This is a genomic window from Pseudomonas sp. GW821-FHT01D09 (assembly GCF_059422465.1).
Map to the genome: position 1 here is coordinate 1 of NZ_JBWKWY010000030.1, position 56,243 is coordinate 56,243.

General features: G+C 60.3%; 52 protein-coding genes and 1 pseudogene (1 of these 53 running past the window's edge). 42 read left to right on the plus strand and 11 right to left on the minus strand.

Annotation, left to right across the window (positions count from 1 at the left end):
- Positions 1-76: 76 nt before the first annotated feature.
- Together AC07W7_RS21495 and map are read right to left on the minus strand one after the other, a co-directional pair.
- Positions 77-2,779 (minus strand): [protein-PII] uridylyltransferase, encoded by a 2,703-nt coding sequence (locus tag AC07W7_RS21495; protein WP_495040077.1) that lies wholly within the window; start codon positions 2,777-2,779, stop codon positions 77-79.
- A gap of 66 nt (positions 2,780-2,845) precedes the next feature.
- Positions 2,846-3,628 carry a type I methionyl aminopeptidase gene (map, locus tag AC07W7_RS21500; RefSeq protein WP_038446451.1) on the minus strand — a complete coding sequence of 261 codons (783 nt, stop codon included), beginning with the start codon at positions 3,626-3,628 and terminating at the stop codon, positions 2,846-2,848.
- Positions 3,629-4,014: 386 nt separating this feature from the next.
- Between map and rpsB the strand changes: the two genes are divergently transcribed.
- The 23 genes from rpsB to ispD all read left to right on the plus strand — a co-directional run bounded on the left by rpsB (position 4,015) and on the right by ispD (position 30,161).
- Entirely contained in the window at positions 4,015-4,755 is a 741-nt protein-coding gene (gene rpsB / locus AC07W7_RS21505) for a 30S ribosomal protein S2 (RefSeq protein WP_029297291.1), read from the plus strand.
- Positions 4,756-4,948: 193 nt separating this feature from the next.
- Positions 4,949-5,812 carry a translation elongation factor Ts gene (tsf, locus tag AC07W7_RS21510; RefSeq protein WP_029297289.1) on the plus strand — a complete coding sequence of 288 codons (864 nt, stop codon included), beginning with the start codon at positions 4,949-4,951 and terminating at the stop codon, positions 5,810-5,812.
- 211 nt (positions 5,813-6,023) lie between these two features.
- Positions 6,024-6,767: a UMP kinase gene (gene pyrH / locus AC07W7_RS21515; protein ID WP_003172271.1), complete on the plus strand. Its 744-nt coding sequence runs from the start codon at positions 6,024-6,026 to the stop codon at positions 6,765-6,767.
- Complete coding sequence (frr, locus tag AC07W7_RS21520) at positions 6,764-7,321, plus strand: ribosome recycling factor (RefSeq protein ID WP_076962168.1); 558 nt, start codon at positions 6,764-6,766, stop codon at positions 7,319-7,321. The genes pyrH and frr overlap by 4 nt, the downstream gene beginning before the upstream one ends.
- Before the next feature lie 17 nt (positions 7,322-7,338).
- Complete coding sequence (gene uppS, locus AC07W7_RS21525; RefSeq protein ID WP_076962169.1) at positions 7,339-8,094, plus strand: polyprenyl diphosphate synthase; 756 nt, start codon at positions 7,339-7,341, stop codon at positions 8,092-8,094.
- Positions 8,094-8,900, plus strand: a complete 807-nt coding sequence (locus tag AC07W7_RS21530) for a phosphatidate cytidylyltransferase (RefSeq protein ID WP_076962170.1) — start codon at positions 8,094-8,096, stop codon at positions 8,898-8,900. Before uppS ends, AC07W7_RS21530 begins: the two co-directional genes overlap by 1 nt.
- A complete protein-coding gene (gene ispC, locus AC07W7_RS21535; RefSeq protein ID WP_076962171.1) occupies positions 8,897-10,087 on the plus strand; it encodes a 1-deoxy-D-xylulose-5-phosphate reductoisomerase in 1,191 nt (396 codons plus the stop codon). Before AC07W7_RS21530 ends, ispC begins: the two co-directional genes overlap by 4 nt.
- A 35-nt stretch (positions 10,088-10,122) precedes the next feature.
- On the plus strand, positions 10,123-11,475 hold the full coding sequence (rseP, locus tag AC07W7_RS21540; RefSeq protein WP_495040078.1) for a sigma E protease regulator RseP: 1,353 nt from the start codon (positions 10,123-10,125) through the stop codon (positions 11,473-11,475).
- A gap of 74 nt (positions 11,476-11,549) precedes the next feature.
- Positions 11,550-13,937: an outer membrane protein assembly factor BamA gene (bamA, locus tag AC07W7_RS21545; RefSeq protein ID WP_169865378.1), complete on the plus strand. Its 2,388-nt coding sequence runs from the start codon at positions 11,550-11,552 to the stop codon at positions 13,935-13,937.
- Positions 13,938-13,982: 45 nt separating this feature from the next.
- Positions 13,983-14,486, plus strand: coding sequence for an OmpH/Skp family outer membrane protein (locus tag AC07W7_RS21550; RefSeq protein WP_003219314.1), 504 nt, complete (start codon positions 13,983-13,985; stop codon positions 14,484-14,486).
- Between the two features lie 3 nt (positions 14,487-14,489).
- The gene (lpxD, locus tag AC07W7_RS21555) at positions 14,490-15,545 is read left to right on the plus strand and encodes a UDP-3-O-(3-hydroxymyristoyl)glucosamine N-acyltransferase (protein WP_076962174.1); all 1,056 of its coding nucleotides are present in this window, start codon (positions 14,490-14,492) and stop codon (positions 15,543-15,545) included.
- 110 nt (positions 15,546-15,655) lie between these two features.
- Positions 15,656-16,096, plus strand: coding sequence for a 3-hydroxyacyl-ACP dehydratase FabZ (fabZ, locus tag AC07W7_RS21560; protein ID WP_029297270.1), 441 nt, complete (start codon positions 15,656-15,658; stop codon positions 16,094-16,096).
- Complete coding sequence (lpxA, locus tag AC07W7_RS21565; RefSeq protein WP_076962175.1) at positions 16,093-16,869, plus strand: acyl-ACP--UDP-N-acetylglucosamine O-acyltransferase; 777 nt, start codon at positions 16,093-16,095, stop codon at positions 16,867-16,869. The genes fabZ and lpxA overlap by 4 nt, the downstream gene beginning before the upstream one ends.
- A 2-nt stretch (positions 16,870-16,871) precedes the next feature.
- Positions 16,872-18,011, plus strand: a complete 1,140-nt coding sequence (gene lpxB / locus AC07W7_RS21570; RefSeq protein WP_076962176.1) for a lipid-A-disaccharide synthase — start codon at positions 16,872-16,874, stop codon at positions 18,009-18,011.
- A complete protein-coding gene (rnhB, locus tag AC07W7_RS21575; protein ID WP_076962177.1) occupies positions 18,008-18,640 on the plus strand; it encodes a ribonuclease HII in 633 nt (210 codons plus the stop codon). The genes lpxB and rnhB overlap by 4 nt, the downstream gene beginning before the upstream one ends.
- A gap of 77 nt (positions 18,641-18,717) precedes the next feature.
- Positions 18,718-22,239: a DNA polymerase III subunit alpha gene (gene dnaE / locus AC07W7_RS21580; RefSeq protein WP_197880998.1), complete on the plus strand. Its 3,522-nt coding sequence runs from the start codon at positions 18,718-18,720 to the stop codon at positions 22,237-22,239.
- 139 nt (positions 22,240-22,378) lie between these two features.
- Entirely contained in the window at positions 22,379-23,326 is a 948-nt protein-coding gene (locus tag AC07W7_RS21585; protein ID WP_029297260.1) for an acetyl-CoA carboxylase carboxyltransferase subunit alpha, read from the plus strand.
- Between the two features lie 159 nt (positions 23,327-23,485).
- Positions 23,486-24,805, plus strand: a complete 1,320-nt coding sequence (gene tilS / locus AC07W7_RS21590) for a tRNA lysidine(34) synthetase TilS (protein WP_495040079.1) — start codon at positions 23,486-23,488, stop codon at positions 24,803-24,805.
- 273 nt (positions 24,806-25,078) lie between these two features.
- Positions 25,079-26,710: a CTP synthase gene (gene pyrG / locus AC07W7_RS21595; protein ID WP_076962180.1), complete on the plus strand. Its 1,632-nt coding sequence runs from the start codon at positions 25,079-25,081 to the stop codon at positions 26,708-26,710.
- A gap of 5 nt (positions 26,711-26,715) precedes the next feature.
- Entirely contained in the window at positions 26,716-27,561 is an 846-nt protein-coding gene (kdsA, locus tag AC07W7_RS21600) for a 3-deoxy-8-phosphooctulonate synthase (protein ID WP_169865386.1), read from the plus strand.
- A gap of 156 nt (positions 27,562-27,717) precedes the next feature.
- Positions 27,718-29,007 carry a phosphopyruvate hydratase gene (eno, locus tag AC07W7_RS21605; protein ID WP_076962182.1) on the plus strand — a complete coding sequence of 430 codons (1,290 nt, stop codon included), beginning with the start codon at positions 27,718-27,720 and terminating at the stop codon, positions 29,005-29,007.
- A 171-nt stretch (positions 29,008-29,178) separates the two neighbouring features.
- On the plus strand, positions 29,179-29,457 hold the full coding sequence (gene ftsB, locus AC07W7_RS21610; protein WP_029297251.1) for a cell division protein FtsB: 279 nt from the start codon (positions 29,179-29,181) through the stop codon (positions 29,455-29,457).
- Positions 29,454-30,161 (plus strand): 2-C-methyl-D-erythritol 4-phosphate cytidylyltransferase, encoded by a 708-nt coding sequence (gene ispD, locus AC07W7_RS21615; RefSeq protein WP_076962183.1) that lies wholly within the window; start codon positions 29,454-29,456, stop codon positions 30,159-30,161. The genes ftsB and ispD overlap by 4 nt, the downstream gene beginning before the upstream one ends.
- Before the next feature lie 127 nt (positions 30,162-30,288).
- Here ispD and AC07W7_RS21620 read toward each other — a convergent pair whose 3' ends face one another.
- On the minus strand, positions 30,289-31,185 hold the full coding sequence (locus tag AC07W7_RS21620) for a LysR substrate-binding domain-containing protein (protein WP_169897958.1): 897 nt from the start codon (positions 31,183-31,185) through the stop codon (positions 30,289-30,291).
- Between the two features lie 109 nt (positions 31,186-31,294).
- Here AC07W7_RS21620 and AC07W7_RS21625 point away from each other — a divergent pair, with 109 nt between their 5' ends.
- From AC07W7_RS21625 to rpoS, 8 genes are all read left to right on the plus strand, one after another.
- On the plus strand, positions 31,295-32,407 hold the full coding sequence (locus AC07W7_RS21625) for an S-(hydroxymethyl)glutathione dehydrogenase/class III alcohol dehydrogenase (RefSeq protein ID WP_076962184.1): 1,113 nt from the start codon (positions 31,295-31,297) through the stop codon (positions 32,405-32,407).
- An 8-nt stretch (positions 32,408-32,415) separates the two neighbouring features.
- Positions 32,416-33,261 (plus strand): S-formylglutathione hydrolase, encoded by an 846-nt coding sequence (gene fghA / locus AC07W7_RS21630; RefSeq protein WP_169897960.1) that lies wholly within the window; start codon positions 32,416-32,418, stop codon positions 33,259-33,261.
- A gap of 54 nt (positions 33,262-33,315) precedes the next feature.
- Positions 33,316-33,789, plus strand: a complete 474-nt coding sequence (gene ispF / locus AC07W7_RS21635; RefSeq protein ID WP_029297241.1) for a 2-C-methyl-D-erythritol 2,4-cyclodiphosphate synthase — start codon at positions 33,316-33,318, stop codon at positions 33,787-33,789.
- On the plus strand, positions 33,786-34,844 hold the full coding sequence (truD, locus tag AC07W7_RS21640) for a tRNA pseudouridine(13) synthase TruD (protein WP_495040080.1): 1,059 nt from the start codon (positions 33,786-33,788) through the stop codon (positions 34,842-34,844). Before ispF ends, truD begins: the two co-directional genes overlap by 4 nt.
- Positions 34,832-35,581 (plus strand): 5'/3'-nucleotidase SurE, encoded by a 750-nt coding sequence (gene surE / locus AC07W7_RS21645; RefSeq protein WP_076962187.1) that lies wholly within the window; start codon positions 34,832-34,834, stop codon positions 35,579-35,581. Before truD ends, surE begins: the two co-directional genes overlap by 13 nt.
- Before the next feature lie 41 nt (positions 35,582-35,622).
- Positions 35,623-36,258, plus strand: a complete 636-nt coding sequence (locus AC07W7_RS21650; protein ID WP_169865481.1) for a protein-L-isoaspartate(D-aspartate) O-methyltransferase — start codon at positions 35,623-35,625, stop codon at positions 36,256-36,258.
- A gap of 211 nt (positions 36,259-36,469) precedes the next feature.
- Positions 36,470-37,303 (plus strand): peptidoglycan DD-metalloendopeptidase family protein, encoded by an 834-nt coding sequence (locus AC07W7_RS21655; protein WP_076962200.1) that lies wholly within the window; start codon positions 36,470-36,472, stop codon positions 37,301-37,303.
- Between the two features lie 105 nt (positions 37,304-37,408).
- Positions 37,409-38,413, plus strand: a complete 1,005-nt coding sequence (gene rpoS, locus AC07W7_RS21660; protein WP_038446486.1) for an RNA polymerase sigma factor RpoS — start codon at positions 37,409-37,411, stop codon at positions 38,411-38,413.
- A 226-nt stretch (positions 38,414-38,639) separates the two neighbouring features.
- Here rpoS and AC07W7_RS21665 read toward each other — a convergent pair whose 3' ends face one another.
- Positions 38,640-38,849, minus strand: coding sequence for a cold-shock protein (locus AC07W7_RS21665; protein ID WP_002554837.1), 210 nt, complete (start codon positions 38,847-38,849; stop codon positions 38,640-38,642).
- 390 nt (positions 38,850-39,239) lie between these two features.
- Here AC07W7_RS21665 and dcd point away from each other — a divergent pair, with 390 nt between their 5' ends.
- A complete protein-coding gene (gene dcd / locus AC07W7_RS21670) occupies positions 39,240-39,806 on the plus strand; it encodes a dCTP deaminase (protein ID WP_003219273.1) in 567 nt (188 codons plus the stop codon).
- 107 nt (positions 39,807-39,913) lie between these two features.
- The gene (locus tag AC07W7_RS21675; RefSeq protein ID WP_076962188.1) at positions 39,914-40,111 is read left to right on the plus strand and encodes a hypothetical protein; all 198 of its coding nucleotides are present in this window, start codon (positions 39,914-39,916) and stop codon (positions 40,109-40,111) included.
- Positions 40,112-40,175: 64 nt separating this feature from the next.
- Here AC07W7_RS21675 and AC07W7_RS21680 read toward each other — a convergent pair whose 3' ends face one another.
- From AC07W7_RS21680 to AC07W7_RS21700, 5 genes are all read right to left on the minus strand, one after another.
- On the minus strand, positions 40,176-42,617 hold the full coding sequence (locus AC07W7_RS21680) for a penicillin acylase family protein (protein WP_495040081.1): 2,442 nt from the start codon (positions 42,615-42,617) through the stop codon (positions 40,176-40,178).
- A 226-nt stretch (positions 42,618-42,843) separates the two neighbouring features.
- Positions 42,844-43,488, minus strand: a complete 645-nt coding sequence (locus tag AC07W7_RS21685) for a glutathione S-transferase N-terminal domain-containing protein (RefSeq protein ID WP_099167857.1) — start codon at positions 43,486-43,488, stop codon at positions 42,844-42,846.
- Between the two features lie 155 nt (positions 43,489-43,643).
- Entirely contained in the window at positions 43,644-43,844 is a 201-nt protein-coding gene (locus AC07W7_RS21690) for an SEC-C metal-binding domain-containing protein (RefSeq protein ID WP_076962191.1), read from the minus strand.
- Positions 43,841-44,332: an LEA/WHy family protein gene (locus AC07W7_RS21695; protein ID WP_076962192.1), complete on the minus strand. Its 492-nt coding sequence runs from the start codon at positions 44,330-44,332 to the stop codon at positions 43,841-43,843. The genes AC07W7_RS21690 and AC07W7_RS21695 overlap by 4 nt, the downstream gene beginning before the upstream one ends.
- Before the next feature lie 139 nt (positions 44,333-44,471).
- Positions 44,472-44,942 (minus strand): YchJ family protein, encoded by a 471-nt coding sequence (locus AC07W7_RS21700; protein WP_076962193.1) that lies wholly within the window; start codon positions 44,940-44,942, stop codon positions 44,472-44,474.
- A 244-nt stretch (positions 44,943-45,186) separates the two neighbouring features.
- On the opposite strand from AC07W7_RS21700, the gene AC07W7_RS21705 reads away from it, so the two are divergent.
- The gene (locus AC07W7_RS21705; protein WP_495040082.1) at positions 45,187-45,483 is read left to right on the plus strand and encodes a type II toxin-antitoxin system MqsR family toxin; all 297 of its coding nucleotides are present in this window, start codon (positions 45,187-45,189) and stop codon (positions 45,481-45,483) included.
- A 2-nt stretch (positions 45,484-45,485) separates the two neighbouring features.
- Positions 45,486-45,887 carry a type II toxin-antitoxin system MqsA family antitoxin gene (locus AC07W7_RS21710; protein ID WP_495040083.1) on the plus strand — a complete coding sequence of 134 codons (402 nt, stop codon included), beginning with the start codon at positions 45,486-45,488 and terminating at the stop codon, positions 45,885-45,887.
- A 76-nt stretch (positions 45,888-45,963) separates the two neighbouring features.
- On the opposite strand, the gene AC07W7_RS21715 is transcribed toward AC07W7_RS21710, so the two are convergent.
- The gene (locus AC07W7_RS21715) at positions 45,964-46,461 is read right to left on the minus strand and encodes a DUF6231 family protein (RefSeq protein ID WP_495040084.1); all 498 of its coding nucleotides are present in this window, start codon (positions 46,459-46,461) and stop codon (positions 45,964-45,966) included.
- 190 nt (positions 46,462-46,651) lie between these two features.
- On the opposite strand from AC07W7_RS21715, the gene AC07W7_RS21720 reads away from it, so the two are divergent.
- Positions 46,652-47,347, plus strand: a complete 696-nt coding sequence (locus tag AC07W7_RS21720; RefSeq protein ID WP_495040085.1) for a PA1041 family peptidoglycan-binding anchor lipoprotein — start codon at positions 46,652-46,654, stop codon at positions 47,345-47,347.
- A gap of 178 nt (positions 47,348-47,525) precedes the next feature.
- On the plus strand, positions 47,526-48,323 hold the full coding sequence (locus tag AC07W7_RS21725; protein ID WP_262383209.1) for a collagen-like domain-containing protein: 798 nt from the start codon (positions 47,526-47,528) through the stop codon (positions 48,321-48,323).
- A 109-nt stretch (positions 48,324-48,432) separates the two neighbouring features.
- On the opposite strand, the gene AC07W7_RS21730 is transcribed toward AC07W7_RS21725, so the two are convergent.
- Positions 48,433-48,897, minus strand: a complete 465-nt coding sequence (locus AC07W7_RS21730; RefSeq protein ID WP_076964785.1) for a CopD family protein — start codon at positions 48,895-48,897, stop codon at positions 48,433-48,435.
- 99 nt (positions 48,898-48,996) lie between these two features.
- Here AC07W7_RS21730 and dinG point away from each other — a divergent pair, with 99 nt between their 5' ends.
- From dinG to pdxH, 5 genes and pseudogenes are all read left to right on the plus strand, one after another.
- The gene (dinG, locus tag AC07W7_RS21735) at positions 48,997-51,141 is read left to right on the plus strand and encodes an ATP-dependent DNA helicase DinG (protein ID WP_032858113.1); all 2,145 of its coding nucleotides are present in this window, start codon (positions 48,997-48,999) and stop codon (positions 51,139-51,141) included.
- A gap of 89 nt (positions 51,142-51,230) precedes the next feature.
- Positions 51,231-53,444 (plus strand): annotated as a pseudogene (locus AC07W7_RS21740) (beta-galactosidase); the annotation flags it as partial.
- Between the two features lie 65 nt (positions 53,445-53,509).
- Positions 53,510-54,655 (plus strand): serine hydrolase domain-containing protein, encoded by a 1,146-nt coding sequence (locus tag AC07W7_RS21745; RefSeq protein ID WP_495040092.1) that lies wholly within the window; start codon positions 53,510-53,512, stop codon positions 54,653-54,655.
- 139 nt (positions 54,656-54,794) lie between these two features.
- Entirely contained in the window at positions 54,795-55,805 is a 1,011-nt protein-coding gene (locus tag AC07W7_RS21750; RefSeq protein ID WP_495040086.1) for an OmpA family protein, read from the plus strand.
- Between the two features lie 27 nt (positions 55,806-55,832).
- Positions 55,833-56,243 carry the 5' portion of a pyridoxamine 5'-phosphate oxidase gene (gene pdxH / locus AC07W7_RS21755; protein WP_076964789.1) on the plus strand. It continues 237 nt past the right edge of the window, so the window shows 411 of its 648 coding nt (coding positions 1-411); it begins with the start codon at positions 55,833-55,835; its stop codon lies beyond the right edge, outside the window.

Sequence of the window (56,243 nt, forward strand, 5' to 3'; positions counted from 1 at the left end):
GGCTTGCTCGCGATAGCGGTGTGTCAGGCGAACCGCCATCGCGAGCAAGCCCGCTCCCACAAGGGAAGCTGCGTGTTCATATGGATAATCGCATCGTCTCCGCCCCAGGCTCCTGGTTCACGCTCAATTGCGCAACAATGGCGTCCTGCAAGCGGCGGCACAATTCAGGGTCGGACAGCGGCTGGTTGTCGGCATCGGTAATAAAGAACACATCTTCGACCCGCTCGCCCAGGGTGGCAATCTTGGCGTTCTGCAACGACAGGTCAAACTCCAGGAAAATCCCGCCGATCCGCGCCAGTAGGCCAGGGCGATCCGGGGCGCTGAGTTCCAGCACCGTCACCGGGCGCTGGGCATCGTTGTGGATGGTCACCTGGGGCGCAAAGGCAAAATGCTTGAGCTGGCGCGGCACCCGGCGCTGGATGATGGTCGGGTAGTCGTCGGGGTTACGCAGGGCTTCGGTCAGGCCTTCGCGGATCTTTTTCACGCGCTCGGGGTTGTCGCCGATGGACTCGCCTTCGGTGTCGAGCACGATGTAGGTGTCGAGGGTGAACTGGCTGCTGGAGGTAATCACTCGCGCGTCATGGATATTCAGGTTGAGCTGGTCCATCGCGGCCACGGTCACGGCGAAGAAGTCATGCTGGTCCGGGGCATAGATGAAGATCTGCGTGCCGCCCTCGAATTCGCGCTGGGTGGTTTCCTTGATCAGCACCAATGGGCCGCCATCGGCCGGCTGCTGGAGGATCGCGTCGGTGTGCCAGGCCACATCGCCTGCGGTGTGGCGCAGGAAGTAATCATCGCCCAGTTGCGACCACAGCTGTTCCACATCGTCGGGATCGTTGCCGCCACGCACCAGGATATCCAGGGCTGCGCTTTGGGTGCGGCGGATCTGTTCTTCGCGGTCCACCGGGTTCTCCAGGCCGCGACGCAAGGCGCGCTTGGTCTCGGTGTAGAGCTGGCGCAACAGGCTGGCGCGCCACGAATTCCACAGCGTGGGGTTGGTGGCGTTGATGTCGGAGACGGTCAGCACGTACAGGTAGTCGAGACGGGTTTCGTCGCTGACGATCTGCGCAAAGTCATGGATCACCTGCGGGTCGGACAAGTCCTTGCGCTGGGCGGTGGTGGACATCACCAGGTGGTTCTGTACCAGCCAGACGATCAGGCGGCTGTCCCATTGCGGCAACTGGTGGCGCTGGCAGAAGGCTTGGGCATCCACCGCGCCGATTTCCGAATGGTCGCCATGCCGGCCCTTGCCGATATCGTGGTACAGGCCGGCCAGGTAGATCAGCTCGGGCTTGGGCAGCTTGGCCATCAGCTTACTGGCCAGCGGAAATTTTTCCGACACCTGGGTGTATTGCAGCTTACGCAGGTGTTTGATCAGGTTCAGGGTGTGGGCATCGACGGTATAGATGTGGAACAGGTCATGTTGCATCTGCCCGACAATAAAGCCGAACTCCGGCAGATAGCGCCCGAGGATGCCGTAGCGGTTCATGCGCCGCAGGTTGCGGTGGATGCCGATCTTGCACTTGAACAGCTCGATAAACAGGCTGGTATTGCGGATGTCGTGGCGGAACTCGTCATCGATCAGGTGGCGGTTTTCCCGCAGCAGGCGGATGGTATCGGCGCGCACGCCCTTGATTTCCGGTTGCTGGGCCATCAGCACGAAGATTTCCAGCATGGCAAAGGGCGTGCGTTTGAACACGTTGTCGTTGCGTGCCTCTATATAGCCATCGTGCAGTTGGAAGCGCGCATTGATCGGTTGCGGCGGCGCTTCGTCTTCGGGGGCCAGGATCACTTCTTCAAAGTGCTGGATGATCAGGTCGCTGAGCTGGGCGATGCTCATGACCACTCGGTAGTACTGTTGCATAAAGCTTTCGATGCTGGTCTTCGCGTCTTCACCCTCGAAGCCCAGCAGGGTGGCGATGGAGCGCTGGTGGTCGAACAGCAAGCGGTCTTCGGAGCGTGCGGCCAGCATATGCAGGGCGTAGCGCACCTTCCACAAAAACTCCTGGGACGAGGCCAGCAGGGCGTTTTCACTCTCGACCAAAAAGCCTTCGCCGGCCAGGGCCCGCAGGTTCAGGGTGCCGTACTGGCGCCTGGCTACCCACAAGATGGTCTGGATATCCCGCAGCCCGCCGGGCGAGCCCTTGACGTTGGGTTCCAGGTTGTATTCGGTGTCGTTGTACTTGTGATGCCGGGCTTTCTGCTCGGCGCGCTTGGCCAGGAAGAACTCCTTGCTCGGCCACATATGCGCAGTGCTGGTGACTTCCAGCATGCGCTGGCGCAGGCGCTCGGGGCCGCAGATGGTGCGGCTTTCCATCAGGTTGGTGACCACCGTCAGGTCGGCGCGGGCTTCTTCGGCGCATTCCGCCACCGAGCGCACGCTCTGGCCGACTTCCAGGCCGATATCCCACAGCAGCGTCAGAAAACGCTCGATGGAATCGCGAAAGATCTCGTGGTCGGCGCTGTCCAGCAGGATCAGCAAGTCAATGTCGGAGTAGGGGTGCAGTTCGCCCCGGCCGTAGCCGCCGACGGCCACCAGGGCGATATCGGCGTCCTCGCTCCAGTCGAATTGTTCCCAGGCCTTTTGCAGGATGTTATCGACGAACCAGGCGCGATCCTCGATCAGCCGGCGAATCTCCCGACCGCTGCGAAAGCGCCCGTCGAGCACCTCGCGGGCCTGGCGGATGGCCTTCTTGAAGGCGGCAATGGGGCTTGCCTTCAGCGCCAGTTCCGCCTGGAACTGGCCGCGGTCGAAGAGTTCGGGATCCACCTGGGGCATCGATCGGCTTTCCTTTCTATCTAGGTGTGGTCGCAACGTCGCTATCTGGAAAGCCCGCTGCAAGCATCAGGCCGAAACGCGGGGAATCGTGTCATCGGCGCGCAGGGTGAAGATCTCGTAGCCTGTCTCGGTGACCAGCAGGGTGTGTTCCCACTGCGCCGAGAGCTTGCGGTCCTTGGTGATGGCGGTCCAGCCGTCGCCCAGCACCTTGGTGTCGGCCTTGCCCTGGTTGATCATCGGCTCGATGGTAAAGGTCATGCCCGCCTTGAGTTCCATGCCGGTGCCGGCACGGCCGTAGTGCAGGATCTGTGGCTCTTCGTGGAACACCTTGCCGATGCCGTGGCCGCAGAACTCGCGGACCACCGAGAAACCGTTCTTTTCGGCGTGTTTCTGGATCACTTCGCCGATATCGCCCAGGCGGCAGCCCGGCTTGACCAGTTCAATGGCCTTGTACATGCATTCCTGGGTGACCTGGGACAGGCGCTCGGCCCACACCGGTACGTTGCCAACGTGGAACATGCGGCTGGTGTCACCGTGATAGCCGTCCTTGATCACCGTGACGTCGATGTTCAGGGTGTCGCCGTCCTTGAGCGGTTTGTCGCCCGGGATACCGTGGCAGACCACGTGGTTGATCGAGGTGCAGATCGACTTGGGGAAGCCTTTGTAGTTCAGCGGCGCGGGGATGGCTTTCTGCACGTCGACAATATAGTCGTGGCAGATACGGTCCAGGGCCTCGGTGGTGATACCGGGTTTGACATGCTCGGCAATCATTTCCAGCACATCGGCAGCCAGTTTGCCGGCAACGCGCATGCCTGCGATGTCTTCAGCGGTTTTCAGGGTAACGGTCATACAGGCTCTCTCTAGCGCGAGGCGCTGAAATCAATACGGTTTACGGGCGTGCGACAAAAAGGTGCAGCGTTCGCACAAGCCCAAAAAACGCGATTCTAACAGACGCAAGGTGCAAACCATGAGTGTCTGGCTATCGCTTCTCTCTATAAGGTGCGGGTATTTTCACCCGATTCAATGGCTTGGGTAGCAATGCCGGCAAGCAAATGCGATTGCGGGTTTCGTTTTGGTCGTTGCTGTGGTATAAAATGCGCCGCTTTCCGGGGATACCCCGCAAAGCTTAAATCCACACACGTGTCGACACGATGACCTGGGTGCCGGAGGCCTTGAAGCCGCTGGTTGGTCATTGGGATACGTGGAGGCCAAACCCGACTTATTAAGGAACTATCATGTCCCAAGTCAACATGCGCGATATGCTGAAGGCCGGTGTGCACTTCGGTCACCAGACCCGTTACTGGAACCCGAAAATGGGTAAATACATTTTCGGCGCGCGTAACAAGATCCACATCATCAACCTTGAAAAAACCCTGCCAATGTTCAACGAAGCGCTGACTTTCGTAGAGCGCCTGGCCCAGGGCAAAAACAAGATTCTGTTCGTCGGCACCAAGCGTTCCGCTGGCAAGATCGTTGCTGAAGAAGCAGCACGTTGCGGTTCGCCGTACGTCGATCACCGCTGGTTGGGCGGCATGCTGACCAACTTCAAAACCATCCGTGCTTCCATCAAGCGTCTGCGTGACCTTGAAGTGCAAGCCGAAGACGGTACTTTCGCCAAGCTGACCAAGAAAGAAGCGCTGATGCGCTCCCGTGACCTGGAAAAGCTCGATCGTTCCCTGGGTGGTATCAAGGACATGGGCGGTCTGCCTGACGCACTGTTCGTTATCGACGTTGATCACGAGCGCATCGCGATCACCGAAGCCAACAAGCTGGGCATCCCGGTTATCGGCGTAGTCGATACCAACAGCAGCCCGGAAGGCGTTGACTACATCATCCCAGGCAACGATGACGCAATCCGCGCTATCCAGCTGTACATGGGTTCGATGGCTGACGCTGTAATCCGTGGCCGCAACAATGTTGGCGGCGGCACCGTAGAGTTCGCTGCTGAAGAAGCACCGGTCGCTGCAGCTGAGTAACTGACGCCCTGGCGTTGACTCAGTAAGCAAAAAGGGGGCTTGGCCCCCTTTTTGCCACCTCGAAAACCATTTGTGAGCGGCACAGCTACAGCATCTGTAACGTGCAGCGGTTAACAAGGGTGGTTCGGGAAGAATTGAACGCCCGTACAAGTCGGGTGGAATGGTTGAAAACCTATCCAAGAGGAATTTGAAAATGGCAGCAATTACTGCAGCGTTGGTTAAAGAACTGCGTGAGCGTACTGGCGAAGGCATGATGGACTGCAAGAAAGCCCTGGAAAAGGCTGACGGCGACATCGAAAAAGCCATTGATGACATGCGTGCCTCGGGCGCCATCAAGGCTGCCAAGAAAGCAGGCAACGTCGCTGCTGAAGGCGCGATCGCTCTGAAAGAAGACGGCAAATCCGCCGTTCTGCTGGAAGTGAACTCGCAGACCGACTTCCTGGCCCTGCAAGACGACTTCAAGGCATTTGTTGCTGCCAGCGTTGAAAAAGCGTTCGCCGACAAACTGACTGACGTCGCTCCGCTGATCGCAGCCCAAGAAGCTGATCGTCTGGTACTGGTCGGCAAGGTTGGCGAAAACGTCAACATCCGTCGCCTGGTACGTGTTGAAGGTGACGTGGTTGGTGGTTACCTGCACGGCAACAAGATCGGTGTTGCCGTTGTCCTCAAGGGCGGCAACGTTGAGCTGGCCAAAGACATCGCTATGCACGTAGCGGCCAGCAACCCTGAGTTCCTGCTGCCTTCGGAAGTTTCTGCCGAAGCGATCGAACGCGAAAAAGCTGTGTTCCTGCAGCTGAACGAAGAAAAAATCAAAGGCAAGCCAGAAAACATTGTTGAGAACATGGTCAAAGGCCGTATCAGCAAGTTCCTGGCCGAAGCAAGCCTGGTTGAGCAGGCGTTCGTCAAGAACCCTGAAATCAAGGTTGGCGAACTGGCCAAGAAAGCCGGTGCCGAAATCGTTTCCTTCACCTACTTCAAAGTAGGCGACGGCATCGAGAAGCCGGTCGACAACTTCGCTGAAGAAGTTGCTGCCCAGCTGGCTGCCGCCAAGCAATAAGACAGTTTTCAACTGTCGCCCAAGAGAGGCTGCCCGCTCACGCGCGCAGCCTCTTTTCAAATGGGAGGCTCAATTTTATTTGGCTTCCCTTTGGAACTGGCTTACAAAGCCGTGTTCCGATGGCGCTGTGACAGCGTCCAGCTAGAGTGAACGCAAGCCGTAAACGGCTCGCCAAGAATTTTTTAAAAATACGCCGCAGGAGAGATTCGCAATGGCTCAGCAGGGCAGTGGTTATCAGGCTCGCTATAAACGCATTCTACTCAAGCTTAGCGGCGAGGCCCTGATGGGCTCGGAAGAGTTCGGGATCGATCCCAAGGTGCTTGACCGCATGGCGCTGGAAGTCGGCCAACTGGTCGGCATCGGCGTCCAGGTCGGCCTGGTGATCGGTGGTGGCAACCTGTTCCGTGGTGCAGCGCTCAGTGCGGCTGGCATGGACCGGGTCACCGGCGACCACATGGGCATGCTGGCCACTGTGATGAACGCCCTGGCCATGCGCGACGCCCTGGAGCGGGCCAATATCTCGGCCATCGTGATGTCGGCCATCTCCATGGTGGGCGTGACCGATCACTATGATCGCCGCAAAGCCATGCGCCACCTGAACGCCAAAGAGGTGGTGATCTTTGCCGCCGGTACTGGCAACCCGTTCTTCACCACCGACTCGGCTGCCTGCCTGCGTGCCATCGAAATCGATGCTGACGTCGTGCTCAAGGCCACCAAGGTCGATGGTGTCTACACGGCCGATCCATTCAAAGACCCCCATGCCGAGAAGTTCGATCATCTGACTTATGATGAAGTGCTGGATCGCAAGCTGGGTGTAATGGACCTGACGGCAATCTGCCTGTGCCGCGACCACAAGATGCCGCTGCGCGTATTTAACATGAACAAGCCCGGCGCCCTGCTGAATATCGTACACGGCGGCGCAGAAGGGACTCTGATCGAGGAAGGCCAACAATGATCAATGAAATCAAGAAAGACGCCCAAGCGCGTATGCAAAAATCCCTGGAGTCTCTGGCCCATGCATTTGGCCAGATTCGTACCGGCAAGGCCCACCCAAGCATTCTGGGCAGTGTGATGGTGCCGTACTACGGCTCCGATACTCCGCTGAGCGGCGTGGCCAACGTGACCGTAAAAGACTCGCGCACCCTGCAAGTCGTGGCCTTCGAGCGCAACATGCTCGCCGCCGTCGACAAAGCCATCCAGAGCGCCGGCCTGAACCTCAACCCGACCAACCTGGGTGAGCTGCTGCTGATCTCCATGCCGGCCCTGACCGAAGAAACCCGCAAGGGCTTCACCAAGCAGGCGCGCAGCGCAGCGGAAGATGCCCGTGTTGCCGTGCGCAACATCCGTCGTGATGCCTTGGGTGACCTGAAAAAACTGGTCAAGGACAAGGAAATCAGCGAAGACGAAGAGCGTCGCGCAATCGCCGATATCGACAAGCTGACCAAGGAATCCGAGGCCCTGATCACCAAGGCCACGGAAGAGAAAGAAAAGGACCTGATGGCCGTATAAGGGGTCAGGACGCCTTCATGGAAAAGACCAAGCAGACTGTGCCCGCCGTGGTGCCGCGCCATGTCGCGATCATCATGGACGGGAATAATCGCTGGGCGAAAAAGCGCTTTATGCCGGGTGTCGCCGGGCATAAGGCGGGTGTCGATGCGGTGCGGGCCGTGATCGAGGTGTGTGCCGAGGCCAAGGTCGAGGTATTGACCTTGTTTGCCTTCTCCAGTGAAAACTGGCAACGGCCGGCCGACGAGGTCAGCGCCTTGATGGACTTGTTCTTCAAGGCCTTGCGTCGCGAGGCCAAGCGCCTGAACGACAACAATATCAGCCTGCGCATCATTGGCGATCGCTCGCGGTTCCACCCGGAGCTGCAGGCCGCCATGCGCGAGGCCGAGGCGATCACCGCTGGCAGCAACCGTTTCGTCCTGCAAATCGCCGCCAATTATGGCGGGCAATGGGATATCGCCCAGGCTGCACAGCGCCTGGCGCGTGAAGTGCAGGCCGGCCATCTGCGGCCGGAAGACATCACGCCCGAGTTGTTGCAAACCTGCCTGGTGACTGGCGACCTGCCATTGCCGGACCTGTGCATCCGTACCGGTGGCGAGCACCGTATCAGCAACTTCCTGTTGTGGCAGTTGGCCTATACCGAGCTGTACTTCTCCGACCTGTTCTGGCCGGACTTCAAACACGATGCCATGCGCAATGCGCTGGCCGATTTCGCTTCCCGTCAGCGTCGCTTCGGTAAAACGAGCGAGCAGATCGAAGCTGGAGCCCGGGTTTAATGCTTAAACAACGAATCATCACGGCACTGATCCTGCTGCCGATTGCCCTGTGCGGGTTTTTCCTGCTTGAAGGCGCCGGCTTTGCGCTGTTCATTGGTCTGGTCGTGACCCTGGGCGCCTGGGAATGGGCGCGCCTGGCCGGGTTTGCCGAGCAACTGCCGCGGGTGGTATACGCCGCTGTTGTCGCGGTATTGCTGTTTTTGATGTACATCCTGCCGGATGTCGCCCCCTGGGTGCTGGGGGCGGCGGTGCTGTGGTGGGCGTTGGCGACATTCCTGGTGTTGACCTACCCGCGTACCAGCGGCCAGTGGTCCAGCGTCGCCTGCAAGCTGGTGATCGGCCTGCTGATCCTGCTGCCGGCCTGGCAGGGCCTGGTCTCTATCAAGCATATGGCCTTGGGCAACGGCTTGATCCTGGCGGTGATGGTGCTGGTCTGGGGCGCGGATATCGGGGCGTACTTCTCCGGCCGTGCCTTTGGCAAGCGCAAGCTGGCCCCGGCGGTCAGTCCCGGCAAGAGCTGGGAAGGGGTGTACGGCGGGCTGGCGTTGACGTTGCTGATCACCCTGGTTGTTGGCGTTGTGCGCGAGTGGGATGCCAGGCAAATCCTCCTGGCCCTGGTCGGCGCAGCGGTGGTCGTACTGATCTCGGTGGTCGGCGACTTGACCGAAAGCATGTTCAAGCGCCAGGCAGGCATCAAGGACAGCAGTAACCTGCTGCCGGGCCATGGCGGCGTGCTGGACCGCATCGACAGCCTGACGGCGGCGATCCCGGTGTTTGCCGTGCTGTTGTGGATGGCTGCTTCGTGAGCCGCCTACAGCAAGTGACCGTGCTGGGGGCTACCGGCTCGGTCGGGTTGAGTACCCTGGATGTGATTGCCCGTCACCCTGGGCGCTATCAGGTATTCGCCCTGACCGGCTTCAGCCGCTTGAGCGAGCTGTTGGCGCTGTGCGTGCGCCATGTGCCGCAGTTCGCGGTGGTGCCGGATGCGGCCGCCGCCCGTGGTTTGCAGGACGACCTGCGGGCGGCGGGCCTGGCGACCGAGGTCTTGGTCGGCGAGGAGGGTTTGTGCCAGGTATCCGCCGCGTCTGAGGTGGACACGGTGGTCGCTGCTATTGTCGGTGCTGCCGGCTTGCGTCCGACCCTGGCGGCGGTTGATGCCGGCAAGAAAATCCTGCTGGCCAATAAAGAAGCGCTGGTGATGTCCGGCGCGCTGTTTATGCAGGCCGTGCGCAAGAGCGGCGCCGTGCTGCTGCCGCTGGACAGCGAGCACAACGCGATTTTCCAGTGCATGCCGGGTGACTTCGCCCGCGGCCTGAGCCAGGTCGGCGTGCGGCGTATTCTGCTGACCGCCTCCGGCGGCCCGTTCCGCCAGACGCCATTGGCCGAGCTGGAACACGTTTCTCCCGATCAGGCCTGTGCCCACCCCAATTGGTCGATGGGGCGCAAGATCTCGGTGGATTCGGCGAGCATGATGAACAAGGGCCTGGAACTGATCGAGGCCTGCTGGCTGTTTGATGCCCGTGCCGATCAGGTCGAAGTGGTGATTCATCCGCAAAGCGTGATTCACTCCCTGGTCGACTATGTGGACGGTTCGGTGCTGGCCCAGTTGGGCAACCCGGACATGCGCACGCCGATTGCCAATGCCCTGGCATGGCCCGAGCGGATCGACTCGGGTGTGGCGCCCCTGGACTTGTTTGCCATTGCACGCCTGGATTTCGAGGCGCCGGATGATCAGCGCTTCCCTTGCCTGCGCCTGGCGCGTGAGGCGGCAGAGGCGGGTAACAGTGCTCCGGCGATGCTCAATGCAGTCAATGAAGTGGCGGTTGCCGCGTTTCTTGAGCGGCGCATCCGTTTTCCACAGATCGCGAGTATCATCGAGGAAATTTTGAGCCTTGAGCCGGTGGTTGCCGTGAATGATTTGGGCGCCGTGTTCGAGGCGGATGCCAAGGCCCGGCTCTTGGCCTGGCAATGGTTGAAACGCCACGCAGGTTAGTCGGCAGGCGCGGGATTGGAATGCGGAGAGATTAGATGAGTGCGCTCTACATGATTGTCGGCACCCTGGTTGCTCTGGGTGTGCTGGTCACCTTCCACGAATTCGGTCATTTCTGGGTGGCACGCCGTTGTGGCGTCAAGGTCCTGCGTTTTTCCGTGGGGTTTGGCATGCCGCTGCTGCGCTGGCACGACCGGCAGGGCACCGAGTTCGTGATTGCCGCCATTCCCCTGGGCGGCTACGTCAAGATGCTCGACGAGCGTGAAGGCGAAGTGCCGGCTGATCAACTGGGCCAATCCTTCAACCGCAAGACCGTCCGTCAGCGTATCGCCATCGTGGCCGCCGGCCCGATCGCCAACTTCCTGCTGGCCATGGTGTTCTTCTGGGTCCTGGCCATGCTGGGCAGCCAGCAAGTGCGCCCGGTCATCGGGGCGGTGGAGGCGGGCAGTATCGCCGCCAAGGCTGGTTTGAGTGCCGGGCAGGAAATTGTTGCTATTGATGGCGAGCCAACTACCGGCTGGGGCGCGGTCAATCTGCAGTTGGTGCGACGCCTGGGTGAAAGCGGCACCGTACAGCTGCTGGTGCGCGAGCAGGACTCGACGGCCGAGACACCGCGCGAACTGACATTGGACAAGTGGCTCAAGGGCGCTGATGAGCCTGATCCGATCAAGTCCCTGGGGATTCGTCCATGGCGCCCGGCGCTGCCGCCGGTCTTGGCGGAACTCGATCCCAAAGGCCCGGCCCAGGCTGCCGGCCTGAAGACCGGCGACCGTTTGCTGGCCCTTGATGGCCAGGCACTGGGCGACTGGCAGCAAGTGGTCGATCTGGTTCGTGTACGTCCTGATACGAAAATTGTGCTGAAAATTGAGCGCGACGGTGCTCAAATCGACGTCCCGGTCACCCTCGCGGTGCGCGGGGAGGCCAAGGCGGCCGGCGGGTATCTGGGCGCCGGGGTCAAGGCTGTCGACTGGCCGCCATCGATGGTGCGGGAGGTCAGCTTCGGGCCATTGGCGGCAATTGGCGAGGGTGCACGACGCACTTGGACCATGAGTGTGCTGACCCTCGATTCACTGAAGAAAATGTTGTTCGGCGAGCTCTCGGTAAAAAACTTGAGTGGACCGATAACCATTGCTAAAGTGGCGGGCGCTTCTGCCCAGTCGGGTGTTGCTGATTTCCTGAATTTCCTGGCTTATCTGAGTATTAGCCTTGGGGTTCTGAATTTGTTGCCCATTCCAGTATTGGATGGGGGGCATCTGTTGTTTTATCTCGTCGAGTGGGTGCGTGGTCGCCCCTTGTCGGATCGGGTGCAGGGTTGGGGGATACAGATCGGTATCAGTTTGGTGGTCGGGGTGATGTTGTTAGCCTTGGTCAACGATCTGGGACGTCTGTAACGCTTCGCTGAATTGCGAATCTGCCGCATTTTGCGGCAGTTTGTTTATTGCCAGTTGGAATAAGAAAGGACTTCATGAAACGTCTGCTGCTAACTGCGGTTCTCACCGTATTGATGATCGCCGAAGTTCACGCCGAGTCCTTCACCATCTCCGATATTCGCGTCAACGGCCTCCAGCGGGTTTCCGCGGGTAGCGTCTTTGGCGCCTTGCCGTTGAACGTTGGGGAACAGGCTGACGACCGTCGCCTGGTGGAATCCACTCGAGCGCTGTTCAAAACCGGCTTCTTTCAAGATATCCAGCTGGGCCGTGAAGGCAACGTCCTGGTCATCACTGTCGTCGAGCGACCTTCTGTCGCCAGTATCGAGATCGAAGGCAACAAGGCGATCTCCACTGAAGACCTGATGAAGGGGCTCAAGCAATCCGGCCTGGCCGAAGGCGAGATCTTCCAGCGTGCCACCCTTGAAGGCGTGCGTAACGAGCTGCAACGTCAATACGTTGCCCAGGGCCGCTACTCTGCTTCCGTGGAAACCGAAGTGGTCCCGCAGCCGCGCAACCGTGTCGGCCTGAAGGTCAACATCAACGAAGGCACCGTGGCGGCGATCCAGCACATCAACGTAGTGGGCAACACCAAGTTTGCCGACGAAGACCTGATCGACCTGTTCGAGCTCAAGACCACCAACTGGCTGTCGTTCTTCAAGAACGACGACAAGTACGCCCGTGAAAAACTCTCCGGTGACCTGGAGCGTCTGCGTTCCTACTACCTGGACCGTGGCTATATCAACATGGATATCGCTTCGACCCAGGTGTCCATCACCCCGGACAAGAAGCACGTGTACATCACGGTCAACGTCAACGAAGGCGAGAAGTACCGCGTTCGCGACGTGAAGCTCAGCGGCGACCTGAAAGTGCCTGAAGACCAGGTCAAGTCCCTGCTGCTGGTCCAGAAGGACCAGGTGTTCTCGCGCAAGCTGATGACCACTACGTCCGAACTGATCACCCGTCGCCTGGGTAACGAAGGCTATACCTTCGCCAACGTCAACGGCGTGCCGACCCCCCATGATGATGACCACACCGTCGACATCACCTTTGTCGTCGACCCGGGCAAGCGTGCCTACGTCAACCGCATCAACTTCCGTGGCAACACCAAGTCCGAGGACGAAGTACTGCGTCGCGAAATGCGCCAGATGGAAGGAGGCTGGGCTTCGACCTACCTGATCGACCAGTCCAAGACCCGTCTTGAGCGCCTGGGCTTCTTCAAGGAAGTCAACGTCGAAACCCCGGCCGTGCCGGGTGTGGATGACCAGGTCGACGTGAACTACGCCGTGGAAGAACAGGCGTCCGGCTCGATCACCGCCAGTGTCGGCTTTGCACAGAGTGCCGGCCTGATCCTCGGTGGCTCGATCACCCAGAACAACTTCCTGGGTACCGGTAACAAGGTTTCTATCGGCCTGACCCGTAGCGAATACCAGAGCCGCTACAACTTCGGTTATGTGGACCCCTACTGGACGGCTGACGGTGTGAGCCTGGGCTACAACGCCTTCTACCGCACCACCGACTACAAAGACCTCGACGTCGACGTGGCAAGCTATGCGATCGACAGCCTGGGTGCCGGTGTCAACGTGGGCTACCCGATCAGCGAGACCTCGCGCCTGACCTTCGGTCTGACCGCGCAGCAGGATGAGATCAAGACCGGTGTCTACACCGTGGATGAGATCTTCGACTTCACCCGCCGCGAAGGTGACAAGTTCCTCAACTTCAAGGCCTCGGCCGGTTGGTCCGAGTCCACCCTGAACAAAGGTGTGCTGGCCACCCGTGGTCACTCCCAGAGCCTGACCCTGGAAGCCACCACCCCAGGTAGCGACCTGTCGTTCTTCAAGCTCGACTACCGTGGCCAGTTGTTCACGCCGTTGAGCGATAACTACACCATGCGCCTGCACACGGAATTGGGCTATGGTGATGGCTACGGTTCGACCGATGGCCTGCCGTTCTACGAGAACTACTACGCCGGTGGTTTCAACTCGGTACGTGGCTTCAAGGACAGCACCCTGGGTCCACGTGGTACGCCAAGTCGTGGTGTTGGCATTACCGGTAATACCGGCACCGTAGCTGACTCCGACAACGACCCGCTGCCGTTCGGTGGTAACGTATTGATTCAAGGTGGTGCGGAAATTCTGTTCCCGCTGCCATTCGTCAAGGATCAGCGTTCCCTGCGTACTTCGGTCTTCTGGGATGTGGGTAACGTATTCGACTCCAAGTGCGAGCAGATCCGTAACCCATCAGGTATCAAGTCCAATACTCAGTGTAATGATGTCAGTCTGAGTAACCTGGCCAGTTCCGTGGGTGTGGGTGTGACCTGGATTACCGCCCTGGGCCCGTTGAGCTTCGCCTTGGCGATGCCAGTCAAGAAACCGGATAACGCTGAAACCCAGATTTTCCAATTTTCCCTCGGCCAGACGTTCTAAGCGTCCGACCCAAGATAACGACAACGGATTCTGTAGGAGTGCATCGTGCGTAAGTTGACTCAATTGGTTCTTCTGGCAACCGTGCTGGTCGCAACCCCGGCGTTTGCCGAAATGAAAATCGCCGTCCTGAACTATCAGATGGCCCTGCTGGAATCCGACGCGGCCAAGAAGTACGCCGTGGATGCCGAGAAAAAATTCGGTCCGCAACTGACCAAGCTCAAGACCCTGGAAAGCAGCGCCAAAGGTATCCAGGATCGTCTGGTCGCCGGTGGCGATAAAATGCAGCAAGGCGAGCGTGAGCGTCTGGAGCTTGAATTCAAGCAAAAGGCCCGTGACTACCAGTTCCAGTCCAAGGAGCTGAACGAGGCCAAGGCTGTTGCCGACCGCGAAATGCTCAAACAATTGAAGCCAAAACTCGACAGCGCCGTGGAAGAAGTCATCAAGAAAGGTGCTTTTGACCTGGTCTTCGAGCGTGGCGCCGTGATTGACGTCAAGCCTCAATACGACATCACCCGCCAGGTGATCGAGCGCATGAACCAGCTGAAGTAAACCATGACTGCGACTATCAAACTCGGTCAATTGGCCGAGTTCCTGGGAGCTACCTTGCGTGGCTCCAAGGAGAAGGAAATCACTGGGCTAGCCACCTTGCAGGAGGCTGGCCCAGCTCAGTTGAGCTTCCTCGCAAACCCCCAATACCGTAAATACCTGGGCGACAGCCAGGCCGCAGCCGTATTGCTGAAGGCCGCTGACGCCGAGACGTTTGCCGGGGATGCGCTGGTGGTGGCTGACCCTTACGCGGCTTATGCGCGGGTTTCCCATTTGTTCGACCCGAAACCCAAGGCTGCCCCTGGTATTCATCCGTCGGCCGTGGTTGCCGATGACGCCCAGGTTGATCCAGCGGCGAGCATTGGTGCGTTTGCGGTGATCGAGAGTGGTGCGCGCATTGGTGCCGGCGTGACTGTTGGTGCCCATTGCTTTATCGGTGCTCGCAGCGAAATCGGCGCAGGCGGCTGGCTCGCGCCGCGCGTGACCCTATACCACGATGTGCGTATCGGGCAGCGGGTAGTGATTCAGTCGGGTGCGGTGATCGGCGGCGAAGGCTTCGGCTTTGCCAATGAGAAGGGCATTTGGCAGAAGATCGCCCAGGTCGGCGGTGTGCTGATCGGTGACGATGTGGAGATTGGCGTCAACACCGCCGTCGATCGCGGGGCCTTGGCCGATACCGTGATTGGCAATGGTGTGAAGCTGGACAACCAGATCCAGATCGCCCACAACGTACAGATTGGCGATCACACGGCCATGGCCGCGTGCGTTGGCATCTCCGGTAGCACCAGGATCGGCAAGCATTGCATGCTGGCCGGTGGTGTCGGGCTGGTGGGCCATATTGAAGTCTGCGACAACGTATTCATTACTGGCATGACCATGGTCACCCACTCGATTACCGAGCCTGGGGCTTACTCTTCCGGTACAGCGATGCAACCCGCGGCCGAGTGGCGCAAGAGCGCGGCCCGTTTAAGGCAGTTGGACGACATAGCCCGGCGCCTGAAACATCTGGAAAAACGTGTTGGGGACGTGACCCCTGGCAGTAATGTTTCATCAGATGGCTGATACCATTTCCATATCAAGTGTGCACAGCAGCTAGACTGCCTTCTTGATTTGCTAGAGGGGCGTGCCTTAGTCCGCGCGCTCCCAATCTTTATTACAGGCTTCCCCCCGAAATGATGGACATCAACGAGATTCGCGAATACCTGCCTCACCGTTACCCGTTCCTGCTGGTGGACCGTGTAGTGGAGCTGAATGTTGAGGAGAAGCGCATTCGTGCCTACAAGAATGTCAGCATCAACGAACCCTTCTTCAATGGTCACTTCCCCGCGCACCCGATCATGCCGGGCGTGTTGATCATCGAAGCAATGGCGCAGGCCGCTGGTATCCTGGGTTTTAAAATGCTCGACCTGAAGCCTGCCGATGGCACGCTTTATTATTTCGTGGGCTCCGACAAACTGCGTTTCCGCAATCCGGTCACCCCAGGTGACCAGTTGATCCTGGAAGCCAAGTTTGTGAGTTGCAAGCGCCAGATCTGGAAGTTTGAATGCCAGGCATCCGTTGATGGCAAGCCTGTGTGCTCCGCCGAAATCATCTGCGCGGAACGCAAACTATGAGTTTGATTGACCCTCGCGCAATCATCGATCCGACGGCCGTACTGGCCGCCGACGTTGAGGTCGGCCCCTGGTCGATCGTCGGCGCAGGTGTGGAAATCGGCGAGGGGACAGTCATCGGGCCGCACGTGATCCTCAAGGGTCCGACCCGCATTGGCAAACACAACCGCATCTACCAGTTTTCCTCGGTAGGTGAAGACACGCCGGACATGAAGTACAAGGGTGAAGAAACCCGCCTGGTAATCGGTGATCACAACATCATTCGTGAAGGCGTGACCATTCATCGTGGCACCGTGCAGGATCGGGCAGAAACCACCCTGGGCGATCACAACCTGGTAATGGCCTATGCCCATATCGGTCATGACAGCGTGATTGGCAACCATTGCATCCTGGTCAATAACACCGCGCTGGCCGGCCATGTACACGTTGACGACTGGGCGATCCTGTCCGGTTTCACCCTGGTGCATCAGTACTGCCATATCGGCGCCCACAGCTTTTCCGGCATGGGTACGGCTATCGGCAAGGATGTACCGGCGTTCGTCACGGTCTTTGGCAACCCTGCCGAAGCCCGCAGCATGAATTTTGAAGGCATGCGCCGCCGTGGTTTCAGCGAAGATGCCATCCACGCCCTGCGTCGAGCCTACAAGGTGGTGTATCGCCAGGGCCTGACGGTTGACCAGGCACTGGCCGATCTGGCCGAGCCGGCAGCGCTGTTTCCAGAAGTTGCCATATTCCGTGATTCGATCCAGGCATCGACTCGCGGCATCACCCGCTGACCATGGCCACACTGCGTATTGCATTGGTGGCCGGAGAAGCTTCCGGCGATATTCTCGGCGCGGGCCTGATGCGAGCCATCAAGGCGCAGCATCCGGCGGTGGAATTCATTGGGGTCGGCGGCCCCCTGATGCAGGCTGAAGGCCTGACCTCCTACTTTCCCATGGAGCGTTTGTCGGTCATGGGGCTGGTGGAAGTGCTGGGGCGCCTGCGTGAGCTGCTGGCTCGGCGCAAACTGCTGATCCAGACCCTGATTGCCGAAAAGCCGGACGTCTTTATCGGTATCGACGCACCGGACTTCACCCTCAATATCGAACTCAAGTTGCGTCAGGCCGGGATCAAGACTGTGCATTACGTCAGCCCGTCCGTGTGGGCGTGGCGGCAGAAGCGCGTGCTGAAGATCCGCGAAGGCTGCGACCTGATGCTGACCCTGCTGCCGTTCGAGGCGCGGTTCTACGAAGAGAAGGGCGTGCCGGTGAAGTTTGTCGGCCATACCCTGGCCGATACCATCCCGCTGCAAGCGGATCGCGCCGCCGCCCGCGCCGAGCTGGGCTTGCCCGAAGGGCCGCTGGTGGCGTTGATGCCCGGCAGCCGTGGCGGTGAAGTCGGGCGCCTGGGCGCACTATTTTTCGATGCGGCCGAGCGCCTACAGGCCTTGAAGCCTGGGGTGCGTTTTGTACTGCCATGCGCCAGCCCGCAGCGGCGTACGCAGATCGAGGCCCTGCTGGTGGGGCGCGACCTGCCCTTGACCCTGCTCGACGGTGGTTCGCACCTGGCCCTGGCTGCGTGTGATGCGGTGCTGATTGCTTCCGGCACCGCCACGCTGGAGGCCTTGCTCTACAAGCGCCCGATGGTCGTGGCCTACCGCCTGGCGCCGCTGACCTACTGGATTCTCAAGCGCATGGTCAAAAGTCCCTACATCTCCTTGCCCAACCTGCTGGCCCAGCGGTTGTTGGTGCCGGAGCTGTTGCAGGATGCTGCAACCCCCGACGCCTTGGCCCAGACCCTTCTGCCGTTGATCGACGGTGGCGAAGAGCAGACCCGTGGGTTTGACGAAATTCACCGTACCTTGCGCCGTGATGCGTCAAACCAGGCCGCCGATGCCGTGTTGACCTTGATCGGCCGCCATCAGGAAACCCTATGAAGACGCAAATGGGCCTGGATTTCAGCCTGGTCGCCCAAACCCACGAACTGGTCGCCGGTGTCGATGAGGTCGGGCGCGGCCCGTTGTGTGGTGCGGTAGTCACGGCAGCGGTGATTCTTGACCCGAGTCGTCCGATTCTCGGCCTCAATGACTCGAAGAAACTCACCGAAGCCCGTCGTGAAAAGCTTTTTGACGAAATTTGCGAAAAAGCCCTCAGCTGGCATATTGCCAGGGCCGAAGTCGAGGAAATCGACGAACTGAACATCCTGCATGCCACGATGCTGGCCATGCAGCGCGCTGTCGAGGGGCTGCACATCACCCCGAAACTGGCGATGATCGACGGTAATCGCTGCCCGAAGCTGGCGATGCCGGCCGAAGCCGTGGTCAAGGGCGATAGCAAGGTGCCGGCGATTGCCGCCGCCTCGATCCTGGCCAAGGTCAGTCGCGACCGTGAAATGGCGGCGTTTGAGCTGATCTATCCGGGCTATGGCATTGGCGGCCATAAAGGCTACCCGACGCCCGTGCATCTGGAAGCCCTGGCCCGGTTGGGCCCCACGCCGATCCACCGCCGCTCGTTCGCCCCGGTCCGCCAGGCTTACGAGGCACGCGAAAGCCAGGTCGAGATTTAGGCGCAGGCTGATGTTTTACGCAAGGCCCGGTACAATCCGGGCCTTGTTGTTTTCACACGTATCTAGACAGGATCACTATGCCGGCTTCATTCGTTCACCTGCGCCTGCACACTGAATACTCCCTGGTCGACGGCCTGGTACGGATCAAACCGCTGGTCAAAACCCTGGTGGGCATGAATATGCCTGCGGTGGCGGTGACCGACCAGAACAACATGTGCTCCCTGGTCAAGTTCTACAAGAGCGCCATGGGCGCGGGCATCAAGCCGATCTGCGGCGCCGACTTGTGGCTGTCCAACAAGGACCCCGATAACCCACTGAGCCGTATCAGTCTGTTGGCGATGAACGGCGTAGGTTATCGCAACCTGACTGAACTGATTTCCCGTGGTTTTATCGATGGCCAGCGCAATGGCTCGATCATCATCGAGCGCGAATGGGTGGCCGAGGCCAGTGAAGGGCTGATCATGCTGTCGGCGGCCAAGGAAGGGGAGGTCGGGATTGCCTTGCTGGGCGGCAACCCCCAGGAGGCTGAGGTTCTCGCCCGTGACTGGATGACGGTATTCCCTGACCGCTTCTACCTGGAAATCCAGCGTACCAACCGCCCCAACGACGAAGAGCACCTGCACGCCGCCGTGGCCCTGGCCGAAAAGCTGGGCGCGCCGCTGGTGGCGACCAACGATGTGCGCTTTATCAAGAAGGAAGACTTCGAGGCCCACGAAACCCGCGTGTGCATCGGCGAAGGCCGGGCGCTGGACGACCCGCGCCGCTCGAAGAACTACAGCGAAGAGCAATACCTCAAGAGCGCCGAGGAAATGGCCGAGCTGTTCAGCGACCTGCCCGAGGCCCTGGAAAACTCCGTCGAAATTGCCAAGCGCTGCAATATCGAAGTGAAGCTGGGCAAGCACTTCTTACCTAACTTCCCGATTCCCGATGGCATGACCATCGATGAATATTTTCGCAAAGTGTCCTTTGATGGCCTGGAAGAACGGCTGACCGTCCTGCTGCCTCGGGACACCACCCAAGACTACGAGGCCAAGCGCCAGGTGTATGTCGACCGGCTGAATTTCGAGCTGGATATCATTATCCAGATGGGGTTCCCCGGTTACTTCCTGATCGTAATGGACTTTATCCAGTGGGCCAAAAGCAACGGCGTGCCGGTTGGGCCTGGCCGGGGGTCGGGTGCCGGCTCGCTGGTGGCTTATGTGCAGAAGATCACCGACCTTGACCCGCTGGAATATGACCTGCTGTTCGAGCGGTTCCTGAACCCGGAACGGGTATCGATGCCCGACTTCGACGTCGACTTCTGCATGGATGGTCGTGACCGGGTCATCGAATATGTGGCCGAGAAATATGGCCGCAACGCGGTAAGCCAGATCATTACCTTTGGTTCCATGGCGGCCAAGGCGGTAATCCGCGACGTGGCGCGGGTGCAGGGCAAGTCCTACGGCCTGGCGGATCGTCTGTCGAAGATGATCCCCTTTGAAGTCGGCATGACCCTGGAAAAAGCCTACGAGCAGGAAGAAATCCTGCGCGACTTCATCAAGGTCGATGAAGAAGCCGCCGAAATCTGGGAGATGGCGCGCAAGCTCGAAGGCGTGGTGCGTAACGTCGGCAAGCACGCCGGTGGTGTGGTCATCGCGCCGACCAAACTGACCGACTTTTCGCCGATCTATTGCGACGAAGAAGGCGATGGCCTGGTAACCCAGTTCGACAAGGACGACGTGGAGGCGGCCGGCCTGGTGAAGTTCGACTTCCTCGGCTTGCGAACCCTGACAATCATCGACTGGGCGCTCAAGACCATCAACCGCGAGCGCGCCAAGGTCAATGAAGCACCGCTGGATATCGCCTTTATCCCGCTGGACGACAAGCCGACCTACGCCCTGCTGCAAAAAGCCGAAACCACGGCGGTATTCCAGCTTGAATCCCGGGGCATGAAGGAGCTGATCAAAAAGCTCAAGCCCGACTGCCTGGAAGACTTGATCGCACTGGTGGCCCTGTTCCGTCCGGGCCCGCTGCAATCGGGCATGGTTGACGACTTTATCAACCGTAAGCACGGGCGTGCCGAACTGGCCTACCCGCACTCCGACTACCAGTACGAAGGCCTCAAGCCGGTACTGGCGCCGACCTACGGCATCATCCTGTATCAGGAACAGGTGATGCAGATCGCTCAGGTCATGGCCGGTTACACCCTGGGTGGCGCGGACATGCTGCGCCGGGCCATGGGTAAGAAAAAACCCGAAGAAATGGCCAAGCAGCGCGGCGGTTTCATTGAAGGTTGTGCCACCAACAATATCGATGCTGACCTTGCCGGTAACATCTTTGACCTGGTGGAAAAATTCGCCGGTTATGGCTTCAACAAATCCCACTCCGCCGCCTACGGCCTGGTGTCGTACCAGACGGCCTGGCTGAAGGCCCACTACCCGGCGCCATTTATGGCGGCGGTGCTTTCGGCGGATATGCACAACACCGACAAGGTCGTGACCTTGATCGAAGAAGTGCGGACCATGAAGCTGCGTCTCGACGCCCCGGATGTGAACGCCTCGGAGTTCAAGTTCACCGTGAACGACGAAGGCCGCATCATCTACGGCCTGGGCGCGATCAAGGGCGTGGGTGAAGGCCCGGTTGAGGCGATCACCGAGGCGCGCCAGGATGGGCCGTTCAAGGACCTGTTCGACTTCTGCGCCCGGGTCGACCTCAAACGCATCAATAAACGGACCCTGGATGGCCTGATCCGCAGCGGCGCACTCGACCGTCTCGGCCCGTACTTCCATGACGAGCCGAAGGCCTACCAGGCCAATATCGACCGTAACCGCGCGGTGCTGCTGACCGCCATGGAAGAAGCGATCAAGGCCGCCGAACAGACCGCCCGCACCCATGACAGCGGGCATGCCGACCTGTTTGGCGGGCTGTTCGTCGAAGAAGATGCCGATGTGTACGCCAACCACCGCAAGGCCAAGGAGCTGACCCTCAAGGAGCGGCTCAAGGGTGAAAAAGACACCCTGGGCCTGTACCTCACCGGTCACCCGATTGACGAATATGAAGGCGAGATCCGCCGTTTCGCCCGCCAGCGCATCATCGACCTGAAACCGGCGCGTGATACCCAGACCGTGGCCGGGATGATCATTGCCCTACGGGTGATGAAGAACAAAAAGGGCGACAAGATGGGTTTCATCACCCTCGATGACCGCTCCGGGCGTATCGAAGCGTCGCTGTTTGCCGACGCGTTCCATTCCGCGCAGTCGCTGTTGCAGACCGACGCGATGGTGGTGGTGGAAGGGGAGGTCAGCAACGATGACTTCTCCGGCGGCCTGCGCCTGCGGATCAAGCGTGTGATGAGCATGGAAGATGCCCGCACCAACCTGGCCGAAAGCCTGCGCCTGAAGGTGAAAACCGAAGCGCTCAAGGGCGATCAGCTACGCTGGCTGGGGGACTTGCTCAAGCGTCACCGTGGCGCGTGCCCGGTGACCATGGAATACACCGGCAGCGATGCCAAGGCGATGTTGCAGTTTGGCGAGACGTGGCGAATTGACCCGGCCGATGGCTTGATTCAAGCATTGCGTGACCAGTTCGGGCGTGACAACGTCTTCCTCCAATACCGTTGACGGTCAGGGCTGGTTTTTTACCCCTGACCTCGACTCAACATTTAATCTCGACCTTGACGCGCCTCTCCCTTAAGGTAGGGCGCGAATAGACCACCGGCTGGCCAGGCACTCCCTGGCCGTCGACCCAAGACGGACGCTTATGAACCCGAATTTTCTTGATTTCGAACAGCCGATCGCTGACCTGCAAGCCAAGATCGAAGAGCTGCGCCTGGTCGGCAATGACAATTCGCTGAATATCGGCGATGAAATCTCCCGCCTGCAAGACAAGAGCAAGACGCTCACCGAAGACATCTTCGGCAAGCTGACCAGCTGGCAGATCGCGCGCCTGGCCCGCCACCCGCGCCGTCCGTACACCCTGGACTATATCGATCACATCTTCACCGAGTTCGACGAGCTGCATGGCGACCGTCACTTCTCCGATGACGCGGCGATTGTCGGCGGTATTGCCCGCCTGGACGACCAGCCAGTGATGGTGATCGGCCATCAGAAGGGCCGTGAAGTGCGCGAGAAAGTGCGTCGCAACTTCGGCATGCCGCGCCCGGAAGGCTACCGCAAGGCCTGCCGCCTGATGGAAATGGCCGAACGCTTCAAAATGCCGATCCTGACCTTTATCGACACCCCGGGCGCCTACCCAGGCATCGACGCTGAAGAGCGCAACCAGAGCGAAGCGATTGCCTGGAACCTGCGAGTGATGGCACGCCTGAAAACTCCGATCATCGCGACCGTGATCGGTGAAGGCGGTTCCGGCGGTGCGCTGGCCATTGGTGTCTGCGACCAACTGAACATGCTGCAATATTCCACCTACGCGGTGATCTCGCCGGAAGGTTGCGCCTCGATCCTGTGGAAAACCGCCGAAAAGGCCCCGGATGCCGCCGAAGCCATGGGCATTACCGCTGATCGCCTCAAAGGCCTGGGCATCGTCGACAAAGTGATCGCCGAGCCCCTGGGCGGCGCCCACCGCGACCCGGCTGCCGCATCGGCCACCATCCGCGCCGAACTTTGCGCGCAGTTGGACATGCTCAAGAAATTCGACAACGAGGCGCTGCTGGCCCGTCGTTACGAGCGCCTGATGAGCTACGGCCTCTAAGCCACGGCATTACCCATGTGGGAGCGGGCTTGCCCGCGATAGCAATGTGTCAGTGCCAGATTGGTTGACTGGTACACCGCTATCGCGGGCAGGCCCGCTCCCACATTTGCGTTGTGTATGCTTGGCTAACGTATTCCAGTTTTGCGGCGGTAACGTGCGATGAAACCAACTCTAACCGCCGAACTCCTGCAAGCCCTGGCCCCGTGGCGCAACGCCTCGGCCTGGCACATCGCTTTCTCTGGCGGACTCGACTCCACCGTCCTCCTGCACTTACTCGCTGACCTGGCAAAAAACCAATCCCTGCCACCTCTGCAGGCTATCCATGTCCATCACGGTCTCCAGGCTGCGGCTGACGGCTGGCCAGCCCATTGCCAGGCGGTTTGTGATGCCGCAGGTGTGCCGCTGCGGGTCATGCATGTGCAAGTGCAGCCAGGTGCAAGCCTGGAACGTGCGGCCCGTGACGCGCGGTACCAGGCGTTCGCCGAGATAATCGGCCCAAATGAACTGCTACTCACCGGCCAGCACCGTGACGATCAGGCAGAAACCCTGCTGTTTCGCCTGCTGCGGGGCGCTGGGCTGCGGGGCCTCACCGGCATGCCAGCCCTGCGTCCCTTGGGTAAAGGGCACCTGGTGCGGCCGCTGCTGGACATGTCGCGAGCCGAGCTGGAAACCTACGCCCGCGAACAGCAGTTGAATTGGATCGATGACCCCTCCAACGGCGACTCACGTTTCTCCCGCAATTACCTGCGTCATCAAGTATTTCCACTGCTCACCGCACGCTGGCCACAGGCCGCGAATACCCTGGCGCGAACCGCTGGGCATCTAGCGCAGGCCCAAGGGCTGCTCGATGAATTGGCGCAATTGGATGTGCAGGCTGCCCAGCGGCCATCGGCGCATGGGTGGCTACCGCTGCCATCGTTGGCACTTGCGCCGCTGCGCGATCTTTCCGACGCTCGTCAGCGCAACGCCCTACAGTACTGGCTGGCGCCGCTGACGTTGTTACCCGACAGCGAGCACTGGATTGGCTGGCACACCTTGCGCGATGCCAAGGCGGACGCACAGCCCGTGTGGCGTTTGGCCGATGGCCAATTGCAGCGTTGCAACGATCGTATCTGGTGGATCCCTACCAAATGGTCAGAGTTTTCCGACAGTCCATTGAGCTGGTCGCACCCGCAAAACCCACTACAGTTACCCGGTAACGGCCAGTTGTATTTCAGCGGGCACGCCCCTGATGGCCCGTTGAGCGTCCGCTATCGCCAGGGGGGAGAAGTCATGGAACTGCCAGGCCGCGGCCGTCGTGACCTCAAGCGTTTGCTCAACGAAAGTGCTGTGCCGGGCTTTATCCGTGGCAGATTGCCGCTGCTGTACCAGGGCTCCCGTTTACTGGCTGTGGCCAACCTGGCCAGGGCCTCGACAGGGCAGGGGGATGACTGGCAATTACAGTGGACGCCACCCACCTGCGATCAAGGTTTGAGCTGATAGCGCCTTTCCGGTAGACTACGCTCCCTTCTTGATACAACTTCTGTGGATTCTCCTGAAACACAGTCGTTGCCGATTACCAAGCAGTCTTTGCTGGGCGATTCCAAAAAATGTGTAGCGATCAACGTACCGGTGTTCCATTGCTGGTCTGTCACAACGCGGCGGTTTTTTTGAAAGGTGCACTGTGATTAATGCAGGTGATCGGGGGCTTCGGCCTTCCTTCGCTTTCCCCGGCGGCTCCGACCGCTTTAACGCAGACTTCTAGGGTTTTTCATGACGCGCTACATATTCGTCACGGGCGGTGTTGTTTCTTCATTGGGGAAAGGCATTGCCTCCGCTTCGTTGGCGGCCATCCTGGAGGCGCGGGGACTTAAGGTCACCATGCTCAAGCTGGACCCGTACATCAACGTCGACCCGGGCACCATGAGCCCGTTCCAGCACGGTGAAGTGTTCGTCACCCACGACGGCGCCGAGACCGACCTGGACCTGGGCCACTACGAGCGGTTCATCCGCACGACCATGACCCAGAACAACAACTTCACCACTGGCCGTGTCTACGAGCACGTGCTGCGCAAGGAGCGCCGTGGTGACTACCTGGGTGCAACCATCCAGGTGATCCCGCACATCACCGACGAAATCAAGCGCCGCATCATCAAGGGTGCAGGCGATGCCGACGTGGCCATGGTCGAGATCGGTGGCACCGTGGGTGACATCGAATCCCAACCGTTCCTCGAAGCCATCCGCCAGTTGCGTTTTGAAGTCGGCGCCAAGCGCGCGATGCTGATGCACCTGACGCTGGTGCCGTACATCGCCACCGCTGGCGAAACCAAGACCAAGCCTACCCAGCACTCGGTCAAGGAGCTGCGCTCCATCGGCCTGCAGCCGGACGTGCTGGTATGCCGCTCCGATCACCCGATCGACATTTCCTCGCGCCGCAAGATCGCCCAGTTCACCAACGTTGAAGAACGTGCGGTGATTGCCCTGGAAGACGCCGACACCATCTACAAGATCCCGGGCATCCTGCATTCCCAGGGCCTGGATGACTTTGTGGTCGAGCGTTTCGGCCTGCAGTGCAATGGTGCGGACCTGTCCGAGTGGGAAGCGGTGGTCGATGCCAAGCTCAACCCCGAGCACGAAGTGACCATCGCCATGGTCGGCAAGTACATGGAACTGCTGGACGCGTACAAGTCGCTGATCGAAGCGATGAGCCACGCCGGCATCAGCAACCGGACCAAGGTCAACCTGCGCTACATCGACTCCGAAGACATCGAGAACCAGGGCACCGCGCTGCTCGAAGGCGTCGATGCGATCCTCGTACCGGGCGGTTTCGGCCTGCGTGGCGTGGAAGGCAAGATCACCGCCGTACAGTACGCTCGTGAGAACAAGGTGCCGTACCTGGGTATCTGCCTGGGCATGCAAGTGGCCGTTATCGAGTTCGCTCGTAACGTGCTGGGCTGGAAAGACGCCAACTCCACCGAGTTCGATCACACCAGCGGCCACCCGGTCGTGGGCCTGATCACCGAGTGGGAAGATGCCACCGGCGCTGTCGAAACCCGTACCGAAAGCTCCGACCTGGGCGGCACCATGCGCCTTGGCGCACAGGATTGCCTGCTGGAGTCCGGTTCGTTGGTGCACGACTGCTACGGCAAGGATGTGATCGTCGAGCGTCACCGTCACCGTTATGAGGTGAACAACAACCTGCTGCCGCAGATCAAGGAAGCCGGCCTGAAAATCTCCGGTCGCTCCGGCGATGGCAAGCTGGTTGAAGTGGTCGAAGCCCCGGATCATCCATGGTTCGTCGCTTGCCAGTTCCACCCTGAGTTCACCTCGACTCCACGCGACGGTCACCCGTTGTTCAGCGGTTTCGTCAAGGCTGCACTGACGCAACATCAGAAGAAGGCGTAAACCTGATGGCCCAGAAGATCATTCGCGTAGGCGATATCGAAATTGCCAACGACAAGCCCATGGTGCTGTTTGGCGGCATGAACGTGCTGGAAAGCCGCGACATGGCGATGCAGGTCTGTGAAGAGTATGTGCGCGTTACCCAAAAGCTGGGTATCCCGTACGTGTTCAAGGCCAGCTTCGACAAGGCCAACCGTTCGTCCGTGACCTCCTATCGCGGCCCGGGCCTTGAAGAAGGCATGCGGATCTTCCAGGACATCAAGCAAGCCTTCGGCGTGCCGATCATCACCGACGTCCACGAGCCTGAGCAGGCTGCGGTGGTCGCCGAGGTGTGCGACATCATCCAGTTGCCGGCCTTCCTGTCGCGCCAGACCGACCTGGTCGTCGCGATGGCCAAGACCGGCGCGGTGATCAATATCAAGAAAGCCCAGTTCCTCGCCCCCCAGGAAATGAAACACATCCTGAACAAGTGCGTGGAAGCGGGTAACGACCAGTTGATCCTCTGCGAGCGTGGTTCGAGCTTCGGCTACAACAACCTCGTGGTGGACATGCTCGGTTTCGGCATCATGAAACAGTTTGAATACCCGGTGTTCTTCGACGTGACCCACGCGCTGCAAATGCCGGGTGGTCGCGCCGATTCCGCCGGTGGCCGACGTGCCCAGGTGCTGGACCTGGCCAAGGCCGGTATCAGCCAGTCCCTGGCTGGCCTGTTCCTGGAAGCCCACCCGGACCCGGACAACGCCAAATGCGACGGCCCGTGTGCCCTGCGCCTGGACAAGCTGGAGCCATTCCTGGCCCAGCTCAAGCAGTTGGACGAACTGGTCAAGAGTTTTCCGACGGTAGAGACCGCGTAACCCGCGTTTCTCCGGTAAACTTTCCGCGTTTTATGCTCAGGCCCCCGGGCCTGAGCCTTGTCGTCTGCAAGCCTGCCCCGTTGTTCCACCCTTGCGGTCGGTCAAAAGATTTCCTTCAGCTGCGTCGTTTTCGTCAACTTTGGAGTGTTTACAACAATGGCAAAAATCGTCGACATCAAAGGTCGTGAAGTTCTCGACTCCCGTGGCAACCCCACCGTCGAAGCCGACGTGCTTCTCGATAACGGCATCATCGGCAGCGCCTGCGCGCCGTCCGGTGCTTCCACCGGTTCGCGCGAAGCGCTGGAACTGCGTGATGGCGACAAGAGCCGTTACCTGGGCAAGGGTGTCCTCAAGGCCGTAGCCAACATCAACGGTCCGATCCGCGACCTGTTGCTGGGCAAGGACCCGCTGGACCAGAAAGCCCTCGATCACGCGATGATCAAGCTCGACGGCACCGAAAACAAAGGCAGCCTCGGCGCCAATGCGATCCTCGCTGTATCCCTGGCTGCTGCCAAGGCCGCTGCCCAGGACCAGGACCTGCCGCTGTACGCGCACATTGCCAACCTGAACGGCACCCCAGGCGTCTACTCGATGCCGGTGCCCATGATGAACATCATCAACGGTGGCGAACACGCAGACAACAACGTCGATATCCAGGAATTCATGGTGCAGCCAGTGGGCGCCAAGACCTTCTCCGAAGGCCTGCGCATGGGCACCGAGATTTTCCATCACCTCAAGGCTGTGTTGAAGGCCCGTGGCCTGAGCACTGCGGTGGGTGACGAAGGGGGTTTTGCACCGAACCTGGCGTCCAACGAAGATGCACTGAAAGTGATCTCTGAAGCCGTGGCCAACGCTGGCTACACGCTGGGCACCGACGTGACCCTGGCCCTGGACTGCGCGGCCAGCGAGTTCTATGAAGACGGCAAGTACAACCTGTCCGGCGAAGGCCAGGTGTTCAACTCCGAAGGTTTTGCTGAATACCTCAAGGGCCTGACCCAGCGCTACCCGATCATTTCGATCGAAGACGGCCTGGACGAGTCTGACTGGGACGGTTGGAAAATCCTTACCGACAAGATCGGCGAGAAGACCCAACTGGTCGGTGACGACCTGTTCGTGACCAACACCAAGATCCTGAAAGAAGGCATCGACAAGAAGATCGCCAACTCGATCCTGATCAAGTTCAACCAGATCGGCACCCTGACCGAAACCCTGGAAGCCATCCAGATGGCCAAGGCTGCGGGTTACACCGCCGTGATCTCGCACCGCTCCGGCGAAACCGAAGATTCGACCATTGCCGACCTGGCCGTGGGCACCTCGGCAGGCCAGATCAAAACCGGTTCCCTGTGCCGTTCCGACCGCGTTTCCAAGTACAACCAACTGCTGCGTATCGAAGAGCAATTGGGCGGTAAAGCCAAATACAACGGTCGTGGTGAGTTTCGCGGCTGAGTCGTTGATGGTAAAAAGACAACGGATTGTGTCGGAAAACTCACTTTAGAGTGAATTTGCGCACTAATCTGATGCCTATCAAGCACAAGCCTGGGTCTTCCAGGCTTCGTGCTATCAGTTGCTTCAAAAGTTTTGCATGGCTGTCTTTTTTCACTGGATACCCGATATTCGATGCGCAGTCCCAATTGGTTGTTCCTCGTCTTGCTCTTGCTGCTGGCTGGCCTGCAGTACCGCCTTTGGGTGGGCAATGGCAGCCTGGCGCAGGTGACCGACCTGACCCAGCAAATTGCCGCGCAGCACGCCGAGAATGAGGTGTTGCTGGAGCGCAACCGTGTACTCGATGCCGAAGTGCTTGAGTTGAAAAAAGGCATGGAGACCGTTGAAGAGCGGGCTCGTCATGAATTGGGCATGGTCAAGGAGGGCGAAACCCTCTACCAGTTGGCCCAATGAACGCCTGTTTACCGGCCTTCTGGGCCGTGATTCCTGCTGCGGGCGTCGGTGCCCGTATGGCCGCGGACCGTCCCAAGCAATATCTGCAGTTGGGCGGGCGCACGATTCTCGAACACAGCCTGGGCTGTTTCCTTGACCACCCGAGCCTCAAGGGGCTGGTGGTCAGCCTGGCGGTGGATGATCCTTACTGGCCCAACCTGGGGTGTGCCGGCGACCCGCGTATCCAGCGCGCGGATGGCGGGGCGCAGCGTTCAGGCTCGGTGCTTAATGCGTTGCTGCAACTCAATGCCCTGGGCGCCAGCGATGACGATTGGGTGCTGGTGCACGATGCCGCCCGGCCGAACCTGAGCCGCGAGGATCTCGACACGTTGCTGGCGGCGCTGGCGGACGACCCGGTGGGCGGCTTGCTGGCGGTGCCGGCCCGCGACACCCTCAAGCGTGTCGACAAGCAGGGGCGGGTGGTGGAAACCATTGACCGCAGCCTGATCTGGCAAGCCTACACCCCGCAAATGTTCCGCCTGGGCGCCTTGCATCGGGCCTTGGCCGATAGCCTGGTGGCCGATGCGCTCATCACCGATGAAGCCTCGGCCATGGAATGGTCCGGCCAGGCGCCACGCCTGGTCGAAGGGCGTGCGGACAATATCAAGGTGACCCGGCCGGAGGATCTGGAGTGGCTTAGGTTGCGGTGGGCTAATCGCCGCTAGCCAGTTACACCGGGTTGACTCTATCGCAGGCAAGCCAGCTCCCACACTCGACTGCATGTGCCTGTTGGAATGCGGTCAAGTGTGGGAGCTGGCTTGCCTGCGATGAGGCCAGGCCTGACACCCCAGATCATCCGCCATACTCCGGCCGCCCAGCCAACCCCTCCTTCAAGAACTCCACCAACTTGCGCACCTTCGGCGATAAATGCCGCTGCTGCGGGTACAACGCCCACACCGCCGTATTCGGCGGTTGATGGCCCTCCAGCAATGAAACCAGCGCGCCGCTGTGCAAGTGCTCCAGCACGTAATAATCCGGCAACTGGCATAACCCCACGCCTTGCAGCGCCGCATCAAGCACTGCTTGCCCACTGTTGCAGCGCCAGTTTCCCTGCACCCTTTGGGAAAATTCGCGCCCATCCTGGGCCAATTGCCAAATATCCGAGCTGCCGATCAGGCAGTTGTGCCGGCTCAGTTCCGACAAGCTATGTGGGCGTCCATACCGCTCCAGGTAGGATGGCGATGCGCACAGATACATGCGTCGCGGCGCCAGGCGGCTGGCGACCATCCGCGAATCCTGCAGGCGGCCCAGGCGGATCGCCAGGTCCAGGCCCTCATGCACCAGGTCGAGGGGGCGGTTGCTCAGTTCGATATCCACGCGCAATTGCGGATACAGCCCCATGAAACGCGTGACCAGCGGCACAATAAAGCGTTCGCCATAAGCCACGGCGCAGGTCATGCGCAACATGCCCTTGGGTTCGCTGGTCAGGTCGCCTACGGCGCGCAGGGCTTCTTCGCGCCCATCCTGTAGGCGTTGACAGTGTTGCAGGAAGGTCTGCCCGGCCTCGGTCAGCGTGACACGCCGGGTGCTGCGGTAGAGCAGGCGGGTTTGCAGGCGTTCTTCCAGGCGTGCCACCTGGCGGCTGATATGGGACGAGGACACGCCCAGGCGTTCGGCGGCCGCGGTAAATTGGCTGCACTCGGCCACGGCGACGAACTCATCGATGCCTTCCCAGCGGTTTTCCAGCATGGTGATTATCCCAGTACAGCAATAATGTTTTGCTTTTGCCTGGATTATTAATCAAAGAGCCCTGTTTTACACTGCCCGTCTCACTTTTAAAGTTCCTGGAGAAACCCGGATGATCAAGTCACGCGCCGCTGTCGCCTTTGAAGCCAAGAAACCGCTGGAGATCGTGGAAGTGGATGTGGCCATGCCCAAGGCCGGCGAAGTCCTGTTGCGCGTGGTCGCTTCCGGGGTGTGCCATACCGACGCCTACACCCTGTCGGGTGCCGACCCGGAAGGCATCTTCCCATCGATTCTCGGCCACGAAGGCGGCGCGGTCGTCGAAGCGATTGGCGAGGGTGTGACCTCGGTCGCGGTGGGTGACCATGTGATCCCGCTGTACACCCCGGAATGTGGCAAGTGCAAGTTCTGCCTGTCGGGCAAGACCAACCTGTGCCAGGCCATCCGTGCGACCCAGGGCAAAGGCCTGATGCCGGACGGTACTACACGCTTTTCCTACAAGGGGCAGCCGATTTTCCACTACATGGGCACGTCGACCTTTTCCGAATACACCGTGTTGCCGGAAATCTCCGTGGCCAAGATCCCCAAAGAAGCCCCGCTGGAAAAAGTTTGCCTGCTGGGCTGCGGCGTCACTACCGGTATCGGTGCGGTGATCAACACCGCCAAGGTCAAGCCGGGCGACACCGTGGCCATCTTCGGCCTGGGTGGGATCGGCTTGTCGGCTGTGATCGGTGCGGTGAAAGCCAAGGCCGCTCGTATCATCGCCATCGACATCAACCCGGCCAAGTTCGAGATCGCCAAGCAACTGGGCGCCACCGACTGCATCAACCCGAAAGACTACGACCGGCCGATCCAGGACGTGATTGTCGATTTGACCGACGGTGGCGTGGACTTTTCCTTCGAGTGCATCGGCAACGTCCAACTGATGCGTGCGGCCCTTGAGTGCTGCCACAAAGGTTGGGGCGAGTCGGTAATCATCGGTGTCGCCGGGGCTGGCCAGGAAATCGCCACCCGTCCATTCCAACTGGTGACCGGTCGCGTCTGGCGCGGTTCGGCCTTTGGTGGCGTGCGTGGCCGCAGCGAGTTGCCAAGCTATGTGGAAATGGCCCAGACCGGCGAAATCCCGTTGGATACCTTCATCACCCACACCATGGGCCTGGAAGATATCAATAAGGCATTCGACCTGATGCATGAAGGCAAGAGCATTCGTACCGTCATCCATTTCTGAGGTCGGCCATGAGTCTGCAAAACCTGTCATGCCAGAAGAGCTTCGGCGGCTGGCACAAACGCTATAAGCATCATTCCGATGTGCTCGATTGCGATATGACCTTCGCCGTCTACCTGCCACCGCAGGCGGAGCAGGGTGGCAAGCTGCCGGTGTTGTACTGGCTGTCGGGGCTGACCTGCACCGATGAGAACTTTATGCAAAAGGCCGGCGCTCAGCGTATGGCGGCTGAGCTGGGGATGATCATCGTCGCCCCGGACACCAGCCCCCGTGGGCCGGGTGTGCCGGGCGACCCGGACAATGCCTGGGATTTTGGCCTGGGTGCCGGGTTTTACTTGAATGCCACGCAAGAACCCTGGAGCAAGCACTATCGGATGCATGACTATGTCGTGCAGGAATTGCCGGCGTTGGTTGAAGCGCATTTCCCGGCGTCCGACAAGCGCGGCATCAGCGGGCATTCAATGGGCGGCCACGGTGCGTTGGTGTGCGCCTTGCGCAATCCGGGGCGCTACCAGTCAGTGTCGGCGTTTTCGCCGATCAACAATCCGATGGATTGCCCTTGGGGGCAGAAGGCTTTTGCCCGCTACCTGGGGGAAGAGCGCTCCAAGTGGCGCGAATGGGACGCCTGCGTGCTGCTCAGCGAAGCCTCGGAAAAACTGCCACTGCTGGTCGACCAGGGCGATCGCGACGACTTCCTCGCCACCCAACTCAAGCCCGAGGCCTTGCAACACGCCGCCAAGGCCGCCGGCCATCCGCTGGAGCTGCGCCTGCAACCGGGCTATGACCACAGCTACTTCTTTATCGCCAGCTTCATCGAGGACCACTTGCGTCATCATGGACGTGCTTTGCTCGGTTAATGTCCGGCAAAAGTAGGTAGAATCACGCCCTGAATTAACTCGGGGCGTTTTTTTATGCGTATTGGCCACGGCTATGATGTGCACCGTTTCGCCGAAGGCGACTTCATCACCCTGGGCGGCGTGCGCATTGCGCACCACCATGGGTTGCTGGCTCATTCCGACGGCGACGTTGTGCTGCATGCCTTGAGCGATGCCTTGCTCGGCGCGGCGGCGTTGGGGGATATCGGCAAGCACTTCCCGGACACCGATCCCACCTTCAAGGGCGCGGACAGTCGCGTGCTGCTGCGCCATGTGGTCGGCCTGATCCATGCCAAGGGCTGGAAGGTCGGCAATGTCGATAACACCATCGTCGCCCAGGCACCCAAAATGGCCCCGCATATCGAATCGATGCGCGCAGTGATTGCCGCCGACCTGCAAATAGAACTGGATCAAGTCAACGTGAAAGCCACCACCACCGAAAAGCTCGGGTTTACCGGTCGTGAAGAGGGCATTGCGGTGCACTCCGTCGCCTTGTTGCTGCGCGCATGAACGACCTGCAACTATTGGGCCCGCGGGCCTATGGCGAGGCACTGGGCAGTGCGGTGCTCAAGGCGACAGCCGAAGATTTCCAGGTCGATGAAGTGCTGGATATCCCGCTGACCGGCGAGGGTGAACACCTGTGGCTGTGGGTGGAAAAGCGCGGCCTGAACACCGAGGAAGCGGCGCGGCGCATTGCCAAGGCTGCCGGCGTGCCGTTGCGCACGGTCAGCTATGCCGGCCTCAAGGACCGCCAGGCGTTGACGCGCCAGTGGTTCAGCGTGCAGTTGCCGGGCAAGGCCGACCCGGACCTGAGCGCGGCGCAAAACGACACCCTGAAAATCCTCAAGACCGCCCGCCACAAGCGCAAGTTGCAGCGTGGCGCGCATGCGGCCAACGGTTTTACCCTGCGCCTGATCCAGCTGGCCGGCGACCACGGCGCGATCGATGCGCGCCTGCAATTGATCGCCAAGCACGGTATCCCCAACTATTTCGGCGCCCAGCGCTTTGGCCACAACGGCGGCAACGTCGTCGATGCCCGCGACTGGGCGGCCCGCAAGGCCTTGCCGGAACAGCGCAATGTGCGTTCGCGCCTGCTGTCGACCGCGCGCAGCTTTGTGTTCAATAAGGTGTTGGCGGCGCGGGTTGCCGATGGTTCATGGCAGCGTGCCCAGATCGGTGACCTGCTGGCGTTCACCGACAGCCGCAGCTTTTTCCCGGCGGGGGAGGCGCAGTGCAGCGATCCGCGCCTGGCCATCCTCGACCTGCATCCCACCGGCCCACAGTGGGGTGAAGGCGATTCGCCCGCCGCTGGCGCCACCCATGAGCTGGAGCAAGCCGTCGCCGCCAGCGAGGCGCACCTGTGCGAGTGGCTGGCCAAAGCCGGCATGAGCCAGGAACGGCGCATTCTGCGACTGCCCATTGGCGGGTTGACGTGGCATTATCCCGAGACTGACATTCTGCAATTGGAATTCGTCCTGCCGGCCGGATGCTTCGCCACTGTCTTGGTGCGCGAGCTTGTTGATCTGGTGCCGGTGGGGCAGACGGACAGCCCATGCGTATTCTGATATCTAACGACGACGGGGTCACCGCACCCGGCCTTGCCGCGCTTTATGCTGCGCTGGCGGATTACGCCGAGTGCGTGGTGGTTGCCCCGGACCAGGACAAAAGCGGCGCCAGCAGTTCGCTGACGCTCGACCGTCCCTTGCACCCGCAGACGCTGGCCAATGGCTTTATCAGCGTTAATGGCACGCCGACCGATTGCGTGCACCTGGCGATCAACAGCTTGCTGGCCGATGAGCCGGACCTGGTGGTGTCCGGGATCAACCTGGGCGCCAACCTCGGCGATGACGTGCTGTATTCCGGCACCGTGGCGGCGGCCCTTGAGGGGCGTTTCCTGGGGCGCACGGCATTTGCCTTTTCGCTGGCGTCGCGGCAGGTGGATAACCTGGCCACTGCGGCGTATTTTGCGCGCAAACTGGTGGAGGCCCATGGCACTCTGGTGCTGCCGCCGCGTACGGTGCTCAACGTCAATATTCCCAATCTGCCCCTGGACCATATTCGCGGCATCCAGTTGACCCGCCTGGGCCACCGCGCCCGCGCTGCGGCACCGCTGAAAGTGGTGGATCCCCGTGGCAGGGAAGGCTACTGGATTGCCGCAGCGGGCGACGCCGAGGATGGCGGGCCGGGCACGGACTTTCATGCGGTGATGCAAGGTTATGTTTCGATTACCCCGCTGCAACTCGATCGCACCTTCAATGATGCCTTCGGTGGTCTCGATCCCTGGCTGGAGGGGCTGCGCTGATGGCTCGTGAACAGGACGACCTGTTGCGCCGGGGCATCGGCATGACCTCCCAACGCACCCGTGAGCGTTTGATCCAGCGACTCTATGAAGAGGGCCTGTCCAACGCCCAGGTGTTGGAAGTCATCCGCCGTACCCCGCGCCATCTGTTTGTCGATGAGGCCCTGGCCCATCGCGCCTACGAAGACACCGCGTTGCCCATTGGCCATAACCAGACCATCTCCCAGCCTTATATGGTGGCGCGGATGAGTGAGCTGCTGTTGGCGGCGGGGCCCCTGGACAAGGTGCTGGAGATCGGCACCGGCTCCGGCTACCAGACCGCCGTGCTCTCGCAATTGGTGGAGCGGGTGTTCTCGGTCGAGCGGATCAAGGTATTGCAGGACCGGGCTAAGGAGCGCCTGGTGGAGTTGAACCTGCGCAATGTGGTGTTCCGCTGGGGCGACGGCTGGGAAGGTTGGCCGGCACTGGCACCCTACAACGGCATCATCGTGACGGCCGTGGCCACCGATGTACCCCAGGCGCTTCTCGACCAGTTGGCCCCGGGTGGGCGTCTGGTGATTCCAGTGGGCTCGGGGGAAGTGCAACAACTGATGTTGATCGTGCGCGAAGAAGAGGGTTTTTCACGGCATGTCCTGGGGGCGGTGCGTTTCGTTCCGTTACTCAATGGCCCGCTGGCCTGATCATTTATCACGGCGTACTGAATTCTATTGTCGGGTATGTGTCTTACAGCGGGGTTCGTTGAGTCAACATCAAGTTGGGTAGTTATTAAACGAGATGAATTTTTCGTTTCTACCTTGTTGCCGGTTAAAGTCCGGCAGCCAGTTATACTTGCGACATATTTCAAGCCTGATACAGGCGTTCATGTTTCAGCCACCACAAAGGGAGCGGCGGGTGAGTCTCACGGTCATTGCGCAGCGTATGAGTAAAACGAGCTTTCAGCGACTGGTGATTGGCCTTGTCTTGAGTTCCTTGTTGGCGGCCTGCTCCAGCACTGGTAGCGGGGCGCGGGTAGTCGACCGCAATAATGCGGCGCCACAACGGCCTACGGTAACCACCGGGCAATACGTGGTGCGCAAGGGCGATACGATGTTTTCCATCGCCTTCCGTTATGGCTGGGATTACAAGGCGCTGGCTGCACGTAACAACATTCCCGTGCCCTATACGATCCATCCGGGGCAAACTATCCGTTTCGATGGACGCACGGGGTCGGCGCCCACGGCAGTTGTGACAAAATCCGGTTCGTCGGCCTCTTCTTCCAGTAGGACGACGGTCTTCACCCGGCCTGCAGGCACCGCTGCGCCTAAGGTTGCGAGCAAGCCGGCACCCGCGCCGTTGCCGCCTGCGGGACCGGCGCCGACCGGTTGGGGATGGCCCTCAAATGGCATCCTTATTGGAAAATTCTCTTCAAACGGTAGTTTGAATAAAGGCATTGATATCGCCGGGGATTTGGGACAGCCTGTTTTAGCTGCGTCTGATGGGACTGTTGTATACGCCGGGAGTGGTTTACGGGGCTACGGCGAATTGGTCATCATCAAACACAGCGATACCTACGTCAGTGCCTACGGTCATAACCGCAGGTTGTTGGTTCGGGAGGGGCAGCAGGTCAAAGTCGGACAGACAATTGCCGAAATGGGGTCGACTGGTACAGACCGGGTGAAACTGCACTTTGAGATTCGCCGCCAAGGTAAACCTGTAGATCCACTGCAATTCCTACCCCGGCGTTGATGTGTTGTCAGCCTGTTCCCTCACGTAGAAGGAACAGGCTCCAGCGTTGCCAAGGATAAAGGCGTCGCTTGAGCTTGAGGTCGAACTCACCAAAGGACTATAACAATGGCTCTCAGTAAAGAAGCGCCGGAGTTTGACATCGACGATGAGGTTCTCCTTATGGAGACCGGCATCGGTACGGAATCGATGTCGAATGAGGGACCCGCTGTACCTTCAGTTCGTACCAAGTCCAAAAACTCCACAGCGTTAAAACAGCATAAGTATATTGATTACACCCGGGCGCTCGATGCGACCCAGTTGTACCTCAATGAAATCGGCTTTTCCCCCTTGCTCACTCCCGAAGAAGAAGTCCATTTTGCGCGATTGTCGCAAAAGGGCGATCCGGCTGGGCGCAAGCGCATGATTGAAAGCAACCTGCGCCTGGTGGTGAAAATCGCCCGACGCTACGTCAATCGTGGGCTGTCCCTGTTGGATCTGATCGAAGAGGGCAACCTCGGCTTGATCCGGGCGGTGGAGAAGTTCGACCCCGAGCGGGGTTTCCGCTTCTCGACCTACGCGACGTGGTGGATTCGCCAGACCATTGAGCGCGCAATCATGAATCAGACCCGGACCATCCGGTTGCCGATTCATGTCGTCAAGGAGCTTAACGTCTACCTGCGGGCAGCACGTGAGCTCACCCAGAAACTGGATCATGAACCTTCGCCTGAAGAGATCGCCAACCTGCTGGAAAAACCAGTGGGAGAGGTCAAGCGCATGCTGGGTCTTAATGAGCGTGTGTCTTCGGTCGATGTCTCGCTGGGCCCGGATTCGGATAAAACCCTGCTGGACACCCTGACGGATGACCGACCAACGGATCCGTGTGAGCTGTTGCAGGACGATGACTTATCACAGAGTATCGACCAATGGCTTTCAGAGCTGACGGACAAGCAGCGCGAGGTGGTGATTCGCCGCTTCGGCCTGCGTGGCCATGAAAGCAGCACCCTGGAAGACGTTGGCCTGGAGATCGGCTTGACCCGTGAGCGGGTACGGCAGATCCAGGTGGAGGGTCTCAAGCGCTTGCGGGAGATCCTGGAGAAGAATGGCTTGTCGAGTGAGTCGTTGTTTCAATAGCGGCTTGTAAGCTGGCGATAAGAACGCCCGGTGCATGGGAATGCACCGGGCGTTTTGCTATGCACTGATCGCGCCCACGCTCTACGTAGCGCCTCTTGTGACGTTCTGCGTCGCATGGGGGGCGCGGAGCGTCCTGGGCTGCATTCCTACGCGGAGCGTAGGAACGATCAGGCATAAAAAAACCCCGCTTTTAAGGGCGGGGTTCTTTCGACTAAGTCAGTACAAGTTAGATAACTTGAACTTCTTCAGCTTGCATGCCTTTCTGACCGCGGGTAGCGATGAAAGAAACCTGTTGGCCTTCTTTCAGGCTTTTGAAGCCGTCGGATTGGATAGCTTTGAAGTGAACGAACAGGTCGTCACCGGATTGTGGAGTGATGAAGCCGAAGCCTTTTTCATCGTTGAACCACTTAACGGTACCAGTTTGGCGATTAGACATGGTGTATCTCCTTGGACAAAGTTAACTGCGACTCAGGAAAAGCCCTGGCCGAGACTGAGTGCAAAGAGCAGGAAAAATTCTTGGAGATGGTTGGATCGAAATTCAACATCGTGTAGAGATTCTCAGTGACACAAGCAGCACAGTGGCGCCACCTTAACCCTTTTTCTGGAACGTGCCAATGGTATTTCCGAAGGTTTCTCTATTTTCGTGACTGGCGGCGCGCTTTGCAGGCCCGCGCCCCGTCAATTCAGGGGCTGGCCCGATCTTTACGGCTGACAGTGTCCCGGCGCAACTTAATCAAGAAAAACCCCCGCCTCCTTTGAACCGCGAGGCCAGCCCCGGTAAGATGCCCAACAGAATTTTTCCACCTCGCTATTCAGGACACCCGCCATGAGCATCAAATCGGACAAGTGGATTCGCCGCATGGCGCAAGAGCACGGCATGATCGAACCCTTCGTCGAGCGCCAGATGCGCGGAGAGGGCGCCGAGCGCCTGATTTCGTTCGGGGTTTCCAGCTACGGCTACGATGTGCGTTGCGCCGATGAGTTCAAGGTGTTCACCAACATCAACTCGGCCACCGTCGATCCGAAAAACTTCGATGAAAAGAGCTTTGTCGATGTGAAGAGCGACGTGTGCATCATCCCGCCAAACTCTTTCGCCCTGGCGCGTACCGTCGAGTTCTTCCGCATCCCGCGCAATGTCCTGACCATCTGCCTGGGCAAGAGCACCTACGCGCGCTGCGGCATCATCGTCAACGTGACCCCGCTGGAGCCGGAATGGGAAGGCCACGTGACCCTGGAGTTCTCCAACACCACCACCTTGCCGGCCAAGATCTACGCCAATGAAGGCGTGGCGCAGATGCTGTTTTTTGAATCCGATGAAGAGTGCGAAGTGTCCTATAAGGACCGGGGCGGCAAGTACCAGGGCCAGCGCGGCGTCACTCTGCCACGCACCTGATAGAAACGTCTTACAGCACAAGGGAATTTGTCAGCGGGCAGGCACTCTATTGGGTGTACTGCCTCGGCGCGTGCACAGCGCGCCGAGCCACGCTTGAGGAGTACCCTATGAAGCTCGACCCGCGAATCAGCGCCGAACTTGCCCGGTTGGAACCCAATCAGATTGGTGTTCTGGCCTGGTCCCTGATGGCCGACCCCGCCGCCGGCGGCATCCCGGGCCAGCCTGACCCCGATACCCCGGAACAACCCACCGAGCCTGGTGTGCCGACCCTGCCGGACGAGCCACCTCCCGCGCCAGTGGCCTGATAGACCTCCCACAACCGCCCTGTAGCCGCTGGGGCGCGGCTGCGGGTAGGCCGTAGAACCGGCTTTATTTTCCCGGGACCAGGGTCAATCGGGTCTTGCCATACACCTTGTCAAGGTTTTGCGGCTGCATCGGGAAGCTCAAATATTGTGCCTTGAGCCACGGATCGATGCCGTTCACATAGTTCGGGCTGGCCGGGTTGCCGGATTGGCCGATCCCGCCCTGGCCCATCATCGGTTCCACCTGGCCAAAATCCACAATCATGCGCAGGGCCTGGACCTGGGTGGTGGCGAAATCCTGCCCCCAGTTGTAGGGCGCAGCGTTCAACGTGGTGTGATCGCCGCCTGCTGCCAATGGGCCGCGCAGGGTCTGGCCGCGGGTGTTTTTCCAGGTGTAGCTATGCAACTTGCCCCATTGCCAGGCTTTGTGATCCGCACCCAACTGGCTGTCGCCGGCGGTGATCGTGGCAGCCAGGCTACGGGCGAGAATCGCCGGTTTGTCTTCTTTGGCCGGGGTACGCAGGTCGTCCCAGAAGGGGCTGTCTTCACGCCCTAGCAGATGGTCGGCCTGGGCCGCGTAGGACAGGTTGGCGTTGCTGACAAAGGCTTTCCAGGTGGCGCTGGTTTGCGGGCCCAGTTCGTCGAGGAAAATCTGCCTGGCGCTTTCCTGCAGGAACAATTGGTAGATCGCGGCGTCGGCCGACGTGGCGGCCAGGCGCCCGTCGAACGCCATCAGGCGGCCCAGGGCTTGCTGGGCCTTGGTCCGCTCGGCGGCGGGCAGGGCATCGATCGCCTGTTTCAATGGCTGGGCCATGCCCGGCGCCTGGAACATGCTCTTGAGTTTGGCGGCGAACAGTGTGGTCTGGTCGTACTGCATGGCGATCACGCTGCGGCTGTCGTGCTTGCCGTTGCCGGCCAGTTGCGCCAGGCGTTCGCTGCGCTCCGGCGCGGCCCAGGAGTTGGACAGTTGCATGCCATAGCCATGGGGCACGCTGCGCTGGTTGGCCGTGCCGACCCAACCCTGTGGCGGGTCCTGGTCATAGGGGTGCAGCATCGCGTCGGCGTAGCCATCCCAGTCAAAGCGCCCGTCCCAGCCCGGCGAGGGCAGCAGGCCTTCGCCTTCGCGGCGGTTGGGGAAGCGCCCGGTGACCTGCCAGCCGATATTGCTGGCATCGGCAAATACCATGTTCAGGGCGATGGCCCGAATCTCGCGGCTGGCGTCCGAGGCTTTTTCCACGTTCTGCGCCCGGGACAGGTCGAAGAACGCATCCAGGCTCTTGTCATCCTTGAAGTCGGCGGTTTGCAGGGCCAGGCCGTAGCCGCTGCTCAGCGACTGGGCGCTGTTGAGCAGCGGCCCGTGGCGGGTTTCGTACACCGTCTCGCGAATCGGCCGCTGGCCCTTGGCGAAGAAGGTTTCGTTACGCACGATGGCCGGTAGCCATTTGCCGTTGTGCTCGTAGTACAGCGCGCCGCCCTGGCGCTTGACCTTCTCCAGGAACAGGTCCTGGGTATCGCCGGACACCTGGCTCATGCTCCAGGCCACCTTGCCGTTGAAGCCCGAGAGCAATGTAGGAATCCCGGCAAGCGACACCCCGGCCGCCTGGTATTTTGGCGCGCGGATTTGTACGAAATTCCACAGGGACGGCGCCTGCATCGGTGTTGACAGGTCGTTCGCCAGCAGGCTGCGGCCACTGCGGCTGCGTTGCGGGGCGATGGCCCAGTTGCTGGAGGTGGAAACCCCAAGGGTGTTGAGGCTGGCCAGGTGCTCGTTGATGTTGTTGAGCGTGGCAAGGCCGGGAATCTGCCCGAGGTTGATGCCCTTGAGCTTGTCGGACTCGGCCACCGGCAGTGGCTCGTCCGGGTAGCTTGGGGTCAGCCAGGCGAGTTTGTCGGCGCCGACTTTTTGCGCCAGGACCAGGGCGGACAACTCTTCCTGCAGGTTGGCCGACTCGCTGAAATTGAGCAGGCAGAACAGCAGCGCCGAATCCTCCGGCTTCCAGTATTCGGGCTTGTAGCCGGTCTGGGCCAGGTCTGCCGGCAGTTTGTCACGGTAGCGGAACAGGTAGGCGTTGACCCCGCGCGCATACACTTCAAAGAAGCGCTTGAGGCGCGGCGACGAGGCGTTGTACAGCTCGCTGGCGCTTTTTTTCAGGTTGACGGCGCGCATGAAGCGGTCCACATCCAGCATGTCCGGCCCGGACATTTCCGCCAGGCGGCCCTGGGCCAGCAGGCGCAGGGTGACCATCTGGTTGATCCGGTCGCTGGCGTGCACATAGCCGAGGGTGAACAGCGCGTCGTGGAAGGTATTGCTTTCAATCAGCGGCATGCCCTGGCTGTTGCGCCGCACGGAAACATTCTGCGCCAGGCCCTTGAGCGGCTGCACGCCGGAAACGGGAGGCAGGGTGTCCTGGCTGTTCAGTGACTGGCAACCGGCCAGGCCCAAGGCACTGGCCATTGCCGCGGCAACGCCGAACCGGGGAAGAAAATGTGAGAGGGCTGGCGAGGCCATGGCAAAGCTCCTGCGGGGGTAACGTCAGTAAAGGCGCTACGTTAGTGAGCGCGGCGAACCGACGCAAGCGGGAGGCGATGCTAATTTTCAGGATTTGATTGAGCAAATGTGGGCGCTGTCGGGCTTTAGCGAGGCGACGATAGGATCATCGCGCGGTATCTGGCAGACCGCAGCGCCTGCATCGCCGCCTCACCGGGGCTCGACAGCTCCCACAGGGGGGCGTGTATCAGGATTTTGGCGGGTTGACCTTCTGCACCAGGTCATAGGCCCGCACCGTCGCCGGACGTTCCTTGATCAGGTTGAACCAGCGATGCAGATGGGGGAAGTCTTCCAGGCGCTGGCTTTGCCACTTGTGGGAAACGATCCACGGATAGATCGCCATATCGGCAATGCTGTAGGCCTCGCCGGCCACGAAGCTGCGGTCCGCCAGGCGCCGGTCCAGCACGCCATAGAGGCGCGCGGTTTCATCGACGTAGCGTTTGATGGCGTAGGGGATTTTTTCCGGGGCGAACTGGCTGAAATGGTGATTCTGCCCGGCCATCGGGCCCAGGCCGCCCATTTGCCAGAACAGCCATTGCAGCACTTCCTGGCGACCGCGCAGGTCCTTGGGCAGGAACTGGCCGGTTTTTTCCGCGAGGTACAGCAGGATGGCGCCGGATTCAAACAGGGAAATGGGCGCGCCACCATCGCTCGGCTGCTGATCGACAATGGCGGGTATGCGGTTGTTGGGCGCGATTTTCAGGAAGTCTGGCTTGAACTGGTCGCCCTGGCCGATGTTGATCGGATGCACCTCGTAGGGCAGGCCGGCTTCTTCCAGGAACAACGAAATCTTGTGACCGTTGGGGGTGGTCCAGTAATACAGGTCGATCATGAAGCTCTCCAGGATTGGTGATGCTTGAACGGGCAGGACGCCCGCTGATGTGCCTGTAGGTATAGGTAATGCTCGACCAGGGAAAATTCAATGAAACATTTGCATCTATCGATATAACTGCAGGAGCCGGGTTACCGACTCCTGCAGGATGTGTATCAGGCGCCGTGGCACTTCTTGAACTTTTTGGCGCTGCCGCATGGGCATGGATCGTTGCGGCCAACGTCTTTCAGGGCGTTGCGCACCGGTTCCTGGTGGGCATGGCCGCAGTTCGGGCCGTGCACATGGCCTTGGTCGTGATCGTGGTGATCGTGATCGTGGTTGCAGTCAGGACCATGGACATGGGGTTGCTGGGTCATTGGTGTCGCTCCGGAATAAAATCGCCGGGGATTATCTCGCCATTGCGTATCACGTGCACGTCGTTACCGATGAATAATCCGGTTTTCAGCTCACCTTCCAGGCGATAGGGGATGGGACGGTCCGGGTTTTTCAACAGGTCGGCGATTTCCCGCACCTGTGGCCACAGGTTGGTGCGCACCGTGACCTTGAAAAATCCCCGGCCATGGGGCGGTATGGTCAGCCACTCGTCGGACTCGCCTTCGGTCAGCTCCACGTCAGCCAGGCTGATCTTGTAGATCAGGCCGCGCACGGTGAGGTCCGAGTCGCCACGGTTATCCACTCGAAAATGCAGCTTGAACTTCTGCTCCAGCAGCTTGGCGCGTACCAACTCGACCTTGACCAGGTGGGTTTGCGGTGGCGGCGTCTCATCGGCGAACCACGAGGCACAGCCCGAGAGGCCAACGGTCACTGCGAGCAGGCAGCTATAGGCGAATAACCGGCTAACCATGGCGTGATCCTGTAGGAGCGAGCTTGCTCGCGAAAGGCGTTAACGATAACGCACACAGCCTGGATAAACGCGGTGTCCTTACAGTGCTTTGTCGGAACGCCGCCCTCAGACAAGCCCGGGCCTACAAAGAACCGGTTTTTTACAAATAGCCGGAACAGCACTTCTTGAACTTCTGCCCACTGCCACACAGGCAGGCATCATTGCGCCCGCTCTTCACCTCCACCGTAGGATCAATAAAGTACCAGCGCCCATCGTTCTGTACGAAGGATGACTGTTCCCGGTGGCTGTGTTCGCCGGTGCTGTCATGCCAGCGCGCGGTAAAGGTGACGAAGGCATGTTCCGGCTGCCCGCCAAACACCTCGGAACTTTCCACTTCCAGGCCCAGCCAGGTGCTTTGCGCGCTCCAGGCCCCGATGGCATTCCGGTCCAGGCCGCTTTGCTGCGCCGGTAGCGTGGTCGCCACCAGATAGTCCACCAGCCCCAGTACATAGGCGCTGTAGCGTGAACGCATCAACGCGGTGGCGCAGGGCGCAGGGTGGCCAGTGTGGTAATGGCCGCAGCAGGCATCCAGCAGGTTGCCGCTGCCGCAGGGGCAAATGGATGTACTCATGGTTACCACCAAAACGCTCCAAAGTTTTCCAGATACTACAGAGGATCATAGGGGAACTCGACGGCCAACGGGCATGAGAGCGCTGACCTTTCTTTTCATTCCTTGAGACATTTCGTCGCTGGCTCGCCGAAAGTCGCTGAGGTTCCATTGGCATTCGAGTGTTTGAGCTCAGTGCTACCCATGGAGCAAGGATAGGTGGATTAACCTATTTGCCAAATTAAAACCAATTAGGTTAATGTCGAACATGGAGAAGAAGACACCTCATTGCAAGCTGGCTAGCGTCAAGGCCCTGATTGACGCTGGGAAGGTGCGTACCACGAACGCAGCCCGAGCCGGTGCCGATCTCCTTGATCTTGATCTTGGCGAGATGCTGGCTGTAGTCCAGGCTCTTGAACCAGCGGATTTTTACAAAAGCATGACGACCTACGCTGATCACACGACATGGCAAGACGTGTACAGACCACACACGAAGGTGGGGAATCTATACCTGAAACTCACGGTTATCGAAGATGTGCTAATCGTGTCCTTCAAGGAGCTATGAATATGAAATGTCCTGTTTGCGGCGCTGCGGAGTTGGTCCATGACACCCGCGATATCCCCTATTCATACAAGGGCGAAACCATTGTGATTGTGAATGTGGCGGGGGACTTCTGCCCGTCCTGCGCCGAGTCAATCCTGGATCTGGCTGAGTCGGATCGTGTGATGAAAGAGATGCGCGCATTCTCTAAACAGGTCAATGCAGACCTCGTGGACCCCAGCTTTATTACCCGGGTGCGTAAGAAGCTGGCCCTGGATCAACGAGAAGCGGCTGAGATATTTGGAGGAGGGGTCAACGCCTTCTCGCGCTATGAGAACGGTAAGACGAAACCACCGTTAGCCCTCATAAAGCTTCTTAAGGTGCTCGATCGTCACCCAGAGTTACTCAACGAGGTCCGAACGGCATAGGGACGTTACCCTGAAGGCCTTCTCCTGATATCCAGCCGGTTGCCACTGCGGCCGCAGTCAATGGATATGCCTGTGGTTACCACCAATACTTTCCAAAATTTTCCGGGTTGGCCCAGAACCGGGCGTTCAGCCAGTCCGGTACCTGTTTGTATTCAAGCAGATCGTAGGTAAACAGCGTCAGTACCTGATTGTCGCGGCAAAACTGTTCGCTGGTCTGCAGGGCCAGGGAGAAAAAGTCGGTGTCCTTCCAGCCGCAGGCAGCCAGGTCGGCGAGTACTGCGATGCGGCTGGCGTTGAGGTTGCGCACCCCGCCCAGCAGCTCCAACCCTGCACGTTTTGACAGGTGCTCCAGGCAATCGACCACCAGGGCCAGGTCAAAGCGCTGGGCGGCCAGTTCGCCAGGCAATGGCCCTGGCCCTGCGACGCAGACGACGGTCTCAGGGTGCGCCTGCTGGAACGCCTCCAGCGCCGGGAAGTGGCCGGAGCCCAAGACCAGCAGGCGCTTGGGGGCTTGGCGATCAAGCAGGGCTGCGAGTGCTTGCTGTGGCGTACGGGAAGAATTGCCGGCGGTCATCGAAGATCCTCATATCAGAACCATGAAGACTAGCCTGCTTGAGCGTGCGGGCCTAGAGCCGGCGCTGGCCTGTTGCTCGGTAAAAGCCGCCTTGGCCAATGAATACGGGGGTTTGGCGGGCTGGCGCAGATGAAAAGAGCGGTCTTTACTCCACCTATCGGCTTGCGGCCGATCCCTCAGGAGAAAGCAAATGAGCATCATGCGGACAGCTCTACCCTTGGTTCTGCTAACCGGAGTATTGACAGGTTGCGCAGGCTTGCAAAAAACCGACTGGCCCACCTGTGCGGCCCTTGGCGGTGTTACCGGTGCGGCACTGGGCGCGACCGAAAGCTCGTCATGGGCCGGTGGTGGCGCGTTATTGATTGGCGGCATGGCCGGCGCCTATTGCTGGGTCCATGGCGACGGTGACGAGGACGGCGATGGCGTACCCGACAGCCGTGACCAGTGCCCGGGCATCCCCAAAGGCGTACAGGTCGATGCCAATGGCTGCCCACCGGTGCCTGAGGCGGTTGTCGTGGAAGAAGTAGTGGTGGTCCGGGAAGAGACCATTGTGATTCGGGATGTGCACTTCGAGTTTGACTCGGCCCGGCTGACGGCGGCGGATAAAACCAAGCTCGACACGGTCGCCACGCGCCTGAAACAGGAGGCTCCGGGTGCCCGGTTGCGGGTCAGTGGGCATACCGACAGCGTCGGTAAAGATGCCTACAACCAGAGGCTCTCGGAAAAACGCGCCCATTCGGTGACCGATTACCTGGTCCGCTCCGGCGTGCCCCGCAGCAACTTTGTCTCGGTGACGGGCGCCGGCGAGACCCACCCGGTGGCCGATAACAAAACCGCCGACGGTCGGGCCCAGAACCGCCGTGTGGAAATCCAGATCAACCGTTAAGGGGTTCCCTCCTTGCCCCTGGGTGGCTTCAGGGGCATTTCTGACGGCAATTTCCGACAAATCTCGCCGTTCCAGATGCCAAGTCGCAGCCTCCCCAAGTTTTTTAATCCTTCACTGGCAAATCGCCTGTAGAACTCGTTACTGTGCGCCCAAAGAATAATGTGAAGGAGACAGGGGCATGGGGTTATCAATGATCGAAACAGCACGGCAGCCACTCACGCGTAAGGTTTTTTTCCTGGCCCTGCTGGTCAGCCCTATTGCCCTGGCCGAGAGCGTCAGTGTCGAGACCCACTCGTTGTTGCGCTTGCCCAACAGCACCAGCGTGCTGCAGTTGGAGCGCCTGGAAGTTGCCGACTACGGCACTTTGTTGATTCCGGCGAATATCACCCAGGTCACGGTCGACGAGCTGCATCTGGGCCGCGAGGCGCGGATCACCATCGTGCCCAGCGCCTCAGCCCTGCAATTGCAGGTGCGGCATGCCCAGTTGGAACATGGCAGCCAGATCACCTCCCGTGGCGCGCCCGGCACCCATGAAAAGCCGGCCAAGCCGGGGCGTGACCTGAGCTTGCGGATCACCCAATTGAGCGCGGATGAACTGTCGGTCGATGCCCGTGGTGGCACGGGTGCCCAAGGCTATGCCGGCCTGGATGGCGCCAATGGCGAAGACCCAGGGTGCACGTGGGGATCGGCCGGGCGTGGCGCCAATGGTGACAACGGCGGCGACGGGCTGCCGGGTGCGGCGGGTGCGGCAGTGCGCATCGAATTGCCGCAGGATTATCCGCGCGAGCAGATCAAGGTCTGGGTCGATGGCGGTGCCGGGGGCTTGCCAGGTGTGGCCGGCAAGCCAGGTAAGGGCGGGCAGTCCAAGGGTTGCCTGGTGTACCGCGCCGATGGCGGCGAGGCGGGCCGGCCGGGGTTGGAAGGGCAGGCCGGGCCGGCGGGGCCTGCCGGTACGGTCACTATCCAGCGGCTTTGAGCTATCGGCAGCGGCCCCATCGCGGGCAAGCCCGCTCCCACACTTGATTTGCGAACCCATTCAAAATGTGGGAGCGGGCTTGCCCGCGATGGGGCCTTGAAGCACAACCTCAGAACATCGGCCGAGCCGAAGCCACTGCCACCACCACCAACCCGACAAGTAGATTTACCCCCACCAACCGTCGAATCTGCCCCAGCGCCGCTGCGCCCGCCGGCCAATCCTCTGCTGCCACCGCTGCCCGCAGTTCCGGCAACTTCAAGGCCTGGATGCGGATAAACAGCGCCGTCATCACCACATACAAGCCCATCATCACCTGTACATAACGCGGCGCGGTTTCAAAGCCGTTGAAGCGCAATTGCAGCAAGCCGACACCACTGATCGGCAAGATCAACACGGCCACCCAGACCCACACGAAAAAACGCTGAAACACATTCAGCCACAGTTTCAGCCGTGGAGGGCCGTCGAGCGCCGCCATTGCGGCCGGGCGCAGGATCATCCAGGCGAAAAACATACCACCGACCCAGACCAGGGCGGCCAAGACATGCAGGGTGTAGGCAAGGCTAAAGACGGTCATTGAGGTACTCCGTTCTGCGCGGGATTAATTAGCGGGGTATGATAGCGGCCGATCCGAACCACTGAAAATTTATCCAGCGTTTTTTGCGCCCGACTATCCATGATCAGCACTGAACTCAAAACCACGATCCAGGGCGCCTACTCGCGTTTTCTCGAAGCCAAGAGCTTGAAACCGCGCTACGGCCAGCGCCTGATGATCGCCGAAGTGGCCAAGGTCCTCGGGGATATCGACACCGACGACGAAGGCCGGCGCAGTGGCGACCCTGCGGTCGTGGCCGTCGAGGCCGGCACCGGTACCGGCAAGACCGTGGCCTACAGCCTGGCGGCGATTCCCACTGCCAAGGCCGCCGGCAAGCGCCTGGTGATTGCCACCGCCACCGTGGCCCTGCAAGAGCAGATCGTCTACAAAGACCTGCCGGACCTGATGCGCAACAGCGGCCTGAGCTTCACCTTCGCCCTGGCCAAGGGCCGTGGCCGCTATATGTGCCTGTCCAAGCTGGATGTGCTGCTGCAGGAAGGCCATGCGCAAACCGCCACGGCCTCGCTGTTTGAAGAAGAAGGCTTCAAGATCGAGGTCGATGAAGCCAGCCAGAAGCTGTTTACCAGCATGATCGAGAAATTGGCCGGCAATAAGTGGGACGGCGACCGCGACAGCTGGCCCAATGCCCTGGAAGACGCCGACTGGGCGCGCCTGACCACCGATCATAGCCAATGCACCAACCGCCACTGCCCCAACTTCGGCCAGTGCGCCTTCTACAAGGCCCGCGAAGGCATGGGCAAGGTCGATGTGATCGTCACCAACCACGACATGGTCCTCGCCGACCTGGCCCTGGGCGGCGGCGCCGTGCTGCCCGACCCGCGCGATACCCTGTACGTGTTCGATGAAGGCCACCACTTGCCGGACAAGGCCATCGGCCACTTTGCCCACTACACGCGCCTGCGTTCCACCGCCGACTGGCTGGAAACCACTGCCAAGAACCTCACCAAGCTGCTGGCCCAGCATCCGCTGCCGGGCGACCTGGGCAAGCTGATCGAGCAGGTGCCGGAGTTGGCGCGGGAGATCAAGACCCAGCAACAGTTCATGTTCAGCGCTTGCGAGCAGGTGGCGGACTTCAAGCCCGGCGAAGACGTCGAAGGCCGTGAACGGCCACGCCACCGCTTTGTCGGCGGGCTGATCCCCGAGCATATGCGCGAGATGGGCGTGGAGCTGAAGAAAGGTTTCTCGCGCCTCACCGACCTGTTCACCCGCCTGACCGACCTGCTCAAGGAAGGCATGGACGGCGAGGTCAATATTGGCATCGCCAGCAACCAGGCCGAAGAATGGTACCCATTGTTTGGCAGCCTGTTGTCCCGTGCCCAGGGCAACTGGGAGTTGTGGACTGCCTTCACTGTCGAAGACCCGGAAGACAACCCGCCCATGGCCCGCTGGCTGACGCTGTCGGAAAGCGGCGCGTTGTTCGATATCGAAGTCAACGCCAGCCCGATCCTGGCGGCGGAAATGCTCCGGCGCAACCTGTGGAACGTGGCCTACGGCGCCCTGGTGACCTCGGCGACCCTGACCGCCCTGGGCACCTTTGACCGCTTCCGCATGCGTGCCGGCCTGCCGAAAAAAGCCGTTACCGCCGTGGTCCCCAGCCCGTTCCATCATGCCGACGCTGGCGTGCTGCGGGTGCCGGACCTCAAGGCCGACCCACGGGATGCGCCGGCCCACACCGCGGCCATCATTCGTGACCTGCCGTCGCTGGTGGAAGGTTCCAAGGGCACCCTGGTGCTGTTCTCGTCACGCAAGCAGATGCAGGACGTGTTCGACGGCCTCGACCGCGACTGGCGCAAGCAGGTGTTTATCCAGGGCAACCTGTCGAAACAGGAAACCCTGAACAAGCACAAGGCGCGGGTCGATGGCGGGGACTCCAGCGTGCTGTTCGGCCTGGCCAGCTTTGCCGAAGGTGTCGACTTGCCGGGGGCCTACTGCGAACACGTGGTGATCGCCAAGATCCCGTTCTCGGTGCCGGACGATCCGGTGGAGGCCGCGCTGGCCGAATGGATCGAAGCCCGTGGCGGCAATCCGTTCATGGAAATCTCGGTGCCGGATGCCTCGTTGAAGCTGGTCCAGGCCTGTGGTCGCTTGCTGCGTACCGAAGAAGACCGGGGCACCATCACCTTGCTCGACCGCCGTCTGGTCACCCAGCGCTATGGCAAGGCGATCCTGAATGCCTTGCCGCCGTTCCGGCGCGAAATTTCTTAAGCCATCGTGGGTGAATTCACCCACTTCGTGGTCTACCTCATATCAAGTCATCAGGCCATTCACCGGCCGATTGGGAGAACCTTGTTCGTATGATCCGCACGCTGCCTGCTCTTTTTGCCCTGTTGTTCGCCGCGCCATTGCTGGCCGCGCCGGCGGGGCAACAGACACTGTTCAACTTTGTCCGGCCGGCCGATGTGGTCAAGGTGGCGACCCAGGACGCCAGCCTGCCGCAATACAACGCCGAGCAGACCCCCGAAGGCGAGGTGCTGCGCCGCATCACCTTTAACCCGGCGGCGGAGCCGAGCCTGGTGCTCAGCCCACAGAACGGTGTGTGGGACTGGTCGCAATCGAGTGCCATGAGCCTGCGTATCCAGAGCGCGATGGACTGGGCGCTGACGTTGTACGTCAAGGTGCAGAGCAGCGACGGCAAGACTTTGGTCAGCCGTATCGATCTGCCGGCGGGGCCTGCGCAAACCCTGCTGGTGCCGCTGCAAGCCAATTCGCCCTTGAGCCAGGGCATGAAGGCCGGGCCGCCGATGCCGATCACCGTGGACGGGCAGCGTGTGATGCTGGCCGCCAGTGCTGGGGAAATCGATCGCAGCCAGGTGGTCTCGGTCACCCTGTCGATGCTCAAGCCCACTGCGCCGCAAAGCATCCTGCTGGAGCGCTTTGGCGTGCAGGACAGCGAACCGGTGCTCAAGGCCGCCTACAGTGAACTGGTGGATGCCTATGGGCAGTCCACCCGCGCGCGCTGGCCGGAAAAAGTCAGCAGCGACGAGCAGTTGAAAGCCGCTGCCGCCAAGGAACAGCAACAGCTCAAGGGCTGGCTGGCGGAACGGGACAAGGGTGCCCTGGACACGTTCGGCGGCTGGACCAAGGGCCCGGCCTTTGACGCCAGCGGTTTCTTCCGCACCGAAAAGCGCGATGGGCGCTGGTATCTGGTGACGCCGCAAGGGCATCCGTTCTATTCCCTGGGTGTCAACACCGTGGCGGCGGACAGCAGCCAGACCTATGTGGCTGGCCGCGAGTGGATGTTTGGCGCATTGCCCAAGGCCGGTGAGCCCTTCGCCACGTATTACGGCAAGGGTGATAACCGTAGCGGCAATGGTGCCGGCCTTGGGCGCGGTTTTGATGCGGGCCGCTGGTACGATTTCTACGGCGCCAACCTGCAGCGTACCTACGGCACCGAAGGCTTTGACCAGAAGCGCTGGGTCGGCCACACCCTCGATCGCCTGCAAGCCTGGGGCTTCAACACGGTCGGCAACTGGAGCGCCCCGCAACTGGGGGACGCTGAGCGCATGCCTTACACCTTGCCCCTGTCGATCATTGGTGATTACACCAGTATCAGCACTGGCATCGACTGGTGGGGCGGCATGCCCGATCCCTTCGACCCGCGCTTTGCCATGGCCACCGAGCGGGCAGTGGCGATTGCCACCCGTGACCATCGCGATGACCCTTGGTTGATCGGCTTCTTTGCCGATAACGAGCTGGCGTGGGCCGGCCCAGGTGACGATGCGAAATCCCGCTATGCCCTGGCCTACGGCACCCTGCGCATGACCACCGATGTGCCGGCCAAGCGCGCATTCCTCAAGCAACTGCGTGACAAATACCGCAACGAAGAGGGCCTGTCCAAAGCTTGGGGGATCCACCTGGCTGGCTGGGAGTTGATGGAAGATCCAGGCTTTGAGCCGCCGATGCCCAGCCCCGAGCACCCGGAAATCGAGGCCGACTTCCAATACTTCCAGAAGACTTTCGCCGACGCCTACTTCAAGACCATCTCCGATGCGCTGAAATGGCATGCGCCCAACCAGTTGCTGCTGGGCGGCCGCTATGCGGTCAGCACCCCGGAGGCGGTGGCGTCCTGCGCCCAGTATTGCGATGTACTGAGCTTCAATATGTACACCCTCAAGCCCCAGGACGGTTATGACTTCGCCGCCCTGCGCGCGTTGGACAAGCCGGTGTTGATCAGCGAGTTCAACTTTGGCTCGGCCGACCGTGGCCCGTTCTGGGGCGGTGTCACGCCATTGGCCAGGGAAGAGGCGCGGGGCACGGCTTACGCGAATTTCCTCAAGCAAGCCATGGCCGAACCGTCGATTGTCGGCGTGCACTGGTTCCAGTACCTCGATCAGCCGGTAAGTGGTCGTTTGCTGGACGGTGAAAATGGCCATTTCGGCCTGGTGGGGATCACCGATGTGCCGTTCCAGGGGTTTGTCGACAGTGTGCGCAAGAGCAACCTGGCGACGATCCAGCAATTGGCCCGGGAAGCCGAAAAGGCCAAGGTCACCCAGGCTGCCACGGGTTCCCAAACCCAGTAATGACTGGAACAATGGGCGCCACTTTAAGTAGGTCTTTTTCGAGGGGGATGCCGGTGCAGATTCAGGGTCATTACGAGCTTCAATTTGAAGCAGTGCGTGAAGCCTTCGCCGCACTGTTTGACGACCCTCAGGAGCGCGGCGCGGCGCTGTGTGTGCAGGTTGGCGGCGAAACCGTCCTCGATCTGTGGGCCGGCACTGCCGACAAGGACGGTGCCCAGGCCTGGCACAGCGATACCATCGCCAACCTGTTCTCCTGCACCAAGACATTCACCGCCGTCACCGCCCTGCAACTGGTTGCCGAAGGCAAGTTGCAGCTGGACGCCCCGGTTGCCAACGATTGGCCGCAGTTCGCGGCGGCAGGTAAGGACAACATCACCCTGCGCCAACTGCTGTGCCATAAGGCCGGGCTGCCCGCGCTGCGTGAAATATTACCCGCCGAAGCCCTGTATGACTGGCCGTTGATGACGGCCGCCCTGGCCGCCGAAGCGCCCTGGTGGACACCCGGCGAAGGCCATGGCTACGCCGCCATTACCTATGGCTGGCTGGTCGGTGAGCTGCTGCGCCGCGCCGATGGGCGTGGGCCGGGGGAGTCGATTGTGGCCCGGGTTGCCCGCCCGCTGGGCCTGGATTTTCATGTCGGGTTGGCGGACGAAGAGTTTTATCGCGTCGCCCACATTGCCCGGAGCAAAGGCAATATGGGCGATGAGGCTGCCCAACGGCTGTTGCAGGTCACCCTGCGCGAACCTGCGGCAATGACCACCCGGGCGTTTACCAATCCGCCTTCTATACTAACCAGCACTAATAAACCCGAGTGGCGTCGTATGCAGCAGCCTGCGGCAAACGGGCATGGCAATGCGCGCAGTTTGGCCGGGTTTTATAGTGGTTTATTGGACGGAAGTTTGTTGGAAGCCGATATGCTTGAACAACTGACCCGTGAGCACAGTATCGGGCCGGATAAAACCTTATTGACGCAAACCCGTTTTGGCCTGGGTTGTATGTTGGACCAGCCAGGCGTGCCCAATGCGACGTTCGGCCTTGGCCCACGTGCATTTGGGCATCCTGGGGCTGGGGGCTCCGTGGGCTTTGCCGATCCAGAATATGATGTAGCCTTTGGTTTCGTGACCAATACACTGGGGCCGTATGTACTTATGGACCCGCGCGCGCAAAAGTTGGTAAGAATATTGGCCGGTTGTCTGTAAATAGCTTGCGGTCTGGCGTTTTTTTGTTAAAAAGGCACCTACAAAAGGCGCTGGCAAAATGTTGTTACTTAAATCTTCTTGAAGCGTCTGTTTAACGAGTCATCAAGACTCCTGTTTTTTCTCATTTTGTGGATATCTCATGTTATCGAACAAGTCCTTGGCACTGGCGCTCTGCCTCACTCTTACTGGTTGTGCACAAACCCCACAAAATGATGCGTCTGGCGAGCCTTGGTGGTCATTCTGGCCCGACAAGGCGGCGGCCAAGGACGTTACCGCCAAGGCCGATGCCAAGGCCGATGCCAAGGCAACTGACGCCAAGGCCGACCTCAAGGCCGATCTGAAGGCGGCAACGCCTGCTCCCGCTGCGCCGCCGGTCGTGGCCAAGGCTGAAAGCGACACCAAGTGGTGGTGGCCGTTTGAAAGCAAGCCAAAACCCCTGAGCAAAGTCGATGTGACCAACGTCCCCATGCCAGACCCGAAAATCACCCAGGCCTGGCTGGACGACTACGAGCCGCGCCTGCGCGCGGCGATCAAGGACAGCAACCTGCAACTGGAGCGTCGCGACAACGTACTGGTGGTGATTGCCCCGGTCGACGGCTCCTACAACCCGAAGCGCCCGGCGATGTTGCTGCCCGTGACCCTGGGCCCGTTCACCCGTGTCGCCAAGGCTGTTGAAAAGGATCCGAAGACCGCCGTGCTGATCCTGGGCCATATCGACACCGTGCAGAACCAGCCGCTGACCAAGGAGCGTGCCCAGTCCATTGCTTCGATCTTCAGCCTCAGCGGCCTGAAGCAGGACCGCCTGATGTTGCGTGGCATGGGTGACCTGATGCCCCGCGCCGCCAACGACAGCACCCAGGGCCGCGCCCTGAACCGTCGCATGGAAATCATGTTCACCCAGCGCACCACCATGCTGGCACTGCTGAGCAAGTACAACTCGCCAAATCCGCCGAAGCCTGAACTGGTCGCGGTACAGGACGTGGTTGCCCCCGCGCCGGTCGCCAAGAAAGCCGTTGCCGCCAAGAAAGCACCGGCCAAGAAGGCCGCCGCCAAGCCAGCCGCGAAAAAAGCTGCGGCCAAGCCGGCTGCGAAAAAGCCGGCTGCAACGCCTGCGAAAAAAGTAGCGGCGAACGACCAGGCGAAAAACTGAGCAGTTGAGCAAGAAGGATAAAACCGCATGACCCAGGCACTGGCTGATATGCGCCGTGACTACACACGGGACGGTTTGAGCGAGGCCCAGGCCCCAGATGAGCCGTTTGCCTTGTTCCACCAGTGGTTCAGCGATGCGGTCAAGACCGAGCAACCGCCGGTGGAGGCCAATGCCATGACCCTGGCGACCGTGGACCAGGAGGGCCGGCCTCACTGCCGTGTCCTGCTGCTCAAGGGGCTGGATGCACAAGGTTTTACCTTCTTTACCAATTACCAGAGCGCCAAGGGCCAGCAACTGGCGGCACGGCCTTTTGCTGCCATGACCTTCTTCTGGCCGACCCTGGAGCGCCAGGTGCGCATTGAGGGGCGGGTGGTGAAGGTCACGCCCGCAGAGTCGGACGCCTATTATCAGGTACGCCCCCTGGGCAGCCGCATTGGT

Coding starts and splice junctions, on each gene's coding strand:
- dnaE (WP_197880998.1), top strand. CDS start 18,718: ATGCCGGCTTCATTCGTTCACCTGCGCCTGCACACTGAATACTCCCTG.
- ispD (WP_076962183.1), top strand. CDS start 29,454: ATGAACGCCTGTTTACCGGCCTTCTGGGCCGTGATTCCTGCTGCGGGC.
- AC07W7_RS21530 (WP_076962170.1), top strand. CDS start 8,094: ATGCTTAAACAACGAATCATCACGGCACTGATCCTGCTGCCGATTGCC.
- tilS (WP_495040079.1), top strand. CDS start 23,486: ATGAAACCAACTCTAACCGCCGAACTCCTGCAAGCCCTGGCCCCGTGG.
- AC07W7_RS21730 (WP_076964785.1), bottom strand. CDS start 48,897: ATGACCGTCTTTAGCCTTGCCTACACCCTGCATGTCTTGGCCGCCCTG.
- AC07W7_RS21705 (WP_495040082.1), top strand. CDS start 45,187: ATGGAGAAGAAGACACCTCATTGCAAGCTGGCTAGCGTCAAGGCCCTG.
- fabZ (WP_029297270.1), top strand. CDS start 15,656: ATGATGGACATCAACGAGATTCGCGAATACCTGCCTCACCGTTACCCG.
- AC07W7_RS21725 (WP_262383209.1), top strand. CDS start 47,526: ATGGGGTTATCAATGATCGAAACAGCACGGCAGCCACTCACGCGTAAG.
- map (WP_038446451.1), bottom strand. CDS start 3,628: ATGACCGTTACCCTGAAAACCGCTGAAGACATCGCAGGCATGCGCGTT.
- bamA (WP_169865378.1), top strand. CDS start 11,550: ATGAAACGTCTGCTGCTAACTGCGGTTCTCACCGTATTGATGATCGCC.
- AC07W7_RS21710 (WP_495040083.1), top strand. CDS start 45,486: ATGAAATGTCCTGTTTGCGGCGCTGCGGAGTTGGTCCATGACACCCGC.
- AC07W7_RS21665 (WP_002554837.1), bottom strand. CDS start 38,849: ATGTCTAATCGCCAAACTGGTACCGTTAAGTGGTTCAACGATGAAAAA.
- ftsB (WP_029297251.1), top strand. CDS start 29,179: ATGCGCAGTCCCAATTGGTTGTTCCTCGTCTTGCTCTTGCTGCTGGCT.
- AC07W7_RS21675 (WP_076962188.1), top strand. CDS start 39,914: ATGAAGCTCGACCCGCGAATCAGCGCCGAACTTGCCCGGTTGGAACCC.
- pyrG (WP_076962180.1), top strand. CDS start 25,079: ATGACGCGCTACATATTCGTCACGGGCGGTGTTGTTTCTTCATTGGGG.
- AC07W7_RS21495 (WP_495040077.1), bottom strand. CDS start 2,779: ATGCCCCAGGTGGATCCCGAACTCTTCGACCGCGGCCAGTTCCAGGCG.
- AC07W7_RS21685 (WP_099167857.1), bottom strand. CDS start 43,488: ATGATCGACCTGTATTACTGGACCACCCCCAACGGTCACAAGATTTCG.
- lpxD (WP_076962174.1), top strand. CDS start 14,490: ATGACTGCGACTATCAAACTCGGTCAATTGGCCGAGTTCCTGGGAGCT.
- lpxA (WP_076962175.1), top strand. CDS start 16,093: ATGAGTTTGATTGACCCTCGCGCAATCATCGATCCGACGGCCGTACTG.
- AC07W7_RS21695 (WP_076962192.1), bottom strand. CDS start 44,332: ATGGTTAGCCGGTTATTCGCCTATAGCTGCCTGCTCGCAGTGACCGTT.
- truD (WP_495040080.1), top strand. CDS start 33,786: ATGAACGACCTGCAACTATTGGGCCCGCGGGCCTATGGCGAGGCACTG.
- AC07W7_RS21700 (WP_076962193.1), bottom strand. CDS start 44,942: ATGAGTACATCCATTTGCCCCTGCGGCAGCGGCAACCTGCTGGATGCC.
- rpoS (WP_038446486.1), top strand. CDS start 37,409: ATGGCTCTCAGTAAAGAAGCGCCGGAGTTTGACATCGACGATGAGGTT.
- eno (WP_076962182.1), top strand. CDS start 27,718: ATGGCAAAAATCGTCGACATCAAAGGTCGTGAAGTTCTCGACTCCCGT.
- kdsA (WP_169865386.1), top strand. CDS start 26,716: ATGGCCCAGAAGATCATTCGCGTAGGCGATATCGAAATTGCCAACGAC.
- AC07W7_RS21650 (WP_169865481.1), top strand. CDS start 35,623: ATGACCTCCCAACGCACCCGTGAGCGTTTGATCCAGCGACTCTATGAA.
- pyrH (WP_003172271.1), top strand. CDS start 6,024: ATGGCTCAGCAGGGCAGTGGTTATCAGGCTCGCTATAAACGCATTCTA.
- tsf (WP_029297289.1), top strand. CDS start 4,949: ATGGCAGCAATTACTGCAGCGTTGGTTAAAGAACTGCGTGAGCGTACT.
- ispF (WP_029297241.1), top strand. CDS start 33,316: ATGCGTATTGGCCACGGCTATGATGTGCACCGTTTCGCCGAAGGCGAC.
- AC07W7_RS21690 (WP_076962191.1), bottom strand. CDS start 43,844: ATGACCCAGCAACCCCATGTCCATGGTCCTGACTGCAACCACGATCAC.
- lpxB (WP_076962176.1), top strand. CDS start 16,872: ATGGCCACACTGCGTATTGCATTGGTGGCCGGAGAAGCTTCCGGCGAT.
- AC07W7_RS21720 (WP_495040085.1), top strand. CDS start 46,652: ATGAGCATCATGCGGACAGCTCTACCCTTGGTTCTGCTAACCGGAGTA.
- AC07W7_RS21620 (WP_169897958.1), bottom strand. CDS start 31,185: ATGCTGGAAAACCGCTGGGAAGGCATCGATGAGTTCGTCGCCGTGGCC.
- AC07W7_RS21585 (WP_029297260.1), top strand. CDS start 22,379: ATGAACCCGAATTTTCTTGATTTCGAACAGCCGATCGCTGACCTGCAA.
- dinG (WP_032858113.1), top strand. CDS start 48,997: ATGATCAGCACTGAACTCAAAACCACGATCCAGGGCGCCTACTCGCGT.
- AC07W7_RS21680 (WP_495040081.1), bottom strand. CDS start 42,617: ATGGCCTCGCCAGCCCTCTCACATTTTCTTCCCCGGTTCGGCGTTGCC.
- AC07W7_RS21625 (WP_076962184.1), top strand. CDS start 31,295: ATGATCAAGTCACGCGCCGCTGTCGCCTTTGAAGCCAAGAAACCGCTG.
- rpsB (WP_029297291.1), top strand. CDS start 4,015: ATGTCCCAAGTCAACATGCGCGATATGCTGAAGGCCGGTGTGCACTTC.
- AC07W7_RS21715 (WP_495040084.1), bottom strand. CDS start 46,461: ATGACCGCCGGCAATTCTTCCCGTACGCCACAGCAAGCACTCGCAGCC.
- AC07W7_RS21750 (WP_495040086.1), top strand. CDS start 54,795: ATGTTATCGAACAAGTCCTTGGCACTGGCGCTCTGCCTCACTCTTACT.
- rseP (WP_495040078.1), top strand. CDS start 10,123: ATGAGTGCGCTCTACATGATTGTCGGCACCCTGGTTGCTCTGGGTGTG.
- surE (WP_076962187.1), top strand. CDS start 34,832: ATGCGTATTCTGATATCTAACGACGACGGGGTCACCGCACCCGGCCTT.
- rnhB (WP_076962177.1), top strand. CDS start 18,008: ATGAAGACGCAAATGGGCCTGGATTTCAGCCTGGTCGCCCAAACCCAC.
- fghA (WP_169897960.1), top strand. CDS start 32,416: ATGAGTCTGCAAAACCTGTCATGCCAGAAGAGCTTCGGCGGCTGGCAC.
- dcd (WP_003219273.1), top strand. CDS start 39,240: ATGAGCATCAAATCGGACAAGTGGATTCGCCGCATGGCGCAAGAGCAC.
- frr (WP_076962168.1), top strand. CDS start 6,764: ATGATCAATGAAATCAAGAAAGACGCCCAAGCGCGTATGCAAAAATCC.
- uppS (WP_076962169.1), top strand. CDS start 7,339: ATGGAAAAGACCAAGCAGACTGTGCCCGCCGTGGTGCCGCGCCATGTC.